The sequence below is a fragment of the Lysobacter sp. GCM10012299 genome (assembly GCF_042649405.1).
Taxonomy (GTDB): Bacteria; Pseudomonadota; Gammaproteobacteria; order Xanthomonadales; family Xanthomonadaceae; genus Lysobacter_J.
This window is the reverse complement of the sequence record NZ_JBHRZC010000002.1, coordinates 643,426-700,887: the sequence shown is the minus strand read 5'-3', so window position 1 is coordinate 700,887 and position 57,462 is coordinate 643,426. Positions and strand designations below refer to the sequence as shown.

Genomic DNA, 57,462 nt, shown 5'->3' with positions numbered 1-57,462 from the left:
CGAGCGGCAATCCGCTGAGCAATCCCGAGCGCGCCAAGGAACGTCGCGACTACATCCTGCAGCGCATGGCCGACCTGCGTTACATCAGCCAGGCCGAGGCCGACCAGGCCAAGGCCGCGCCGATGCACGCCACGCCGCATGAGCGTCCGGTCGAGGTGTACGCCCCCTACGTCGCCGAGATGGTGCGCCAGGAAATGGTCGCCCGCTTCGGCGCCGAAGCGCTGACGCGCGGTTTCCACGTCACCACCACCATCGATCCGACCCTGCAGGCGGCCGCCGACCAGGCCATCCGCGACGGGCTGTCGGTGTACGACCGCCGCCACGGCTGGCACGGCGTCGAGCAGCACTTCGACCTGGCCGCAGGCGAGGACGCAGCAGCGCTGCGCACGCGCCTGCGCGGCATCCCGGCGCAGGCCTCGCTGTTGCCGGCGATCGTCAGCGGCAGCAATGGCAGCCAGGTCCAGCTGGTGCTGGGCGACGGCAGCCAGATCGAACTCGGGCCCAACCAGGGCTTCGCCGGCCGCAGCCCCGCCAGCCTGGTCAAGCGTGGCGACCTGGTGCGCGTGCTGCGCACCGAGCCGGCCGCGGCCCCTGCCTCGGGCAAGTCGGGCGAGGCCGGTCCGGCACCTGCGCCGACGGCATCCGCGCCGACGTATCGCCTCGACCAGGTACCGCAGGCGCAGGCCGCGCTGGTCTCGCTGGAGCCGGGCAACGGCGCACTGCGCGCCCTGTCGGGTGGCTACAGCTTCGCCGGCGCGAAGTTCAACCGCGCCACCCAGGCGCGCCGCCAGCCGGGCTCGAGCTTCAAGCCGTTCCTGTATGCCGCCTCGTTCGAGCGCGGCTTCAATCCGGCCTCGGTGGTGCTCGACGCGCCGGTCGTGTTCAAGGATCGTCGCGGCCACATCTGGCGTCCGCAGAACGACAGCGGCAACTTCGCCGGCCCGATGCGCCTGCGCGAGGCGATGGTGCAGTCGCGCAACCTGGTCTCGGTGCGCCTGCTCGATGCCATCGGCGTCGACTATGCGCGCAAGTACATCAGCCACTTCGGTTTCGACGAAGCCGAACTGCCGCCGAACCTGTCGATGTCGCTGGGCTCGGCTTCGCTGACGCCGATGTCGGTCGCGCGTGGCTTCGCCGCCTTCGCCAACGGCGGCTTCCGCATCACGCCGTGGTTCATCGATGAAGTGAAGGACCGCGAAGGCGCGGTGGTGTTCAAGGAAAAGCCGGCGATCGCCTGCCCCGCCTGCGGTGGCACCGGCGGTACCAGCCGGGCCGTGCAGACCACGACGGTCGTCGACGGCTTCAACCTCGGTCCGGACGCGGCACCCGCGGCGCCGGCGGAAGCCAAGCCAAAGGACGAACCGAAGAAGACCGAGATCGACACCAGCAAGCTGGTGCTGGCGCCGCGCGCGATCGATGGCCGCATCGCCTACCAGATCAACTCGATGCTGCGCGACGTGGTCCTGCGCGGCACCGGTACCGCGGCCAAGGTGCTCGAGCGCGAGGACGTCGGCGGCAAGACCGGTTCGACCAACGACCACCGTGACGCCTGGTTCTCCGGCTTCGGCGGCCCTTACGTCACGACCGTGTGGGTCGGCCGCGACAACTACAAATCGCTGGGCTACCGCGAGTACGGCGGCAAGGCCGCACTGCCGATCTGGATCGACTACATGCGGGTGGCACTCAAGGGCCAGCCGATCTCGGCGAACGATCCGCCGGAAGGCATGGTCAAGGTCTCGGTGTCGGCCAGCGGCGCGCTGGTGCCTGGCGAAGGCGGCGGCATTGTCGAGTGGGTCAAGGCCGAGGACCTGGAGCGCATGCAGAGTTACGTCGACTACGGCCCGGCCGAGACGGCGCCGGCCGAGGAAGAGTTCGACATCTTCTGACCGCGTCCGTGGTCCGCGCCCGCCTGCGCGGGCAGCAAACGACGCCGGGTTCGCCCGGCGTCGTCGTTTCCGGGAGGAGCCCAAGGTCGGCATCCGGGTCGGCATTTGTTCATGCCGGGCGGGCAGAATGAACGTCGCGCAGACGCCCGAAGCGGTAACTTCCACGCGCGATGAAACGTGTTAGGTTGCCGTTGCCGGTGCAGTTTCGGCCGCGGCGCAACCGGTCGCCGACGTCGTGCCAGATGCGGAGGTCGACATGCCACACGCCCGACAGCACGCCACCCTGCACGCACAGACACGCACCCGCGAACGCCGCCACCGCCTCGCCCACGAGGCCGCCCGGCTGATGGCCGAGGGCGGCATCCGCGACTACCACCAGGCCAAGCTAAAGGCCGCCGAGCGCCTGGGCATCTTCGACGACGCCTCGCTGCCGCGTAACCGCGAGATCGAAGAAGCGCTGCGGGAATACCAGCGCCTGTTCCAGCGCGAGAACATTCCTGCGTTGCGCCAGCGCCGCGAATCGGCGCTGCGGGCGCTGGAGTTCTTCAAGTCCTTCGAGCCGCGCCTGGTCGGCCCGGTGCTCGACGGCACGGCAGATACGCGCAGCCCCGTCGCACTGCACCTGTACAGTGACGACCCCGATGCGCCGCCGCGTTTCCTCGACCAGCACGGCATTCCTGCTGAAGCGCGCAGCCGCCGCCTGCGCCTTGACCGCGAGCGCAGCGACGACTTCCCGGTGTATGTCTTCAGCGCCGAGGACATCACCTTCGACCTCACGGTGCTGCCGCTGGACATCCTGCGCCAGGCTCCACTGTCGAACACCGACGAGAAGCCGATGAAGCGCGCCAACGCCACGCAGCTGCGGCAGTTGCTGGCCGACGACGAAATACAGGATTACGAAAGCGGCGGCCCGCCTGCCTAGCCTTCGACCGCTTTCCGGGCCTTGCGCGTTGAAGTGCCCGTGAAGCCGAACACGTTCAGTTCAATCACCACGAAGGCGACCAGCCACAACAGCGCATCCCACGTGTCCAGCCAGGCCGCGTGCGGGTCCTGCCCGCCGATGCCCATCGCCGCCCAGGTGAGCATGAAACCGACCAGCGCCACGTAAAGCAGGGACGCAGCGATACGGCGAAGCCGGTGCAGTCGCAGCGCATCGGGCGGGAGGCGGACCTCCAGCTCGAGCAGCGCGATCACGCCGAGCCAGACCATCTCGTTGGCGAAGTCCAGCCAGACCTGCTCAAGCGCATAGCCCACCACCGCGACCACCACCGCCACCGCAGCCAGTGCACGCACGCCGTGCAGCAGCGGCAGCCAACGGCGCGGCAACGGCCAGCCACCGGTCTCCCACTCGAACAACAGCAGCAACACGAACCACGCCGACGTATCGATCAGCTCGGTGACCCGGCCATAGAGCGCGTACAGCACCACGTCGCCGGCCAGCAGCGCGTAGACCAGCCATTTGAAAACGACAAAGCCGCGGTGTGGCCGCGGCTTTGTCGTAGCGTCGGCGCGAACGCCGGCCATGTGATGCGAGCGAAAACTCAGCGCTTGCCAGCGTCGACGTAGTCGCGCTGCGGCGAACCGATGTAGATCTGGCGCGGACGGCCGATCTTGTTTTCCGGATCGTTCTGCTGCTCCAGCCAATGCGCGACCCAGCCGGCGGTGCGGGCGATGGCGAACATCACGGTGAACATCTCCACCGGGATGCCGAGCGCCTTGTAGATGATGCCCGAGTAGAAGTCGACGTTCGGGTAGAGCTTGCGCTGCACGAAGTACTCGTCCTTCAGCGCCGCCTCTTCCAGCTTCATCGCCACTTCCAGCAGCGGGTCGTTGACGCCCAGCTCGCCGAGCACCTTGTGGGTCATCTCGCGGATGATCTTGGCGCGCGGATCGAAGTTCTTGTAGACGCGGTGGCCGAAGCCCATCAGGCGGAAGCCCGACTCCTTGTCCTTGGCCTTGGCCACGGCCGAACCGACGTTCTCCGGACGGCCGATCTCCTCGAGCATCTTCAGCACGGCTTCGTTGGCACCGCCGTGCGCCGGGCCCCACAGTGCTGCGACGCCAGCGGCGACGCAGGCATACGGGTTGGCGCCGGTGGAACCGACCAGGCGCACGGTCGAGGTCGAGGCGTTCTGCTCGTGGTCGGCGTGCAGGATGAAGAGCAGGTCCAGCGCCTTGGCGGCGACCGGGCTGAGCTCCAGCGGCTCGCTCGGCACTTCCTTCATCATGTGCAGGAAGCGCGTGGTGTATTCGAGGTTGTTCTTCGGATAGCGCATCGGCCAGCCGATCGAATAACGATGGCAGGCAGCGGCAATCGTCGGCACCTTGGCGATCAGGCGGATCGCGGCCAGGCGGCGCTGTTCCGGATCTTCCAGGTCGAGATCGTTGTGGTAGAAGCTCGCCATCGAGCCGAGCATGCCGACCAGCATCGCCATCGGGTGGGCGTCGTGGCGGAAGCCGTACAGGAAGGTGCGGAAGGCCTCGTGCATCATCGTGTGATGCGTGACTTCGTGCTCGAACTTGGCGAACTCGCCCTGGTTCGGCAGCTCGCCGTTCATCAGCAGGTACGCCACTTCGAGGAAGCTCGAGTGCTCGGCCAGCTGGTCGATCGGGTAACCGCGGTACAGCAGCACGCCGGCATCGCCATCGATGTAGGTGATGGCCGACTTGCAGCTGGCGGTGGCGGTGAAGCCGTTGTCGTAGGTGAAAGCGCCGGTTTCCTTCGGCAGCTTGCCAATGTCGATGCAGGGCTGGCCAAGGACCGGGTGGTGGACCGGCAGGGTCACGGTCTTGTCGCCAGCAGTCAGGGAGACCTGGTCGAACTTGTTGTTGGAACCTGGCTTGTTGGAATCGGACACGAAACACTCCTCAAGTCTGCATGCCTGCCGCCAGGGCAGGCCGGGCACGAGCGGGCCGCGCATGGGCCACGAAGTTGGCAATGGATCACGGCGGGACTGCGCCGCCTGCGATAGTGAATTATCGCACAACGACCTGGAGCCAAGGCTCGGACTTTGGTCGGCTTGCCGCCCGGAATCGTAACGGTGTGTCGCATCCGGGGCCCGTTCCGGAGCCAATGGCCAGAAACGGCAACGGCCGCCTTTCGGCAGCCGCAGGGGTTTGTTCACGCAAGACAGCAACGGCCGCCTTGCGGCAGCCGTTGCGGATGTCCTGGTCGTCGTGCCTGGCGCCCGGTCCATGCCGACGGCACGGGCCATTGCGCTACAGCAGGTCCCTCGCTCCGCTCGAGATGACCTTCCGGCAAAGCCGTGCCTGGGGCACGGCCCGGAAAATCACTTCTGGGCGTAGCGCTTGCGGAACTTGTCGACGCGACCGCTGGTATCCATGATCTTGTGCTTGCCCGTGTAGAACGGGTGCGAAGCCGAGCTGATGTCGACCTTGATCAGCGGATACTCATTGCCGTCTTCCCACTTGATCGATTCCTTGCTGCCAAGGGTCGAGCGGGTCAGGAACTGGAAGTCGGTGGTCACGTCTTGGAACACGACTTCGCGGTATTCGGGATGGATGCCGGCCTTCATGGCACTCACCAATCTTTAAGCGGGAAAGCGCGGAAGTATAGCGGCCCCGCCCGGTCCGGGCAAGTCCGGAATACACCCCCGGCTCAACCGGCGGCGAGGGCGTCGCGGATCAGGCCCTCCAGGCGGGCCTGGTCGTAGCGCAGCAGGATCCTGGCCCGGTCCGGGCCGCCGCTCTGGCGCTGCCAGTCGACCACGGTCATGCCGCGGGCGTGGCCATGCCCCAGCTCGATCACTAGCGGCCGCTGTGCTTCTTCCAGCACCCCGTCCGGGGCCAGCGCGAAGGCCATCGCGTAGGCGTCGGCCGAGTGCCAGTAGTCGCCGCGGCGATCGGCCGACCACTCGCGGGTCTTCTTCGAGATGCGCTCGTAGAAGCGGGCGCGGTCAGAGTCAGCGCGCAACCATTCCTCGACCCGCTCGTGATGCAGGCCGTGGGCAATGGTGCCCTCCCAGTCCGCCAGATCGACGTTGGGGAACGCCTCGAAGACGATGTGCGCGGCTTCGGGGTCGAAGTAGATGTTGAACTCGGCAGCGGGCGTGATGTTGCCGTGGCCGGTGACCGAGCCGCCCATCACCACGAAACGCGCCACGCGCTCGGGCAGCGTGGGATCGAGCTTGAGCGCGAGCGCGATGTTGGTCAGCGGACCCAATGCGACCAGCAGCAGCTTGCCGGCATGCTCGTGCGACAAACGCAGGATGGCCAGCGCGGCGTGCTCGGCCTGCACCTGCTGGCGGGCCGGCTCATAGCCGACGTCACCGAAACCGTCCTGGCCATGCACGTAACCCGCATCCGGCGCCGGATGCAGCAACGGGCCGGCGCAGCCGGCGAACACCGGCACGTCGACGCCGGCGACCTCACACAGCTTCAGTGCATTGGCCACGGTGTGGCGCAGGCCGACATTGCCGGCGGCGATGGTCAGGCCGACGACGTCATGGCGCGGATCGTTGAACGCCAGCAGCAGGGCCAGTGCGTCGTCTACGCCCGGGTCGGTGTCGATCAGCAGGGGGATCTTGTTGGTCATGGCCCGATTATGCATCGAGTGCCGCACGCAGGGCCCTGACCCGGGTGACGTCGCTCTGCAGCCAGTGTGCATCGAGGCCGGCGATTCCTCGGCCGATGTGCTGCATGCGCGAAGCAAGGAGCATCTTCGCGGAAGCATGGAACTCGTCCGCACCGCTGCGGGCAACGAGTGCGGCGAGGTTGTCTTCGGTGATGCCCGCGCCCGCCATCACCCGGATGCGCCCATCTGCCTGACGCATCAGGGCCGCGATCGTGTCGGCACCTTCCGGCGCAGACGAGTGCGCGCCGGACGTGAGCACGCGCTCGCATCCCAGCCCGATCACCGCTTCCAGCGCCAGCTTCTGGTCACGCGCGACATCGAACGCGCGATGGAACGTGACGCCGAGATTGCCCGCTGCTGCCATCAACTCGCGGCAGACGGCCTCGTCGACCGAGCCGTCGGGGGCGAGCGCGCCGATGACGACGCCGTCGCAACCCAGGCGTACGCACGATTCGATGTCGCGCAGCATCACGTCGCGTTCGATGGCATCGTAGAGAAAGTCGCCGGCGCGCGGCCGGATCAGCACGTACAGCGGGATCTGCAGGCGATCACGCGTCATCGCCACCGTGCCGTACGACGGCGTGCAGCCGCCGTCACCGAGGTTCTCGCACAGCTCCACGCGATCGGCTCCGCCTTCCTGCGCCGCCAGCGCCGAGGCCAGCGAGTTGGCGGCGATCTCCAGCAGGCGACGCGTCATTTCTGTTCCGTCGTGTAGACCGAAGCCGATTCGTGCAGCGTCTCGTGCGGCCCCTTACCACCATCGTGCAGTGCGTAGACGAAGCCCTTGTGCAAGGCGAACGCACCGACCTCGCCGTCGCGGTTGAGCGCGAGGAAGCACACCTGCAACTGCTTGCTGGCTTCCGGCCGTTTGCGCACCACGCGTTCGATCGCCTCGCGGCAGGCATCCGCCGGCGAGCGACCTTGCCGCATCAGTTCGACGACGAGGAAGCTGGCGGCATTGCGCACCATCTCCTCGCCGACGCCCGATGCGGTGGCTGCGCCAACTTCGTTGTCGACATACAAGCCGGCGCCGACGATCGGGCTGTCGCCGACCCGGCCGTGCAGCTTCCACGCCATGCCGCTGGTGGTGCAGGCGCCGGCCAGGCGCCCCTTGGCGTCGAGGGCAAGGATGCCGAGGGTGTCGTGGTTGCTCTTGTCGCCCGGACGTTGCTGGCGCTCGGCGTTGATCTGCGGCGTGTACTGCGCGGTCTTGAGCCATTCGCGCCAGGCCTGGCGGGCCTGGTCGGTCAGCAGCGGCGTCTTCTCGAAGCCCTGGGCGACGGCGAACTGCTGCGCGCCGGCACCGACCAGCATCACGTGCGGCGTCTTCTCCATCACCGCGCGCGCCACCGACACCGGGTGCGCGATGTCCTCCAGCGCGGCCACGGCGCCGCAGCGGCCGTCGCCGTCCATGATGCTGGCGTCGAGCGTGAGCACGCCGTCGCGATCGGGATTGCCGCAGCGACCGACGGTCGGGTTGCACAGGTCGGCCTCGGCCCAGCGCGCGCCGGCTTCGACCGCATCGAGCGCGCTGCCGCCGCTGCCGAGCACGCGCCATGCCGCGGCATTGGCACCGACACCGAAATCCCAGGTCGAGACGACGCGGGCGCGATTCGTGGCCGCAGCGGCACCGGCCCTGGGAAGCGCCAGCGCACCGGCGGCGAGCAGGGACGACTGGAGGAACTGGCGGCGATTGGTCATGGCACTCCCTTGCTGCAGGAGCGGGGTCGCCCCTGCCGCGTTGTCTTGTCTTGTCAGAAGCCCGAATGGCGCTCGTAGTACCAGGCGGCCGCACCCACCAGGCCGAGCTGGCCATGGTCGACCAGCCACACCGGCACGCGCGCCAGCACCTCGCCCAGCACGCCCTTGTTGCGGAAGCGCGCGGCGAACTGGCTGTCGAGCAGGAACGGGCGGATCTGCGCCGGGATGCCGCCGGCGAGGTAGACCGCGTCCGCACCGAAGGTCACGGCAAGGTCGCCGGCGAGGCTGCCCAGCAGCGCACAGAACAGCTCGAGCGTCTCCACGGCGCGCGCATCGCTGCCCGCCTGGGCGGCCGCGGCAATCGCCTCGGGGTTGTCCAGCGCCGGCGTGACGCCGTCGAGCTCGCACAGCGCCCGATAGGTGTTCACCAGGCCCGGACCCGACAGCACCCGCTCGTTGTCGACATGCGGCCAGCGCTGCAGCAGGTGCCGCACCAGGTCGAGCTCACGCGCGGTGCCGGCGGCCAGGGCGGCGTGCCCCGCCTCGCTGGCGAGCACGCGCAACGGGGCACGCTGCTGCGCGCTGGGCAGGCACAGGGCGGCGCCGAAGCCGGTGCCCGGGCCCAGCACCAGCGTCGGCCCGTTGCCGGCCTTGGCGCTGGTGGCCGGGCCGCAGACGCGCGTCATCGTCGCCGCATCGACGTACGACATGGCGCAGGCCACGGCCTCGAAATCATTGAGCAGGGCCAGGTGGGTGACACCGGCGGCCTCGCGGGTGCTGCGCACCGACACCGGCCATTGCAGGTTGCTGTTGATCAGCGTGTCGCCTTCCAGGCGGCCGGCAATGGCGACCACGGCGTGGGTGCGCTCGGCGGCGAATTCACTGGCGAAATGGTCGAGGATCGCCGCCAGGCTCGGATACTCGGCACAGGCGTAACGCTGGTACTGCAGAACGTCGACCTTGCCGTCGGTTCCGACCCGGACCAGGCCCAGGCGCGCATGCGTGCCCCCGACATCGGCGGCGATGAACGGCTGGGCGCCTTGGCGGACAGCGGACGGTTTTGCGGGATCGGCAATCACGGAATGCGGTGGGGTCGACCAGGGTCGGACTGCGCATGATGCCACTGTGGGGTTAAGACCGACCGGCACACCCGCAGCCTTCTGACCACCGGAAGGCAGGAATGAGCGCTTACGCCCCGGCAAACCGCACTGCCCCGCCTACCCAGCGCGCGACGATGCGCTGTGCCAGCTCGGGCGATTCGCGCAGCAGCCGCTCGCCGATGTCCTGCACCTGCGGCAGCAGGTCGGCATCGCGGCCGAGGTCGGCGACGCGGAACTGGGCCAGCCCGGTCTGGCGCGTGCCGAGCAGTTCGCCGGGGCCGCGCAGTTCCAGGTCCTTCTCGGCGATGACGAAGCCATCGTTGGTCTCGCGCATGGTCTCCAGGCGTTGCCGCGCCATCTGCGACAGCGGCGACTGGTACAGCAGCACGCAGCTGGAGGCGGCACTGCCGCGGCCGACGCGGCCGCGCAGCTGGTGCAGCTGGGCCAGGCCCAGGCGCTCGGCGTTCTCGATGATCATCAGCGACGCGTTGGGCACGTCGACGCCGACCTCGATGACGGTGGTCGCCACCAGCAGGTCGATCGTGCCTTCCTTGAAGGCGCGCATCGTTGCCTGCTTGTCGGCTGCCTTCATGCGGCCGTGGACGATGCCGACGCGCAGCTCGGGCAGGCGCTTGGACAGGTCTTCGAACGTCGATTGCGCAGCCTGCGCGATCACTTCGTCGCTGTCGTCGATCAGCGTGCAGACCCAGTACGCCTGGCGACCTTCGGCGCAGGCGCGGCGGATGCGCTCGACCAGCTCGGGGCGCCGTTCGGCGCTCAGCGCCACCGTCTGTACGGGCGTGCGCCCGGGCGGCAGTTCGTCGATCGCCGACACGTCGAGGTCGGCATAGGCGGCCATCGCCAGCGTGCGCGGAATGGGCGTGGCGGTCATCACCAGCTGATGCGGAACGACCGCGTCGCCATTGCCATTGCCCCCGACGCCCTTGTCGCGCAGCGCCAGGCGCTGGTGCACGCCGAAGCGGTGCTGCTCGTCGACGATGGCCAGGCCGAGGTCGCGGAAGGCCACGCCCTCCTGCATCAGCGCATGCGTGCCGACGACCATCTGCGCCTCGCCGGAGGCGACCTCTTCCAGCACCTTGGCACGGGCGCGGCCGGTGACCTTGCCGGCCAGCCAGGCCACGCGTACGCCAAGCGGTTCGAGCCAGCCGCGTAGGTTACCCAGGTGCTGCTCGGCCAGCAGTTCGGTCGGTGCCATCAACGCCGCCTGCTTGCCGGCCTCGACCGCCTGCATCGCCGCCAGCGCCGCGACCACGGTCTTGCCGCTGCCGACGTCGCCCTGCACCAGGCGCAGCATCGGATGCGGCTTGGCGAGGTCGGCGCGGATCTCGTCGAACACGCGCTGCTGCGCGCCGGTCAGCGCGAACGGCAGCGCCTTGCGCAGGCGCGTGGCCAGCGCGGTCTTGCGCAGCACCGGCGCGGCATGGGCCTGCTGGGAGATGCGCTGGCGGCGCAGGCTGAGGTGGTGCGCCAGCAGCTCCTCGAGGGCGAGGCGGCGCTGCGCCGGATGGCGCCCGGCGACCAGCGCGCCCACGTCGGCGTCCTGCGCGGGCCGGTGCACGGTCAGCAGCGCCTCGCGCAGCGACGGCAGGTTGAAGCCATCGCGCAACTCGCGCGGCAGAAGCTCCAGCGACGCCTCATCGGGCAGGCGGTCCAGCGCCAGGCCGATCAGCCGCCGCAGCGACGCCGGGCCAATGCCCTCGATCGCCGGGTAGACCGGATCGAGGCTGCTGCCGAGCTCGGCATCGGCTTCCTCGTCGAGCAGGCGATAGCTGGGATGGACGATCTCCAGGCCGTTCTGGCCCGGACGCGGCGTGCCGTAGCAGCGCACGCGCGCACCCGGCTGGAATTGCGCGACCTGGGCGGCGCGGAAATGGAAGAAGCGCAACACCAGCGTCGCGCGCGAGTCGTCCCCGATCGCCACGCGCAGGGTCGGCCGATAGCGGAATCCGCGTTCGACCGCTTCCACGCGTCCTTCCACCTGTGCGGCCACGCCGGGCTGCAGCAGGCGAATGGGTGTAAGCGCGGTGCGGTCCTCGTATTGCCGCGGCAACTGCAGCCACAGATCCTGCAGCGTGGTCAGGCCACGCGCGGCCAGCTTCTCCGCCACGCGCGGACCCACCCCGCGCAGGCTGCTGATCGGTTGCAGGTGATGGAGTGCGACGGCGGGACCGCCCTTGCGTGTCGGCATCCGCCAAGGATGCCCGGATCGCCGGAAAACCTGAACCCCGGCACGATGTGCCGGGGTCGGTGGAGGCCTTGCCTCCCGGTCAGAACTTCGCGCTGACTTCCAGGCCGTACTGGCGCGGCTGGGTCATGCGCGCGCCAACGGTGCCGAGCACGGTCATCCCGTAGGTGCCCAGCGAGTTGACGTACTGGTTGTCGAACACGTTGTTGCCGTACAGCGCCCAACCCCAATGGCCGCTGGCCGAGGTCCAGCCCAGGCGCACGTCGGTGAGGTTCTGCGCCTCGCCGATGTCGATGGCGCCGGCACCGGTGCCACAACCGAGCAGGCTGGCCGACTCGTCGTTGCTGCGGCATTCGCCGACGTAGGAGTGACGCAGCGAGGCACGCATGTCACCGGCATCGCCCATGTGCCAGACGTAGTTGGCGCCGGCGGCGAACGACCACGTCGGTGCACCGGTGGGCTCACCGGCTAGGTCGACACCCTGCGGATTGATGTACGACTTGTAGGTCGAATCCAGGTACTCGGCGTTGAAGTCCAAGCCCAGACCGTCGGTGGCCTGCCAGCGCACGTCGAAATCGACGCCGTAGGCTTCCTGGTCGGAGGTGTTGACCACGAAGCGCGGAATCGCCGTGGTCATGTCCAGCGTGACGGCCTGGCGGTTGTCGTAGACGTAGTAGAACGCCGAGACGTTGTAGGCCAGGCGCTGCTCCGGGAACGACTGCTTGATGCCGGTCTCGAAGTTCCAGACGTCCTCGTTCTCGAACTCGCTGCCGATCTGCAGGGCGTTGAAACCGCCGGCCTTGTAACCCTTGGCCAGCGACGCGAAGCCCATCAGGTTCTCGGCGAAGTGGTAGTCGGCGACGAAGCGCGGGCTCCAGTCGTCCCACGACTTCTTGGCGCGGTTGAGCACGCCCTTGTTGATCATCGCCGGCGGGTCAATGAAGGCGACGTCGAAGATGAACATCTCCTTCGGCAGGCCGATCGCATCGAAGAAGCCGATCGCATCGAGCAGGTCGAGCTGTGCATCCAGCTCCGGCGCGCTGCGGTGGTCGTTGAACCAGGTGAAGTCCTTCTCGTCGCGGGTGTAGCGCAGGCCGGCGGTCAGGTTGAGCTTGTCGTTGACGTGCCATGTGGCGTCGCCGAACGCGGCGTAGGCCTTGGTGTCGAGCGTGTTGACGAACTTCTCGTTCCACGGCAGGCCGGTCAGGTCGACCGGGATGCCGAACATGTTGGCGACCTGGGTGACCGGGCCGAACAGTCCGCCCGGGGCGAGGCCCATGTTGTTGGCGATGGTGTCGATCGAGTCGGTCAGCGCGTTGACTTCGCTGGTCTGGTCGGCCTCTTCCTGGAAGTAGCTGACGCCGGCGGTCCAGTCGACGCTGTCGGTGCTGCCGACGAACTTGAACTCCTGGTAGAAGTTCTTGTTGCTCTCGGTGTTGGTCGAGTCGACGTAGAGGTAGCTGAGGTTGGTGCCGTCTTCTTCGACGCGGTTGAGCGAGTCGTAGTCGTGCCACGCCGACGTCGAGGTCAGGCTGCCCCAACCGAAGTTGTGGTCGACGATCAGGGTGATGCCGTCGAACTCGCGCGTCTCGGCGTTGCCTTGCGCATCGGTCGCGGTCGGGATCTTGAGCGGATCGAGGAACTGCGTCGGATCGGCCGGTGCGGTCGGCAGTGCCGGCAGCGCCGGGATCGGCACCACGCCGGTGGTGGCCTGGCCGAGCTGGTCGAGGCTCTCGTGGTCCCAGGTGATCCATGCGCGGGTGTCGTCGCCGATTTTGGTCTGGAACGACGCGCGCGTGGCCCAGTTGTCCTCCGGCGCCAGGTCTTCACCGGTCACCGAATCCTGGATCCAGCCATCGCTGTGGTTGAAGATGCCGTTGAAGCGGAACGCCGAGGTATCGCTCACGGCGATGTTGGCCATGCCCTCGAAGTACTGCTTGTTGTCGTTGCCCAGGCGCAGCTTGGCGCGCGCGCCGTTCTCGTACTCGGGGCGGGTGGTGATGATCGAGATCGCGCCGGCGGCCGTGTTGCGGCCAAACAGCGTGCCCTGCGGACCCTTCAGCACTTCGATGCGCTGCAGGTCGGTGAACGGCAGCAGCACGCCGCCGCCGCGACCGGCGTAGACGCCGTCGACGTACACGCCCACGGCCGGATCGGTACCGATGCCGAAGTCGTCGGTGGCGATGCCACGCAGCTGGAAGCTCGGCTGCGTCGGCTGCAGGCTGTTGATCTGCAGGCCCGGGACGAAGCTGTCGATGTCACCGAGGTCCTCGGCGGCAACGTCTTCGAGCAGCTGCTCGGTGACGACCTGCAGTGCGATCGGCACGTCCTGCAGTTCCTGCTCGCGGCTCTGCGCGGTGACGGTGATCGTGTCCAGCTGCGTGGCGCTGACCGGCGCGGGTGCGTCGGCGGTCTGCGCCATGGCCAGCGGCATCGCCGCGGTGAATGCCAGACCGGACAGTGCGCGGCCCAGACTGATTGCGAGCCTGCTCTTGCGTGGCGACATCGGAACTCCCCTCCCAATGACTTTCTTGTTGTTTTGGCACCGGCGGTCCATGTAGAACCGGACCGCTCGGCAAGTGGTTACTTCACAGCGATTGCATCATCGCGACTGCATCGCGACGTTTTGCTCCGTATCGGTGCAATTCCCCAGCCATGCTCCGATCCAGTCACGGATCAGCACAACGCCTTCCTCATGCACGGTTCCCCGACCGAGCTCGGGCATCATCGCACCTGGATCGAGGCTGTCCATCCGGTAGACCAGGATCGAATCGTCCGGGCGACCCGGCACGATGTCGAACATGTGGTCGCCAGTGCCCTGCCCGGCGGCAACCGGCGGCTTGCACAGACCAAGCCTGCGCGAATCCGTGGTGCCAGCGTCGAGCCACAGGCCGGACGTATCGGCAGGCCCCTTCGGGTTGTGGCAATGGCCGCAGTTGACGTCCAGGTAGGCACGCGCGCGATCGTTGAGCTTGGCCGTGGTGTCGTCGAAGCGGACGTTGTGCGGCACACCGGACTTCGGCAACCCCTGCAGGCGGCCCATTTTGACCATGCGCGCGAGCTGGTTGCTGCCCGGGTGCCACGGATCCTCGCGATTGAGGTGGCGCGCCTTCGGTCCGATCGGATGCAGCACGCGCGTGGTGTTGTTGGTGGAATGGCAACCGGCGCACTGGTTCTCGTCCGGAACCATGTAGCTGAAGGTCTGCTTGCCGCTGCCGTCGGGCTTCTGCAGCGTCATCGCGATCGAATCACCAGCGCGCGCTAGCACCGCTTCGGTCTGCTGCGCGTTCCAGACGTAGGCCATCGCCACCCAGCCCTTCTCGCGATGCACCAGCAGGCGCGTCTCGATCAGGCGCACCTTGGACAGGTCCAGGCCGTCGCGGCTTTCCGCCGGCGACTCGGCCACGCGCAGCACCGCGTCGCCGTGACCGGCGCGCGGATAATAGAAGGTCTTGCTGATGATGGTGCCGACCGGGAAGTCGAAGGCTTCGTAATCCTGGTACGTGGCCTTGGTTCCCGGCGGCAGCCACAGCGTGCGCAGCTTGTGCGCGTAGTCGCTGAACAACGCGCTGTTGAGGGCGTATGGCTCCACGCCCTGGTTCAGTCGCAGGTGGCCATCGGCAACCGACACCACATGCCAGTCGCTTAGGTTTTCAGGTTGGCCGGCGGCATGGAACTGCACCGGCTCCTGGCTGCGCTTGCACCCCACCAGCGACATCGCGGCCATCATTGCGGCCGCGCAGATCACAAACAACTGCTTCATGCCGTCGGAACCGCCTTCGTAGCCGTTGCACCGAGGTCACCCGGCATCGTCACCACCGGCAGCGGCGGCAGCTTGCAGCGCACCGCTTCGGTCACCAGGCTCGGGTTCTTGTACTTGTTCGGGCCGTCGGCGTTGAGCGTTTCGGCCGCGCCGTTGTCGATGCAGACCTGTGCGCCACCCGGGCGCGCGGTGTTGACGTAACCGTCCCACAGCACGTCCGGCAGGTGGCCGGAAAGGCCGAACATCGCCACGCGCAGCGCCTTCAGGTCGAGTCCATCGGGCTTGTCGCCGCCGCCCTTGAAGCGGTTGCCGTAGATGGCAATCTCTTCCGGATACGGATCGAACGCCTTGGCCACGCCCTTCTCGGTCATGTAGCCGGTGGAGAAGTAGCTGGAGATGATCACGTTCGCCGTCTGGTTGTCGGCGATGTCGTTGTCGAAGATCTCGACCTTGTCGTTGGAGTTGATCACCACGCCCGAGCCGGCCGGCACGCTGGCGACGGCCGCGCCCTTGGCGGCGAAGTTGCCGGTGTTGTTGGCGAACACCTTGTTGCGGTAGACGCGGGTGGTGTGGCCCGGCTGCGGCAGGTTGGGCATGTTGAACACGAGGATGCCGCCGGTGTTGTCGGTGGCGGTGTTCTCGTAGACGTCGGCGCTGATCGAGTTCTCGATCTCGATGCCGGCGACGTTGCGCTCGGCGCGGTTGCGGCGCACGACCACGTTCTTCGACTGGCCGACGTAGATGCCGGCATCGGATGCGCCGATCACGACCGAATCCTCGATCAGCACGTTGGTGGTCTGCACCGGGTAGATGCCGTAGGCGCCGTTGGTGGTCTTCGGACCGGCGGTCCATTCGACGCGGACGCCGCGGATGGTGATGTTCTCGCCTTCGTTGACCTTCAGGCCGTCGCCCTTGCTGTCCTCGATGGCGAGGTTTTCCAGGGTGAAGTTGCCGGCGTTGACCAGCAGGCCTTCGGCGCCGGCCTTCTGGCCCTTGAAGCTGAGGATGGTCTTGTCCATGCCGGCGCCGCGCAGGGTCACGCCGTCGACGCGCAGGCTCAGGCTACGGTCGAAGGAGAAGCGGCCAGCCGGGATCTCGATCACGTCGCCGGGCTTGGCATCGAGCAGGCGGCCGATCAGCACCTTCTGGTAGTCGGCGTCGGCGGCCGGGGCCGGGGCTTCCTGCTTCTGGCAGCCGGCCAGGGTCGCCATGCCGGCTGCGATCGCGATGCTGAGAGTGATGCGCTTCATAAGGTTTGCGTCCGTCCCCATTCCAGACTGTCCCGTGGCCTTCCCGGTCCGCAGGCGGAGGGGGAAGAAGTAAAACGCAGTCTGTGACCTTCGGAGGACGCCAGTGGAGGGCAAACCCGGCATACTCTGGGGGGCAAACCGGACAAGCTACGCAAGCGTATGCAACCAATCGACCACGACGACCCGCGCCAGAGCGTGGCCAACATCAAGAGCGGCATCGTTTCCGGCCTGGTCGCCATGGCCCGTGAATCGGGGATCGGCTGCGAGGCCTGGTTCGCGGGGCTGCGCCTGGGCCCGGCCGAGTTCGACGGCGACACGCCGGTCTACCTGTCCTATCGCCAGACCTGCCAGATCATCCGGCGGGCGATGCGCGGCCTGCCGGTGCGCGGCCCCGGCCTGGTCCTGGGCGAGCGCCAGAACATCGGCCATTTCGGCCTCCTCGGCCTGGCCATGCTGACCGCGCCGCGCTTCGCCGAGGCACTGCAGCTGGGGGTCCATTACGCGCCGATCACCGGGGCGATGATGGAGCTGGAGCTGGATGCGGGCAGCCATGGCAGCGAACCAGGCGACGGCCTCGGCATGGTCGCCAGCATGCGCAGCCCGGATCCCGAACTGGAACCGTTCCTGTGCGAGGAGCTGTTCGCCAGCTGCCTGATGCTGTGCCGCGGGCTGTTGGGTGCGGACTTCCGGCCAACGGTGCTGGAGCTCGCCTACCCTGCGCCGGATTACGCCGACGACTATGCGCGCGTGTTCGATTGCCCGGTGCGTTTCGATTGTCCGCGCAATCGCGTGGTCATCGATGCGCGCTGGCTGGACACTGCAATGCCGGCCGGCAATCCCGCCAGCGCGCAGCGCGTGCTGGCGCTGTGCGATGAGCAGATGCCGGCTGGCCAGCCACGCAGCGAAATAGTTGCTGTCGTGGAACGGCTGTTGCTGCAGCGCCTGGCCGACAACCCGCGCCTGGTCGACATCGCGGCGGCGCTGCATTTGACCGAACGTACATTGCGCCGCCAGTTGCAGGCGGCGCGGACCAGCTTCAGCGAGTTGCACGACCGGGTGCGCAGTGAATCGGCACGGGCGATGTTGAGCGATCAGAAATTGAGCATCGCCAACGTCGGCGCGGCGGTCGGCTTCAAGGACGCGCGCGAGTTCCGCCGCGCGTTCAAACGCTGGACGGGCGTGGCGCCGCGGGAGATGCGGGCGCAGGGCTGACTTGTCTCTGCGCTTCTGCTGCGATTTTGCTGCGCTTCAGCGCTTCCCTCTGCGGTACGGCGTCGTCCGCCGAACCGGGGATTGCTCCGCCCCTTCGTCGGACATCCTGTCCGAAGGCGGGGCGCGGGACATCCATGTCCCGCTGCTACGCAATCCCCGGCCCGTCGAACGCCGCTCCAGCATTTCGTTGCCCGGTCTTCGATAACGCCCATCAACCCGTCATTCCCGCGAAGGCGGGAAACCAAGGACGTTGCTCCCCGCCTTTGAAACCACCTCATCCTCCCGCGGGCGTCCGGGACCTAGGTCACCGAGCAGACGTGCGAATGAGCGAGGGCACGGACCCCGTCCAGGGCCGGCGCAGTGCGAGTCCGACCGTCGCAGATGCATCACGCGGGCACTGCGCTCTCGCCGACAGTCGAAGTCAACAAAACAACGGCAGCTTCCGGAAGGAGGAGGTGGGGTGTATTTCGCGAACAGTAAACGGAGCGAAGCGGAGGTTCGCGGAATACACCCCACCTCCTCCACCCACTGACCACACGCAAAAAAGGAAACGGGCCGCATAACGCGACCCGTTGTCCGAGGATTTCAAGTGAGACCCAGGATCAATCCAGGAACATCACCGCATCCACTTCAAACCCGGCACCACGCGGCAGGCCCGAAACTTCGATCGTCGAACGCGCCGGGTACGGTGCCTTGAAGAACTCGCTCATCACCGCATTGACTGCGGCAAAGTTGCCCAGGTCGGTCAGGTACAGGCCCAGACGCACGACATCGGACAGCGAGCCACCGGCGGCTTCGCAAACGGCCTTGAGGTTCTCGAACGCACGGCGCGCCTGGGTGCTGATGTCGCCCTCGACCAGAAGGCCGGTGCCCGGATCGAGCGGGATCTGCCCGGACAGGTAGACGGTGTCGCCGGCACGCACGGCCTGCGAGTACGGGCCAATGGCGGCCGGGGCCTTGTCGGTGTGGATGATCTGGCGGGACATGGATGCGCTCTGGAGTAGTCAGACGCGAATCCTAGTCCAACAAGGGACCGTTCGTCCTGAGCGTAGGCCGAAGGCCGGAGTCGAAGGAGATGTCGAGTGCATCACGGCTCCATCCCTCGACTTCGGCGCTGCGCGCCTACGCTCGGGACGAACGGGGCGGGCCGTGCTACATCCGCTGCACGCCCAGCACCACGCCCAGTCGGCGCACGCGTCGCATCACGTCGGCGAGGTGGCGACGGCCACTGACTTCAATTGCAAATCGCATCACCGCCACGTTGGCGTCGCGGTCGAGGTATTCGACGCGGTCGATGTTCGATTCGGCTTCCGCAATGGCCGCCGCGACCTGCGCCAGCGAACCGGGACGGTTGTCGACCTCGATGCGCAGCGCCGCGGCGAAATCGCCGCTGACCTGGCGGTCCCAGCCGATCGGTACCCAGCGATCGGGCGACTTGCGGTAGTCGGCCACGTTCGGACAGTCGAGCCGGTGCACCACGATGCCCTTGCCGGCCGTGTGGTACCCCATGATTTCGTCGCCGGGAATCGGCAGGCAGCAGTTGGCGAAACTGATCACGCCACGCTCGGCGCCGGTGATCAGGATCTTGTCCTGCGACAGCGGCTGCAACGGCAGGTCCTTCGATCGCAGCGCCTTGCCCGGGGTCTCTCGCGCCAGTGCCTGCGCGACCTGCTGCGGCATGCGGTTGCCCAGGGCGATGTCGGCCAGCAGCGCTTCGAGGCGCGGGTAGCGGAACTCGCCGAGGTAGGCTTCCATCCGTACCGCCGGGACGCGGTCTAGCGAGATACCCAGTGCCTCCAGCGCGCGGTCGAGCATGCGATGGCCCAGCTGCACCGCATCCTCGTGCTCGAGTTGCTTGAGCTGCTGGCGGATCGACGTGCGCGCCTTGCCGGAGACGACGAACTCGAGCCACTGCGGCTTCGGCGAGGACGACTTGGCGGTGATGATCTCCACGCGCTGGCCGCTGGCCAGTCGCGTGCGCAGCGGCACCAGCTTGCCGTCCACGCGCGCGGCGACGGCGCGGTTGCCGACGTCGGTGTGCACTGCGTAGGCGAAGTCGAGCGCGGTCGAGTTGCGCGGCAGCGACATGATGTCGCCCTTCGGCGTGAACAGGTAAACCTCGTCCGGGAACAGGTCGACCTTGACGTTCTCGAGGAACTCCAGCGACGAGCCGGTCGAGCGCTGCGATTCGACCAGGTTGGCGATCCAGCTGTGGGCGCGGCTCTGCGCGCTGCTCGGGCCGTCGCCGCCGTGCTTGTAGGACCAGTGTGCGGCAATGCCGCGCTCGGCGATCAGGTCCATCTCCTCGGTTCGGATCTGCACTTCGATCGGCGAGCCATACGGGCCGAACAGCACCGTGTGCAGCGACTGGTAACCGTTGGCCTTCGGGATCGCAATGAAGTCGCGGAAACGCGAATCCAGCGGCTTGTACGCCGCATGCACCACGCCCAGTGCGTGATAGCAGTCCGGCACCGTGCGCACGACGACGCGGAAGCCGAACACGTCCATCACCTGGGCGAAGGTTTTGTGCTCCGAGCGCATCTTGGTGTAGATGCTCCACGGCGATTTGACGCGACTGACCAGGCGGTGCGGCACCCGCTCCTTGGCCAGTCGCTGCGCCAGCTGCGCTTCGATCTGCACCAGCGATTCGCGGCGTACGACCGGCTGCGTGCGCAGGCGCTTCTCGATGACGGCGTGGCGCCACGGATGCAGCGCGCGGAAGCCCAGGTCCTGCAGCTCGGCCTTGATCAGGTTCATGCCCAGGCGCTGCGCGATCGGCGCGTAGATCTCCAGCGTTTCGCGGGCGATGCGGTGGCGCGCTTCCATGCTCTGCGCGCCGAGCGTGCGCATGTTGTGCAGGCGGTCGGCGAGCTTGATCAGGATCACGCGCAGGTCGCGCGACATCGCCAGCAGCATCTTGCGGAAGCTTTCCGCGGTCGCCTCCTGGCGGTCGCGGAACTGCAGCTTGTCCAGCTTGGTGACGCCGTCGACCAGCTCGGCGACGGTCTCGCCGAACTCGCTGGCCAGGCCGTCGCGGGTCAGCGGCGTGTCTTCGATGGTGTCGTGCAGGATCGCCGCGATCAGGGTTTCGACGTCCAGGCCCTGGTCGGCCAGGACCTTGGCCACCGCCACCGGATGGGTGATGTACGGCTCGCCGGATTTGCGCGTCTGCCCGGCGTGCGCGGCCGCGCCGATCGCCCAGGCGCGGCGCAGGCTCTGGCGCTGCGGGGCGGGCAGGTATTCGGCCGCGTTTTCCAGCTCGCGCACATAGTCCGGCACGTCCGCGTCATCCAAGACGAAGGCGGGATGCGTGCTGATCACGGACTCTGCGGGGGTCATGGAGAGAATCTACGCGTGCGGCGGCGCGCTGTGCAATCAGCGGCCTCTCAGGTGCTTGTGGGGTCGGGGCCCACAAATGCAAACGGCCCCGCAAAAGCGGGGCCGTGCAGATCACGCGCCAGTGGAACCGGCCCGTGAATGTGCCTCAGGGACGGATCAGTCGTCGCCCTTGGACAGGTCGTCGTCGGCAACCACTTCAGCGGCGGCCCATTCCAGCGCCTCGCGCTCCTTGCGCTCGCGCTCGGCCTTCTCGACGGCATCGATGTAATCGGTGTCGATGCGGCGCGCGGCGATTTCGCGCAGGGCCAGCACGGTCGGCTTGTCGTTGGCTTCGCTGTTGTCCAGCTGCGGATCAACGCCATTGGCCAGCTGACGGGCGCGCTTGGCGGCCATCATGACGAGTTCGAAGCGGTTATCGACCACTTCCAGGCAATCTTCAACGGTGATGCGGGCCATGGGACTCCTGGCGGCCGGCGGGCCGTCCATACAGGCTTGTAAGGGACCGCAGAGTGTAGTCGCGCCGCCGGGGCGAAGCAAGCGGATCATTGAAAATCAATCAGTTAGAGTACCAACGAGCCGCCAAGTCTGCTTGCGCCCCTCCCCCTGCGTGCAGGGGGAGGCTGGGAGGGGGTCGAGGCCGAAGGCCGAGCCGCACAAAAGCCTTACCCCTCCCCGGCCCTCCCCTGCTCGCAGGGGAGGGAGCCAAGCGTCAACTCACTCGTCCGCCAGCAGCGCGGTGATCAGGCGCGAGTGACGCGCCACCTGCTGGTCGCGACGGACCCGGCTGGCGGTGAAGATCGCGCACATCTCGTCGACGGCGGTGTTGAAGTGCTCGTTGACGATGACGAAGTCGAATTCGCCGTAATGCGACATCTCCTCGCGCGCCGCCGCAAGCCGCTGCGCGATCACTTCCTCGCTGTCCTGGCCGCGGCTGCGCATGCGCTCGTCGAGTGCCTTGCGCGATGGCGGCAGGATGAACACGCTGACCGCATCGGGCACCTTGGCGCGCACCTGGCGCGCGCCCTGCCAGTCGATCTCCAGCAGCACGTCCTTGCCGGCCGCCAGCTGCGGTTCCACCGACTGGCGGGCCGAGCCCTTCCAGTCGCCATGCACCAGCGCCGACTCGAAGAAGTCGCCGGCCGCGACCATGCGCTCGAATTCTTCCTTGCTGACGAAGTGGTAATGCTCGGCATGGCGCTCGCCCGGCCGCGGCTGGCGCGACGTGAACGAGATCGACAGGCAGATGTTCGGGTCGCGCGCCAGCACCGCATTGACGATGCTGGATTTGCCGGCGCCCGACGGTGCCGCGACGATGAAAAGGGTTCCGCGCATCAGTGGGCTCGTGTCATTCGATGTTCTGGATCTGCTCGCGGACCTGATCGATCAGGACCTTGAGCTCCACTGCCGCCGCCGAACTGCGCGCGTCGACCGACTTGGAACCCAGCGTGTTGGCCTCGCGGTTGAATTCCTGCAGCAGGAAATCCAGGCGCCGGCCGACGGCTTCCTTGAGCTTGAGCACGCGGCGCGCTTCGCTGACATGCGAATCGAGCCGGTCGAGCTCCTCGTCGACATCGAGCTTCTGCAGCCACATCACCAGTTCCTGCTCCAGGCGGCCGGAATCGAGCGGCTGGGCGAGGTCGGCCATGCGCGCCTCGAGCTTGCTGCGCTGGCCGGCGCGGATGATCGGCATCAGCGTGCGCACCTCGGCGGCGATGGCGGCAATGCCGTCGACGCGCTCGATGATCACCGCCGACAGCTTGGAACCCTCGCGCTCGCGGGCGCGGATGAATTCGTCAAGCACCTGTTCGAGCAGTTCCAGCGCCTGCGCCTGCAGCGCCGCCGGATCGGCGGACTGGGTCTGCAGCACGCCGGGAAACTGCAGCAGCTGGGTCAGGTCGGTCTGCAGGCGTGGGAATCGCGCTTCCAGGTCCAGTGCCAGCTCGCTCAACTCGCGCAGGCGGCCGGGATTGAGCTGCAAGGCACCATCGCCGTCGGCGGTGCGCAGGCGCAGCGCCAGATCGATCTTGCCGCGGGCGACCCGGGAAGCGACGCGCTCGCGCAGCGCCGGTTCCAGCGCGCGCAGTTCGTCGGGCAGGCGCACGCCCAGCTCGAGGAAACGGTGGTTGACCGAGCGCAGCTCGCAGCCGAGCGTGCCCCACGGGGTGACGCGTTCGCCGCTGGCGAAGGCGGTCATGCTGCGGATCATCATCGAATCCAAGGGCTGACAGGGTGCGAATGGTAAACTCGCGCGCCCCAAACACGGTAATCACCCTCCTCATGGCCACGACCGGCACGCCGCAAGCCCCTTCCGCCGGCCAGACCGCGCCGACCGTGGTCCGCCCCAGCGGGCGGGCACCCGCGCAAATGCGCGAAGTCCGCATCCAGCGCGGCTACACCCGCCACGCCGAGGGTTCGGTCCTGGTCAGCTTCGGCGAGACGCGCGTGCTGTGCACCGCCAGCGTCGACAACAAGGTTCCGGCCTTCCTGCGCGGCAAGGGCGAAGGCTGGGTCACCGCCGAGTACGGCATGCTGCCGCGCGCCACGCACACCCGCAGCGACCGCGAGGCCGCGCGTGGCAAGCAGGGCGGCCGCACGCTGGAGATCCAGCGTCTGATCGGCCGTTCGCTGCGCGCCTGCGTCGACCGCAAGCTGCTCGGCGAGCGCACCATCACCCTCGACTGCGACGTGCTGCAGGCTGATGGCGGCACCCGCACCGCCGCCATCACCGGCGCCTACGTGGCCCTGGTCGATGCTGTGCGCTGGTTGCAGGCGCGTCGCGAGATCAGCCGCGATCCGGTGTTCGGCGCGGTCGCGGCGGTGTCGGTGGGCATCTACCGTGGCGTCCCGGTGCTCGATCTGGATTACGCCGAAGACAGCGACTGCGACACCGACATGAACGTGGTGATGAACGACGGCGGCGGTTTCATCGAGCTGCAGGGCACCGCCGAAGGCCACGCCTTCCGTCGCGAGGAACTCGATGCGCTGACGTCGCTGGCCGAGGCCGGCATCGCCGAACTGGTGGCGAAGCAGCGCGAGGCACTGGCGGGTTGAGGGCCAGCATCGGGCCATGAAGCGGACCATCGCCAACGTCACCCTGGTCGTGCGCGACTACGACGAAGCCATCGCGTTCTACACCGGCGCGCTCGGCTTCGACCTGCTCGACGATATCGACCTGGGCGACGGCAAGCGCTGGGTGCGGGTGGCGCCGCAAGGTGCGCAGACCGCATTGCTGCTGGCCCAGGCCAGCGACGACGACCAGCGCGGGCACGTCGGCAACCAGACCGGCGGCCGTGTCGGTTTCTTCCTGCATACCGACGATTTCCAGCGCGACCACGCCGCGATGCTCGCGCACGGCGTGGCGTTCCTCGAGCCGCCGCGGTTTGAGCCCTACGGCACCGTGGCCGTGTTCGAGGACCTGTACGGCAATCGCTGGGACCTGCTGGAACTGAAGCAATGAACCTGCCGGACAAATGGGTGATCGCCAGCAGCAACGACGGCAAGTTGCGCGAGTTCCGCGAAATGCTCGGCGGCAGCGGCATCGAGTTCGTCACCCAGGGCGAGCTCGGCGTCGGCGATGCCGACGAAACCGGCCTGACCTTCGTCGAGAACGCCCTGCTCAAGGCGCGCAAGGCCGCGCGCGAAACCGGCATGCCGGCACTGGGCGACGATTCGGGCCTGTGCGTGGATGCACTGGCCGGCGCACCCGGGCTGTACTCGGCGCGCTATGCCGGCAGCCACGGCAACGCCGACGCGAACATCGACAAGCTCCTCGACGCGCTCAAGGACGTACCCGACGAGCAGCGCAGTGCCCACTTCCATGCCGTGATCGTGTTGCTGCGCCATGCCGGGGATCCGCAACCCCTGATCGCCGAAGGCACCTGGTCCGGTCGCATCCTGCATGCGCGCCGTGGCAACGGCGGCTTCGGCTACGACCCGGTGTTCTTCGATCCGCGACTGGGCAAGGGCGCGGCCGAGCTCGACACGGAACTGAAGAACCGCATCAGCCACCGCGGCCGCGCCCTGGCCGCGCTGCAGAAGCTGCTGGGCGACGCCACGCGCTGAACGCCACGCCCATGTCGCTGACCACGCCGCCGCTGTCGCTCTACGTCCACCTGCCCTGGTGCGTGCGCAAGTGCCCTTACTGCGACTTCAACTCGCACGAAGGGCGCGGCGCGCTGCCGTTCGATACCTATGTCGACGCGCTGCTGGCCGACCTCGACCACGACCTGCCGCTGGCCTGGGGCCGCAACGTGCACTCGGTGTTCTTCGGCGGCGGCACGCCGAGCCTGTTCCCGCCCGAGCACATCGACCGCTTCCTGCAGGAGGCCAGCAGTCGGCTGCGCTTCGTCCCGGGTTGCGAGATCACCCTGGAGACCAACCCCGGCACCGCCGAGCACGGCCGCTTCGAGCTGTACCGGCAGGCCGGCGTCAATCGACTGAGCTTCGGCATCCAGAGTTTCGACGACGGCTGCCTCAAGCGCCTGGGCCGCATCCACGACAGCGGCGAGGCCGAGGCGGCAGTGAAGCTGGCGCAGGACGCCGGCTACGACAACTTCAACCTCGACCTGATGTATGCCCTGCCCGAGCAGACGCTGGCGATGGCCGAGCACGACCTGGAACGTGCCTTCGCCCTGCAGCCGACCCACGTCAGCCATTACCAGCTGACGCTGGAGCCGAACACGATGTTCGCCGCGCGGCCGCCCAAGGGCATCCCCGACGACGACGCCAGCTGGGACATGCAGGAGCACTGCCAGGCCCTGCTCGCCGCGGCCGGCTACGCCCAGTACGAAGTCAGCGCCTACGCCCGGCCCGGGCGTCAGTGCCTGCACAACCTCAACTACTGGCAGTACGGCGACTACCTCGGCATCGGCGCCGGTGCGCACGGCAAGCTCACCCTCGGCGCGGAGCAGACGGTGCTGCGGCGCTGGAAGGTCAAGCATCCGGCGCAGTACCTGGTCCAGGCCGGGCACGCCGGTGCGATCGGCGGCGACGACCGGGTCGAACCGGCACGCCGGCCGTTCGAGTACATGCTCAATGCGCTGCGACTGGTCGACGGCTTCAGCCTGGCCGCCTTCGAAGCGCGCACCGGCCTGCCGCGCACGGCGATCGCCGCGCAACTCGATGCTGCAACCGCACAGGGCTGGCTCGAAATCGATGGCGACCGGGTGCGTCCCACCGAGCTGGGACGGCGCTTCACCAACGACGTTGTCGAGCTGTTCCTGGCCGACGACGGGGCCGATGCCGTCGCCATTGACCCTGACGGTCCGGACCTGTCGCAGCGGGTCATGGTCGACCACGCCAAGTAGCTCCAGCCCCCGTACGCGGGCTCGAGCTGGCCGCTGGCGGCCGCCCTCGCCGTTACAACAGTTGGTCGCTCCCTGAGGGACCGCTGGGGCGAGAGGCTGGCGGGGCGCGGGGGGACAATGCATGATCGTCCCGATCACAGGGTGCCCCTAAATGTCCGCAACGTTCGAACCCCTTGGCAGTTCGATCCCTCGGCCTACGCTGGCGTCAGCGGCGTTGCCGAAGCGGGTTCGTCGCGTACTGGAGCATCTTTATGCGCTGGTCTCGGACGAAATGGCGCGCCAGCTCGAGCACATGCTCGGCGAATTCGAGCAGCAACTGTTCAAGCATGCCGACCAGGCGCGCACGTCGGCGCAGCAGGCCGCGCACCTTGAAACCCTGCGCACCGCCCGCCTGAACCGCTCGGACCTGGTCCCGCAGTTCCTGGCGCTGCTGGAAGGCGAACTCACCACGGTCCGCGACCCGACGCCGCACCAGGACACCCCGGCCGCCCTGCCCACCTTCCGCGACCTGCGCCTGGTCGACGACGGCGAGGCGGACGAGGCCAACCTGCTGCGCAGCATCGCCATTCGCCACGAAGCTCGCGCCGGCCTGCCGCTGCTGCTGCTGGGCCAGCGCTTCGGCGTGCTCGGCGGCGCCCCGGCCTTCGACGCCGATCGGCTGCCGGTCGGTCCGTACCACTTGTGCCGGATCCTGTCCGAAGCCACGCACTCGCTGCAGATCACGCCGGAAGCGCGGTTGCATCTGTACAAGGTGTTCGACCAGCACGTGATGTCGGGCTACGCGCAGCTGGTCGAAACGATGAACGCCCTGCTGGCGCGCGAGAACGTGCTGCCGAGCCTGTCGTTCGTGCCGGTGCGCAACCGCGGGAAAGCCCAGCGCCAGGGCCAGGCAGCAGGACAAGGACAGGGACCGGGCCAGGACGAAGCGCAACCGCGGGGACAACGCGAGGATGCGATGGTGCCGCGACGCGGCGCCGACGCCAGCAGTCCGCTGTTCGACCCGCTGCGTCCGCACACCGCCTGGCCCGGGCAGCCGGTGCCGCGCCACGGCGACGACCAGGATTCCTACGTTTCGTTGCGGAACCTGCTCAACGGCCGCCGCGAGCTGATGGACAAGCTGCGCACCGGTGGCGACACCGGCGCGCCGCGACCGACACTGTCGGCCCACGACATCTCCAGCGCGCTGGCCGGCCTGCAGTCCATGCCGGCGCACGCAACGCCGCCGCGCAACCTCAACGACGTCCGCCAGACGCTGCTCGCGCAGGCGCGGCAACAGCGCGGCGAAGCGGCCACGCTGACGCGCGAGGATGCCGACACCTTCGAGCTGCTCGATCAGTTCTACAACGAGATCGGGCGCGAGCTGCGCAACGATGCAGCGGTCTCATCGCTGCTCAATCGCTTGCAGGTGCCGCTGCTGCGACTGGCGCTGCAGGACCAGGCTTTCTTCGTGCGCCAGGAGCATCCGGCGCGGCAGCTGCTCAACGCCGTCGCCGAAGCAGGCGCGCACTGGCTGCCCAAGGAAGAGGCCGATCCCGCGCTCAACGAACAGCTGCGTCGCGCCGTGGACCACGTCGTGGAGCACTACGACGGCGATGACGGTGTGTTCGAGTCGGCCAACCAGCAGTTGCAGGAACACCTGCGCCTGATGGCGCGCAAGGCCGAAGTGGCCGAGCGTCGCCACGTGGAGGCTGCACGCGGCAAGGAAAAGCTGGTGCTGGCCAAGCACCAGGCCACCGAAGCGATCACCGAAGCGCTGCACGACCAGAAGCTGCCGAAGTTCGTCCACACCCTGCTCACCCAGGCCTGGACCGACGTGCTGACGCTGACGCTGCTGCGCCATGGCGAGGAATCGGACGAGTGGCAGCGCCAGCTCGAGGCGACGCGGCAGATCATCGCCGCCAACACCGTCGAGAACCGCGCCCCGGCGCCGGAGCCGCTGGGCGAGGACATCGAGCAGGCACTGACCCAGGTCGGCTACCACGTCGACGATGCCGGTGCGATTTCGCGCCAGCTGACCACCGGCCACGCCGCCAACGACGACGCCGCCACCCGCACCGAACTTGCACTGAAGCTCAAGTCGCGCACGCGACTGGGCGAAGACGAAGCGCCGCGCACGCAGGACATCCAGCCGCGCAACCCGCACGAGCAGGAATGCTGGCAGCACCTGCGGACGCTGCCGTTCGGCACCTGGTTCGAGTTCGACCTCGAAGTACCGGGCGAGATCATCCGCCGCAGGTTGTCCTGGTTCAGCCCGCTCACCGACAACGCGCTGTTCGTCAACCAGCGCGGCCAGCGCGTGGGCGAGCAGTCGCTCGACAGCCTGGCGCGGCAGATGGCCAGCGGTCGCGCGCGCATCGTCACCGTCGAGAAGAGCCGCCTGGTCGATCGCGCCTGGAACGCGGTCGTCAGCGCGCTCAGCAACCTGGTCTCCAGCCCCGCCCCGCAGCAGGCAAGTGCATGAACGAAGAATTCCGCCGCGCCCGCCGTCGCTCCATCCAGGAGCCGGTGCAGGTGGTCGACACCATGACCGACACCGTCGTCGGCCAGCTCAGCAACCTGTCCGAGAGCGGCATGCTGCTGATCGCCTCCGCGCCGCTGGTCGACGATGCCCTGTACCAGCTGCGCTTCAACCTGCGTGGCACGCCGCACCAGACCTCGCCGATCGAGGTTGGCGCGCACCTGCTGTGGCAGGACAAGACCAGCACGCCGGGCCAGACCTGGTCGGGCTTCCGCTTCATCACCATGCTCGAGAGCGAGCTGCAGCAGCTGCGCAACTGGCTCGACTCGGCCAACGGCCACCCGGCCTGAGCAGGCCGGGCAAACGCTAGACGGCAAGCACGGCAACGGCGCCCGCCGTGCCGATGCGGCAAAATGGGCCTGTCTCCGCCCCCTCGCCGCATACGCATGAGCACGCTTGCCACGCTGTACCCGCAACACCTCGCCGAATTGCACCGCCGCACCGAACAGGCGCTGGCCCGCGGTGGCTTCGATCATCTGGTCATCCCCAGCGGCACCTCGCACTACCAGGTGTTCGACGACCGTGACTATCCGTACGCGGTGAACCCGCAGTTCAAGGCCTGGTTGCCGCTGACCCGCGCGCCGGGCAGCTGGCTGGTGGTTACGCCCGGGCAGAAGCCCAGGCTCATCTTCCTGCAGCCGTTCGACTACTGGCACGTCGTGCCGTCGGCGCCGGCCGGGTATTGGGCCGAGCACTTCCACATCGTCGTGATCCGCAAGCCCGACGAGGCGCTGCAGCACCTGCCGGCCAATGCCGCCCGCTGCGCGATCGTCGGCGAGCCGCAAAGCGCGCTCGGCGCGTTTGTTCCGAACAACCCGGCGCCGGTGGTGAACTACCTGGAGTACCACCGCGCCTACAAGACGCCGTACGAGATCGCGATGATGCGCGAGGCGACCGTTCGCGGCGTGCGCGCGCACCGCGCCGCCGAGCACGCGTTCCGCGCCGGTGCCAGCGAGTTCGGCATCCACCTGGTGTACTGCCAGGCGGCTGGCCAGGACGCCAATGACCTGCCCTACAACAACATTGTCGCCCTCAACGAGCACGGCGCCGTGCTGCATTACACCGATCGCGACCTGGCCCCGCCCAGCCCCGTTCGCAGCTTCCTGATCGATGCCGGCGCCGCGCACCATGGCTACGCCTGCGACATCACCCGCACCTACGCGCTCGATCGCGGCAGCGAGTTCCAGGCGATGATCGACGCGGTCGACGCCGCGCAGCTGAAGATGTGCGACCAGGTCCGCGCTGGCACCGACTACAAGCAGATCCACGTCGACGCGCACCTGGCACTTGCCGGCATCCTCAAGGATTTCGGTGTGATCAAGGTATCGCCGGAAGCGGCGCTTGCCACCGGCGTGAGCAGTGCGTTCTTCCCGCACGGCATCGGCCACGGCATCGGCCTGCAAGTCCACGACGTCGCCGGATTCGCCGCCTCCGACAGCGGCGGCACGATCGCCAAGCCCGAGGGGCACCCGTACCTGCGCCTGACCCGCGTGCTGGAGCCGGGCATGGTGGTCACGATCGAGCCGGGCATCTACTTCATCGACATGCTGCTCGACGAAGTGAAGGCCAATGGCCATGCCGACAGCATCGACTGGGCGCGCGTGGAGGCCTTCAAGCCGTTCGGCGGAATCCGCATCGAGGACGACGTAGCCTGCACCGACGGCGCGCCCGCCAACCTCACCCGCGACGGTTTCGCCGCCGCCTGACCAGGCCTGTTGCCTGCAATCGGCCCGCCCGACGTTTGCCTCACTAAAGGCCTGCGTCGGGAGAAGTCATGCTGCGATCGTTGCTGTTGGGGCTACTGCTGGCCGGCACCGGGTCGCTGGCGCATGCGCAGGACGCGGCGCCGGTTGCAGCGCAGGCGCCCGCGGCGGACCTGCCAGCGGCCGAAGCTCCCATCAGCGTCCACGTGTCCGCCTCGGCCGTGGACGCCATAGGGCGGCAGTTCGTCGATGCCGTCCGCGCACAACTGCGCGCGTCGCCGGACCTTGCCCTGGTCGAAGAAAGCAAAGGCGCCCGCATCCGCCTCAAGATCGCCACGCTCGATCCCGACAACGGCAGCGCGCGCCGCACGGTGTACTCGGTGGTGGTGACGGTGCGTCCGGCCGACCGCGATGTCGATGTCTACTGGAACAACTACGTCGGCCTGTGCGGGCAGGCACGCGTGCAGGCCTGCGCACGCAGCATCGTGGATGAAGCCGGTGCGCCTACGGCGTCGTTGCGCACCATCATCGAAACCACGCAGGGACCGGCGCCCTGACGACTCAACGCGCTGCCTGCAGTGCCTGCCCGGCGCACTGCTGCAGCCGATACGCGATGTAGCGGTCGTACAGCGAGGTGTGCAGGTTGTGCAGCGCCAGCTCCATGCGGAACGGCGTGCGCGGATTGCGATCGAGCAGGCGCGCGACGTGGAACCCGACCGGCTTCACGCCCTGCCGGTGCACGTAGACATCGAATCCGCGATAGAACGGATCGTCGAGCAGCGCATTGATCCGCGCCACGGTCGCCAGCGTGGCCGGGGACTGTTCCGCGCGCAGCACCGGATCTCGTTCGTACAGCAACCGCTCGAAGTACCTGCGCGGCTTGCGCGCCTGCACCGAACGCGCCAGCGACCACACCTCGCGGTTGCGATCGTTGTAGAACTCCAGTCCGCCGTGCTCGCGCAGTGCCGCGGCCGCCTGCGCACTCACGTCGTAGACGACGAAGTTCTCGGCCTGGTTGTTGAGGTCGTCGAGCTTGCTGCTGTCGAAGACATGGAAGATGAATCCCGGAAGGCCCATGAACGCCTGCCGCCCCTGCTGCGAAGCCTGCACGGCGCGACCGTCGCGCGTGAACTCGCCCGCCGATGATCCGAGCAGGATGCTGCGCGTCGATCCCAGGCGATTGAAAGTACCGATGACGATCTCGTCGGCAGCGAACGCGGCATCGAAACCTTCCGGGCCATAGAGCTCGGCCTGGGTCGCATACTGGGCAACCTGCCGCCCGAGTCCGCATTCGCCGCGCACCTGCCCTTCGTAAAAGGCCTGGATCGCCCGGTAGTTCGAACCGCGCGGCTGATAGCCACGCCCGAACGTCGCGATCGGCTTCCAGCCATCGTGCGCCGAGCCGGTCGGGCCGAATCCGATCCATCCCATCTGCACCGAGGAGAAACGGAAGCCCGGGTTGGCGACCAGCCGATCGACTGCGCGACGCGTCGCCGTACCGAGCGCGAAACCGTGCGCGCAGATCGTCGCGGGATGGTGGAGCAGTTCGTCGGCGAGGCGCTCCTTCGCCGCGGCATCGAACGAATCGGGAACGCGCACGAGCAGGTCGCCGGCCGCCGTAGCTTCGGCAAGGCTGGCGCGATCACAGGGCGTACCGGGATGCACGTCCACCGTCGTGGAAGCGACCGGCACGAAGCGCCAGCCCATTTCCTGCAACAGTCGTTGCTTGCAATCACGTGTGTCCGCGGTGTTCGCGGCCGCTCCCGCAGCCGCGCTGGCAAGCATCGCCAGCGCGACAGCGAAGACGGTCGCGATGCTGGAAGCCCGGTGCCTTCTCCAACGCAATGACGTATCCGACATTCCTCCAGCCTACGGCCGGCGGGTGAAGGCACGATCATCGCGGCGGCGTCGCCGCCATGCCCAGCTTCAGTCAACCTTGTAGACGATATTCAGCGTCGTCAGCGAATCGGTCCTTTCGTATCCCGGCCCGACGTCGCTGTTGTGGCGCACCTGGTAAGCGGCCTTCAGCGCCAGCGCGTCGGTCATGGCGACCTGCAGCCCGATGTCGTTCTGCAAATAGGTGTTGAGGCGACCGCTCTCGACCAGGAAGGTGTTGAGCAGCTCGGTGGTCGGCGTCAGCTGATAGGAGAAGTCGGCGTAGCCCCGGGCGATCGCATCGTCCTGGACGCCGCGACCGACATTGTGGGCACGACGGAACGCCGGGCCGATCTCGGTCACCAGGCGGATGCGCTCGTTGTCGAACCAGCGGTAGCCGTAGCTCAGGCCCGCCGTTCCTTGCCACAGGTAGGTGTTGAACTCGTCGTGGTCGTAGCGCACGGTGCCGACCAGGTAGCTGCGCTGGGTCAGCTTGTACGCCGACGACGCCTGCACGTTGTAACGGTCGGCCGTGGTTTCGTAACGCTCTTCTTCGACACCGTTGGCATCGAGGTCCACGCCCACTTCGCCCTTGGACTTGAGCAGGCCGGCGCTGGCCTGGTGCACCCACTGATCGTCCTCGTAGCCGATGCCGCCGCGGGCGTTGATGTTCTGCGAGCGTGAGTTGCCGGATGCGGAGGCGAAACCGAATTCACCCGTGCCGGTCCAACCCCGGTGCGCGTCGATGACGGCCGGGTCCGCAACCTTGGCCGGTTGCTGCGCGCCGGCGGAAAAAGCGACCGCGCCCAGCGCGATGGCGACGGCGAACGGGATACCGCGGACCACGGCGGGACGCTGCTTGCGATGCATCATGCGAGTACTGCTCCTTGACTGGAGGCCGCAGCCTAGGAGCGGCACCAGGGCGAGTCCATGAGACTCGCCTCAGCAGCAGGTGTTTGCGGTTACCTCGAATTCACCAGTGCGAGCGCGCCGCAACCAGCACGTCGCGATCAGCGCGCCGCCATCAACGCCTCGATCTCGTCGGCGCTGCGTGCCAGCTTGCCGGTCAGCACTTCGCAACCGGCCTGCGTGACCAGGACGTCGTCTTCCGTGCGGATGCCGATGCCGCGCCATTTCGCATCGACGGTCGTGTCGTCGGGCGATACATACAGGCCCGGTTCGATGGTGAACACCATGCCCGGCTCGAGCAGGCGCGACTCGCCATCGATGCGGTATTCGCCGACGTCGTGCACGTCCAGGCCGAGCCAGTGGCCGGTCTTGTGGCGATAGAAGCGCTTGTAGCTGCCGTCGGCGAGGTTCTTCTCGAGGCGGCCCTTGAGCAGGCCGAGCTTGAGCAGGCCTTCGGTCAGTATTTCCACGGCCGCGACGTGCCCGGCTTCGTACGGGATGCCGACGCGCGCCTGCGCCATCGAAGCAGCCTGCGCGGCACCGACCAGGTCGTGCAGCGCACGCTGCTCCTTGCTGAAGCAGCCGCTGATCGGGAACGTGCGGGTGATGTCGGCGGCATAGCCACGGTATTCGGCGCCGGCATCGACCAGCACCAGGTCACCGTCGCGGGCCTGCGCGTTGTTGGCGCGGTAATGCAGCACGCAGCCATTGCTGCCGGCGCCGACGATGCTGCTGTAGGCCGGCTCGGCGTCGTGCTGGCGGAACACGCGTTCGACTTCGGCCTGCAGTTCGTACTCGTGCATGCCCGGGCGCGCGGCGCGCATCGCGGCTTCGTGCGCGAGCACGCTGATGTCGGCGGCGCGCTGCATCAGGCGGATCTCGTCGCGGTCCTTGAACAGGCGCAACTCGTCGAGCAGGTGGCCGAGCTCGAGGAACTCGTGCGGCGGCTGCGCGCCCTGGCGCACCATCGCGCGCACGCGGTTGAGCCAGCCGATCAGCTTGAGGTCGAACTCCTGGTCGCGACCGAAGTGGTAGTACACGCGCGACCGGCCTTCGAGCAGGCCCGGCAGGATGTCGTCGAGGTCGGTGATCGGATAGGCATCGTCCAGGCCGAACGCCTCGACCGCGCCTTCAGGACCAAAGCGCGGACCGTCCCAGCCTTCGCGCTCGGGATCGCGCTCGCGGCAGAACAGCAGCACTTCGCCGTGCTTGCGACCGGGCACCAGCACCAGCACCGCCTCGGGCTCCGGAAAACCGGTGAGGTAAAGCAGGTCGGAATCCTGGCGATACGGGTAATGCGTGTCGCGGCTGCGGATGCGTTCGAGCGCGGCTGGCAGCACCAGGATCGCGTCGTCGCCGGCCATGCGCATGAGCTGCTTGCGGCGGCGGGCGTAAGCCTTGGCGGGGATGGAGATGGGTTTTGGCATCAGTTCAGGCGTTGACGATGCTGGGCCGCCAGCACGCAGTCACCGTGCAGCAGCAGCACCGCCACGCGGACGAACTCTTCGATCTCGACCAGGGCGATCTCGTCTTCCTCGTCGCCGTCGCTTTGCGGCTGCGCGGAGGCGAGCTTGCCCAGGTCGGCCAGCGCTTCCTGGCCTTCGTCCGACAGCTTGGTCTTGCCGCCACCGGCCAGGCCGAAGCCACCGAGAAAACCGCGGCACCACTCGAACAACGCACCGCTGCGCTCGGCCAGCGAGGTGTCGGCGGCGGGCAGCAGCAGGGCGAAGTCGAAGCTCCGGTCGGCGAGCTGGGCGGCGCTGGCTTCGCGCAGTTCGTCCAGTGCGCCGCCTTCGGCGGGCGTCGGCAGGGCATCGTCGGCGAGCACCTTGGCCGGCCATTCGCGAACGGCCGCGCCACCTCCGGCGAGCCAGCCACACAGGCCGCCATGGAGCTCAAAGGGCGAAGCAGCAAGGGCCAGCTGGCGGCTCTCGGCTTCGATGGCGGTCAGATCGGGCAGCTCAATTTCGGACACGGGACAAGGCTCGGGGGAGTCACGGCAGTGTATCAATGCAGCCGCGTCTTGTTGCCAGGCTGAACGCTTGCCTACACTGCGCGCTGCAGTACTCAACCCGTGGGTGTCCGTGCGTCCGCCCTCCCAAGCCTGCTTCCCAAGCCGGATCGCCTGGCTCGTCCGTCTCGCCGGACCGGCACTGGCATTGGCCATGGCGACCGCGCCTGCCGCGGCCGCAACCCGCGACTTCTACTTCTCGCGCCTGGGCAGCGAGCGGGGCCTCACCCAGAACACCGTGACGGCGATGGTGCAGGACCCGCAGGGCTTCGTCTGGGTCGCCACCCAGGGCGGCCTGCACCGTTACGACGGCCAGCGCTACCTGCCCTTCCGGCACAACCCGCGCGACCCGCAGAGCCTGCCCGACAGCAACATCACCGCACTCGCGCTCGAGGGCGGACGGGCCTTGTGGGTCGGCACCTCCTCCGAGTACCTGAGCCGGCTCGACCTGGGCAACGGCAAGATCCGCCGTTATGCCGCTTCGGCACCCAGCCATCCCCATCGCCAGGTGGTGGCCGTGCTGCCCTACCGCGGGCTGCTGTGGGTCGGCACCGCGGCCGGCCTGGAACGCCTCAACCCGGACAGCGGCACGCGCCAGACCGTGCTGTCGCTGCAGTCGCAGCCGGCCGGTGCGATCAGCCGGCAAACGCTGCTGGCAACGCGCGACGGCATGGCCTGGTATGGCGGTCCGCTCGGACTGCATCGCATCGATCCGGCCGGCACGGTGCAAGCGATCGGCCCGCAGGAGCCGGTGCTGTCGCTGCAGCAGGACCAGGCCGGGCAGTTGTGGGTGGGCCGCAACGACGGCCTGTACCGGCTGCACAGCAATGGCCGTGACCTGGTGCGGGCCTGGCCGCGCGAAGCGCCGGCGGACCCCGCGGCGACGTCGGTCCGTGCCATTGCGCAGACGCCCGACCATCACCTGTGGCTGTCGGTGTACGGGTACGGGTTGCGTCGCTTCGATCCGGCCAGCGGCAACGACGAGGAAGTGCACGAAGAACCCCGCATCGAGGCCAGCCTTCCCGACGACGCCGTCAACGCATTGCTGGTCGACCGTGGCGGCATGCTCTGGGTGGGCGGCCAGTTCCGCGGCGTCGCCGTCGCCGACCCGCGCGGCACGCGCTTCCGCTACGTCTTCAATCTCGAACATTCGCGCCCGCGCACTCCGGCGGCCGCCGACAGCATCCGCACCATTGCGCAGTCGCAGGACGGCGCGCTCTGGCTCGGCACCGACAACACCCGCCTGCTGCGCTACGAACTGGCGGACGATCGCTTCGACGACCTGACCTCGCTGCTCGGCGAACACGCCACGCCGCCGCGCGTGACTGCATTCGCGCCGACCCCGGCAGGTGAGCTGTGGGTGGCCACCGACGTCGGCCTCTACCTGCTCGATCCGCAACGGCGCCAGGCTCGCCACCTGGCGATCCCGGGCCTGGAGCAACAGTCGATGCGCTCGCTGGCGGTGGCGCGCGACAACTCCCTGTGGATCGGCAGCCATGGCAACGGCGCGTTCCACTACGTGCCGGACAGCGGCAAGCTCAGCCACTACCCGTATCGCGAGAACGATCCCGACGGCCTGAGCTTCCCGGTCGTGCACGCGATGGTCGAAGACCGCCATGGACACGTCTGGATCGGCACCGGCGACGGCCTCGACGTGCTCGACCCGGCCAGCGGCAAGCTGCGCCACTTCCGCCACGCCAGCAACGACCCGGCCAGCCTGCCCGGCAACCGCGTGCGTGCCCTGCACTTGGCGCGCGACGGCACGCTTTGGGTGGGCACCCATGCCGGCCTGAGCCGCGTGGTCGAAGCCGCCGACGGCAGCGTCAGCTTTGCCCACCCGCTCACCGGCACGCTCAACAGCGACATGGTGCCGGTCGTGTTCGCCATCGCCGAAGGCCCGGCGGGCCGGCTGTGGCTGAGCACGCAGGCCGGCATCATCAGCTTCGACATGGGCAGCGAGCGCACGCGCAGCTACGGTCTCGCAGACGGCCTGCAGGACCTCGAATTCCATGGCGGCTCGATGGCGCAGCTCGGCGACGGTCGCATCGTCTTCGGCGGCGTGCGCGGCCTGAACCTGTTCGACCCGACGCACATCGTCGACTCCGACTACAGCGCGCCGGTGAAGCTGCTCGGTGCCTGGATTGGCAGCGAGGCGACCGCCGAACCGCGCGCACTGTGGCAGCAGACCCGCCTCGACCTGCCCGATGCCGCCGGCCTGCTGCGCCTGCGCATCGGCTCGCTCGACTTCGCGCCCGCGGCCGGCATCCGCTATCGCTACCGCATGGACGGGTTCGACAAGGACTGGGTCGACAACGGCAGCGAGCAGGACATCACCTATACGCGGCTGCCCGCGGGCAACTACACCTTCCTGGCCCAGGCCACCAACCGCGACGGCGTCTGGAACGAGCAGACGCTCAAGATCCCGGTGCACATCGCGCCGCCGCTGTGGCGCCATCCGCTGGTGACCGCCGGCGCGGTGCTGGCGGCACTGGCGCTGGCGCTGGTGCTTGCCTGGCGTCGCCACCGTGACCGTCGCCGCGAGCGCGGCTACTTCGCCCAGATCCGCGAACGCGACGAGCGCCTGAAACTGGCGCTGTGGGCCTCGGGCGAGCAGTTCTGGGACTACGACCTCGACAGCCGCGTGCTGCGCCGCACGCGCGCCGACGACCAGGCCGGGCTGACGCCGGAACTGGGCGTGCAGACGCTGGTCGACTCCAACCTGCAGATCCATCCCGAAGACCAGCCGCACGCGGTCGAGCAGCTCAAGCGCCACCTGCGTGGCGACGCCGCGCTGTTCCTGTCCGAGCACCGCGTGCGCGAGGACAACAAGTGGGTGTGGATGCGCGCACGCGGCCGCGTCGTCGAGCGTTCGGCTAACGGTCGCGCCCTGCGCGTGGCCGGCACCGCGCGCGACATCACCGCCAACCGCAGCGCCGAGCGCGATCGCCTGATCGCCGGCCAGGTGCTCAACAGCATGATCGAGGCTGTCGCGGTGTTCGACCGCGAGTTCCAGTTCGTCTCGGTCAATCCGGCCTTCACCCGCATGACCGGCTATGCCGATTCGGAAGTGATCGGTCGCCCGACCCGCCTGCTCGACAGCGACCAGCACGATCCCGCGTTCTACCAGCATGTGCGCAGCGAGCTGCGTCGCAACGGTCGCTGGTCCGGCGAGATCTGGCAGCAGCGCAAGAACGGCGATGAGTTCCTGTGCTGGTTCCAGGGCAGCGAAGTGCTCGACTCCAGTGGCCAGCACGGCCATTACGTCGCCGTGCTCGGCGACATCACCGACCAGAAGCGCGCCGAGCAGGAACTGCGCTACCTGGCCAACTACGACACGCTGACCAGCCTGCCCAACCGCGCGCTGCTGTCGGAGCGGCTGTCGCGGGCGATCGTGCGCGCGCGCCGCCACGGCAGTCGCATTGCGATGCTCTTCCTCGACCTGGACCGCTTCAAGGACATCAACGATTCGCTCGGCCACGCCGCCGGCGACCGCATCCTGCGCGCCGCGGCGATCCGCCTGCAGCAGGCGGTCGGGCCGCAGCACACCGTTGCCCGCCTCGGCGGCGACGAGTTCACCGTGCTGCTGGAGAACCTCGAGCACGTCGAGCAGGCCGAGCAGGTCGCGCGCGACGTGCTGGTCGCCTTCGAAACGCCGCTCGACATCGACCAGCGCCACGACGTCGTGATCTCGCCGTCGATCGGCATCAGCCTGTATCCCGACCACGCACTGGTGCCGACCGACCTGCTCAAGCACGCCGACACGGCGATGTACCAGGCCAAGGCCGCGGGCCGCCGTACCTTCATGCGCTACACCGAAGCGATGGACGTGGAAATCCGCGGCCGCGCGACGATATCCGCCGCACTGCGCGGCGTGCTCGACCGCAACGAACTGCGCCTGGTGTTCCAGCCCAAGCTGTCGCTGGACCAGTCGCGCATCACCGGCGTGGAAGCGCTGCTGCGCTGGCGCAGTTTCGAGCTGGGCGACATCTCGCCGGCGCAGTTCATCCCGCTCGCCGAAGAAAGCGGCCTGATCCTCGACATCGGCGAATGGGCGCTGCGCGAAGCCTGCGGCGTGCTCAAGCGCTGGCGCCACAACGGCCTCGACCAGCTGACGATGGCGGTCAACGTGTCGTCGCTGCAGCTGCTGCGCGGCAACCTCCCCAAGCAGGTCGCGCGTGCACTGGTCGAAAGCGGCGTGCCGCCGGAGATGCTGCAGCTGGAGCTCACCGAAAGCGTGATCATGGCCAACGCCGGGCAGACCTCGGCAACGCTCGATGCATTGCGCTCGCTCGGCGTCGGCCTGGCGATCGACGACTTCGGCACCGGCTATTCCTCGCTGGCCTACCTCAAGCGCCTGCCGATCAACACGCTCAAGATCGACAAGGAATTCATCGGCGACCTTACCCGCGACGCCGACGACGAGGCCATCACCACGACGGTCATCGCCATGGCGCATTCGCTGGGGCTGACGGTGATTGCAGAAGGCGTGGAGACCGAGGCGCAGATGCAGTTCCTGCGCGGACGCGGTTGCGACGAGATCCAGGGCTACTGGCTGGCGCGACCGCTGGAAGCGGCCGACTGCCTGGCCTTCATCCGCAGCTGGACACCGCAATCGGTGCCGTCCGGAAGCGCTGCCGGAAGCGGCGCCGCCAGCGCCGCGGCGGGCAGTGGCGCAACGGGTGGCGCAACGGGCAGTGGCTCGGCCGGCAAGGTCGGTTCACCGGGCTGACCGGGACCGACCGATGGGCACCGGTGTGAACCGGGACCCCGCCAGCGCGCCCTCGCCCTTGACCGGCCTCCCCGCCCTGCTATCGTGCGCGGCATGGACCAAGCCGAACTACTCGCCCAACTGAAGTCGCTCGCCGACCGGGTCGAGCAGCTTGCCGAGCGCTCGCGCCGGCTGAGCGAGGAGAACCGCAGCCTGCGCCAGCAACAGGAACAGCTGGTCGGCGAACGTTCGGCACTGCTGGCCAAGAACGAACAGGCACGCGCCCGCGTCGAAGCGATGATCGCGCGATTGAAGTCTTTGGAGCAGCACACGTGAGCAGTGCCAACGAGCCGGTCAGCATCCGTCTGCTGGATCGCGAGTACACCGTCGGCTGCGAGCCCGACGAACGCGACAGCCTGCTGTCGGCGGCCAAGCTGCTCGACGCCAAGATGCGCGAGATCCGCGGCAACAACCGCATGGCCGCGCTCGATCGCGTGGCGGTGCTGGCGGCGCTCAACCTCGCCCACGACCTGCAGCAGATGCGCAACGAGCAGACGAGCCGCGACCGCGAGTTTTCGCGCACGCTGACCGACCTGCATCGCCGCCTCGACGACCTGTTCGACTTGCCGGCGCGCTGAACACACCCGCACCTGCCGGCCTTGCCGCGCATACCAGACGCACACCTGCACTGAACCGTTCCAGGCCTGGTACCGACGAGCGGGCACGCACTTCGCAGGTCGCGCGCTATACTTCGCGAACGTCCTCTGCTGTACGCGACAGCGTGCGCAAACATTCGCCTTGTCCCTTATGACGACACCGGGGGCGCGGCGGAGGCCCGGAGTGCAGGTCCGCCTCGTAGCGGGAAGCCCGAAGGCATCCAAGCGTCCCCACTTGAACCCCGGGTTCAAGGTCGTTTCGCAAGCATCGCCATCGGCGGAGGACTACTCTTTCAGCGGCGCTGGTCGCCACCAACCGGCCGGCCGTTGCCGGCCGCAGCAAAGGATCGAGCGCCGGATGACGGCTGACCGCGCGGCCCTGCGCCGCGAACTCCGCGACCGCCGCCGCGCCCTCGGGGCCGGCGACCGCATCGCCGCCGCCGAACGGCTGTCCGCACAGCTGCTCGCCCTGCCGTTCGCGCCCGATTCGGGCTATGTCTCCGGCTATTGGGCCACTGACGGCGAGATCGCCCTGCACGTCTGGCAACTCCGCCTGCCGCCCGGATGCGTGTACTGCCTGCCGGTGTTGCACGAAGACGGCCGCCTGCGCTTCGCGCCCTGGCGCCCCGGCGACCCGCTGGTCAGCAACCGCCACGGCATCCCCGAACCGGATATCGCGCCGAGCTCGCTGCTCGAGCCGGAGCAGATGAGCCTGGTCGTGGCGCCGCTGGTGGGTTTCGACGAGCGCGGCCACCGGCTCGGCATGGGCGGTGGCTGGTACGATCGGAGCTTCGCATTCCGCCACCAGCTGCCAGCGCCGCCCTGGCTCGTCGGCGCGGCGTTCGACACGCAACGGGTCGATCTGCTCGATCGCGCCGACTGGGACGTCGCCCTGGACGCGGTCTGCACCGGCACGACCACCATCGACTGCAGCCGCAGGGCCACCGCATGACCGCACGCCGCCGCTACTGGCTGATGAAGTCCGAACCGGACGCGTTCTCCATCGACGACCTCGAGCGGGTCGGCACCGAACCCTGGAACGGCGTCCGCAACTACCAGGCGCGCAACTTCATGCGCGACGGCATGCAGGTCGGCGACGGCGTGCTGTTCTACCACTCCAATACCGATGTTCCCGGCATCGTCGGCACCGCCACCGTGGCGAGCAAGGCCTATCCCGACGAGACCCAGTTCAATCCCAAGTCGGATTACTTCGACCCCAAGAGCACGCGCGAGGAACCACGCTGGTTCCTGGTCGACGTTGCGTTCGATCGCAAGCTCAAGCGCACGATTTCCCTGGACGAGATCAAGCAGCACGCCGGCAAGCTCGGCGAAGACTTCGCGCTGATCCGCAAGGGCAACCGGCTGTCGGTGTTCCCGGTCCAGGCGGCGCAGTGGAAGTACCTGCTGTCGCTTGAGTAAGTTCCCCTCCCCGACAATCCCAACGAGTTCCAAACCATGAGCGAAGCCAAGCGCCTGGCCGGCGAAAAAGCCATCGAGTACGTCGAGGACGGCATGATCGTCGGCGTCGGCACCGGCTCCACGGTCGCCTTCTTCATCGATGCCCTGGCGCGCGTCCAGGACCGCATCAAGGGCGCGGTGTCGAGCTCGGAGCAGAGCACGCAGCGCCTGCGCGCGCATGGCATCGAAGTGCTGGACCTCAATGCCACCGGTCCGTTGTCGCTGTATGTCGATGGCGCCGACGAGTGCGATCCGCACAAGCGCCTGATCAAGGGCGGCGGCGCGGCGCTGACGCGCGAGAAGATCATCGCCGAGGCCAGCCAGAAGTTCGTCTGCATCGTCGACCCGAGCAAGCGTGTCGACGTGCTCGGCAAGTTCCCGCTGCCGGTCGAGGTCATCCCGATGGCGCGCAGCCTGGTGGCACGGGAGATCCTGGCAATGACGCGCGGCCAGCCGGTCTGGCGCCAGGATGCCGCCGGCAATGGCGTCGTCACCGACAACGGCAACCTCATCCTCGACATCCACGGCCTGTCGATCGTCGACCCGGTCGGCCTCGAGCAGGCGATCAACCAGATTCCGGGCGTGGTCGCGGTCGGCCTGTTTGCGCGTCGCCCCGCCGACGTGGTGATCATCGGCGGCGAGCCGCCGACGCTGCTGTAACGCGCGCCTGCTGTAAGGCCGTCGTGCGGCGTCCGGCCACCTGGACCGGACGCTGCCCTGCTTCGCGCTCAGTCCAGTGCGCTGGCCGGACCAAAGAACTCGTAACGGCATTGCTGCTCGGGCACGCCCATCGCCTTCAGGTGCCCCTTGATCGCGCGCATGAAGGGCTTGGGCCCGAGGAAGTACACGTCCACGTCGCGCGTCGCCGGCATCCACGCCTCGAGCAACGAGTGGTCGATGTATCCGACTGCATCGACCGGCGCGGCGCCGGCCTCTTCGTGACAGTAGAAGCGCTTGAGCTGCGGATGCTGCAGCGCCAACGTGTCGATCCAGTCGCGGAACGCATGCACGTCAGCGTTGCGCGCCGCGTGGATGAAGTGGATCGGCCGGCCGGTCGGCAAGGCCGACTGCAGCATGGCCAGCGTCGGCGTGATGCCGACGCCACCGCTGATCAGCACCAGTGGCTTGTCCGCATCGTTGAGCACGAAATGTCCCGACGGCGGAAACAGTTCGACTTCGTCGCCCACCTGCACGCGCTCGTGCAAATGGCCGGAGACGGCGCCGCCGGCGACGCGCTTCACGCTGATCCGGTAGTGGCTGTCATTGGCCGCGGCCGAGAGCGAGTAGTTGCGCCGCTGGTCGATGCCATCGACTTCCAGGCGAAGCCCGATGAACTGCCCCGGTGAGTGCGCGAGGATCGCGGCACCGTCGCTCGCCGCGAAGCAGAACGACGTGATCTCGTCGCTTTCGACCACCTTGTCGATCACGGTGAACCTGCGCGCACCGCGCCAGCCGCCCGGCTGGTTCGCCGCTGCCTGGTAGAGGCCGGCTTCGGTGTCGATCAGGATCGCCGCCAGTTGCTGGTAGGCCGCTGCCCATGCATCGATGACGTCATCGGTGGCGATGTCCGGGCCAAGCACTTCGCGGATTGCGCGCAGGAGACAGGCGCCGACGATTGGATAGTGCTCGGCCTGGATCTGCAGCGAGACATGCTTGTTGCCGATCAGCGTGACCAGTTCGGCCAGCTGGTCGAGTTGATCGATGTGTCGCGCGTACTTCAATACGCCATTGGCCAGTGCGCGCGGCTGCTCGCCGCTGTGCTGGTTGGCCTGGTTGAAATAGGGTCGCAACTGCGGGTTCTCGCCGAGCAGGATCTCGTAGAAGTGGCACGTCAGCGCCTCGCCGCCGCTCTCCAGCAACGGAACGGTGGACTTCACGATCTGGCGGTGTTCGGGGGTCAGCATGGATGGTCGATCCGGTTGGGGGGATACCCGGTACATATCAAGGTCCATGCCATCGATGCGGGCCTTGCGAATCAACGCTTTGGTTCATCCATGGGTCTGATCGACTGCAACCGGCGGAGGTAAAATTGACTGCGATGAGTGTCGATCTGACTGCACCGGACCTGCTGGAAACCGTTCTTCCCGTCGTCGACGACCTGTCGCGCGACCTGCCGGAGCACGACCGCTATGCGCGGTTGCTGGCGGCCGTACGAACGCTGTTCGGAAGCGATGCCAGCGCATTGCTGAAGCTCGAGGGCGATACCCTCGTGCCGATGGCGGTCGATGGACTGAGCGAAGACACGCTCGGCCGCAGGTTCCATGTCTCCGCGCATCCACGCCTGGCCGCCTTGCTGGCCAACTCGGGACCTACCCGCTTCCCCGCCAACAGCCCGTTGCCCGATCCGTACGACGGCCTGGTGCTTGGCCATGACACCCGACTGCATGTCCACGACTGCATGGGCTGCACGCTCACCGTGGCGGCCAGGCCGTGGGGATTGCTGACGATCGACGCACTCGACGCGGGCCGCTTCAGTGACTCGGACGTGCAGCTGCTTCGGGCCTTCTCCAGTGTCGCATCGGCGGCGGTAAGCGCGGCCGAACGCATGCGGCAACTGGCACAGGATGTCGAACGCGCCCGCTCCAGCGCGGAAAGCTATCGAATCGCCGCCGACGACACCACGGCACGACCACTGCTCGGGCGCAGCCCCGCGTTCAAGCGCATGCAGACCGAATTGCAGACGGTAGGCGCCAGCGAGCTGACGGTCTTGCTCAAAGGCGAGACCGGCGTTGGCAAGGAACTGGTCGCCAAGGCGCTGCACGCCGCGTCGCCGCGTGCCGGCAAGCCGATGATCGCGATCAACTGCGCCGCACTGCCCGAATCGCTGGTGGAGAGCGAACTGTTTGGCCATGTCCGCGGCGCATTCTCCGGCGCCACCGCTGATCGCCGCGGCAAGTTCGAACTGGCGCACCAGGGAACGCTGTTCCTCGACGAGGTGGGCGAACTGCCGCTCAACGTGCAGGCGAAGCTGTTGCGGGTGATGCAGAGCGGGCAGTTGCAGCGGGTGGGTTCCGATCGAGAGCATCAGGTCGACGTCCGCATCATTGCCGCCAGCAATCGCGACCTCGCCCAGGAAGTGCGCGACGGTCGCTTCCGCGCCGATTTCTACCACCGCATCAGCGTCTATCCGCTGCTGGTGCCGCCGCTGCGCGAGCGCGGCCACGACATCCTGCTGATCAGCGGTTACTTCCTGGAAGAGAACCGTCGACGCCTTGGCTTGTCCGCCCTGCGCCTGACCGCCGACGCCCAGGCTGCGCTGCTGGCGTACCCGTGGCCTGGCAACGTCCGCGAGCTCGAGCATCTGATTGCGCGCAGCTCGTTGCGGGCGTTGGCGGCCCGGGCGGTCCGCCCCCGCATCCTGAGCCTGGAATCGGGCGATCTGGATCTGCCGGGGGAGCGTCCAAGGATGGAAGTGCCGAATCCGGAGACCGCAACTGCTGCGCCAGTCGGGGAGAACCTGCGTGACTCGTTGGCGGCAATGGAGCGGCGGCTGATCCAGGAGGCCTTGGAGCGGCATGGCAACAATTGGGCCGCCGCCGCGCGGTCGCTGGGCGTGGACCGGGCGAATCTCGCACGGTCGGCACGTCGACTGGGGCTCAAGGCCTAGTCGCGCTCCCCGGGTGCGCTGCGCTTACCCGGGCTACGTTCTGTTGGGGTGCTGGGATCCCGGGTGCGCTTCGCTTACCCGGGCTACGCATCACCCGGGTAGCCCGGGTAAGCGCCAGCGCACCCGGGGCCCGATAACGCCTGATAATCCCGGCATTAACTTTCCACACGCGCAAAAAGAAACCCCCAGCCGGTTGGCTGGGGGTTTCGGGGTAAAGCCCCTGGCGATGACCTACTCTTGCATGGCTTAAGCCACACTACCATCGGCGCATGTGCGTTTCACTTCCGAGTTCGGAATGGGATCGGGTGGGACCACACAGCTATTATCACCAGGGAGAGGGTGGAGGGTCGCGGATCTCGATTTACTGAGTCGCGCACACGCTCTCGTTGGGTTGCTTTCACGGGATGGATTCCGTGTCGGCGAATGGGTCGGGAATTGTAGCAAGTTTTTGGCGAAGGGTCCCGACGTATCGGAAGCCAAAGCAACTTGAGGTTATATGGTCAAGCCACACGGATCATTAGTACAGGTTAGCTCAATGCATTGCTGCACTTACACACCCTGCCTATCAACCACCTGGTCTTGATGGTTCCTTTAGGGGACTTAAAGTCCCGGGAGATCTCATCTTGAGGCGCGCTTCCCGCTTAGATGCTTTCAGCGGTTATCGCTTCCGAACATAGCTACCCGGCAGTGCCACTGGCGTGACAACCGGAACACCAGAGGTTCGTCCACTCCGGTCCTCTCGTACTAGGAGCAGCCCCTCTCAAATCTCCAACGCCCACGACAGATAGGGACCGAACTGTCTCACGACGTTCTGAACCCAGCTCGCGTACCACTTTAAATGGCGAACAGCCATACCCTTGGGACCGACTACAGCCCCAGGATGTGATGAGCCGACATCGAGGTGCCAAACACCGCCGTCGATATGAACTCTTGGGCGGTATCAGCCTGTTATCCCCGGAGTACCTTTTATCCGTTGAGCGATGGCCCTTCCATACAGAACCACCGGATCACTAAGACCTACTTTCGTACCTGCTTGATCCGTCGATCTTGCAGTCAAGCACGCTTATGCCTTTGCACACAGTGCGCGATGTCCGACCGCGCTGAGCGTACCTTCGTGCTCCTCCGTTACACTTTGGGAGGAGACCGCCCCAGTCAAACTACCCACCATACACGGTCCCCGATCCGGATTACGGACCTAGGTTAGAACGTCAAGCACTTCAGGGTGGTATTTCAAGGATGGCTCCACGCAAGCTAGCGCCTGCGTTTCATAGCCTCCCACCTATCCTACACAGAAGAACTCAACGTTCAGTGTAAAGCTATAGTAAAGGTTCACGGGGTCTTTCCGTCTTGCCGCGGGAACGCTGCATCTTCACAGCGATTTCAATTTCACTGAGTCTCGGGTGGAGACAGCGCCGCTGTCGTTACGCCATTCGTGCAGGTCGGAACTTACCCGACAAGGAATTTCGCTACCTTAGGACCGTTATAGTTACGGCCGCCGTTTACCGGGGCTTCGATCAAGAGCTTCGCCTTGCGGCTGACCCCATCAATTAACCTTCCGGCACCGGGCAGGCGTCACACCCTATACGTCCACTTTCGTGTTTGCAGAGTGCTGTGTTTTTGATAAACAGTCGCAGCGGCCTGGTCACTGCGGCCCCTCCCAGCTATTCACCAGAAAGGGCGCACCTTCTCCCGAAGTTACGGTGCTATTTTGCCTAGTTCCTTCACCCGAGTTCTCTCAAGCGCCTTAGAATTCTCATCCTGCCCACCTGTGTCGGTTTACGGTACGGTCTGCGTAAGCTGAAGCTTAGGAGCTTTTCCTGGAAGCGTGATATCGGTTGCTTCGCCCTAATGGGCTGGTCCTTAGTCTCAACGTTGCTCCCCCGGATTTGCCAAAGGGAACCGCCTCAACTCTCTCACCGGGACAACCAACGCCCGGCCAACCTAACCTTCTCCGTCCCTCCATCGCACTTACGCGAGGTGCTGGAATATTAACCAGCTTCCCATCGACTACGCATTTCTGCCTCGCCTTAGGGGCCGACTCACCCTGCGTCGATTAACGTTGCGCAAGGAAACCTTGGGCTTTCGGCGTGCGGGCTTTTCACCCGCATTATCGTTACTCATGTCAGCATTCGCACTTCCGATACCTCCAGCAGACTTCTCAATCCACCTTCAACGGCTTACGGAACGCTCCTCTACCGCGCATAACCAAAGTTATGCACCCCAAGCTTCGGTTCATCGCTTAGCCCCGTTAAATCTTCCGCGCAGACCGACTCGACCAGTGAGCTATTACGCTTTCTTTAAAGGGTGGCTGCTTCTAAGCCAACCTCCTGGCTGTCTGTGCCTTTCCACATCGTTTTCCACTTAGCGATGAATTTGGGACCTTAGCTGTGGGTCTGGGTTGTTTCCCTTTTCACGACGGACGTTAGCACCCGCCGTGTGTCTCCCCTACATTCTGTCCTGGTATTCGGAGTTTGCCATGGTTTGGTAAGTCGCAATGACCCCCTAGCCATAACAGTGCTCTACCCCCAGGAAGATTCATAGGAGGCGCTACCTAAATAGCTTTCGAGGAGAACCAGCTATCTCCGGGTTCGATTAGCTTTTCACTCCTAATCACACCTCATCCCCTACCTTTGCAACGGGAGTGGGTTCGGGCCTCCAGTTGATGTTACTCAACCTTCACCCTGGGCATGACTAGATCACCCGGTTTCGGGTCTACTGCCCGCGACTATGCGCCCTTATCAGACTCGGTTTCCCTTCGCCTCCCCTATACGGTTAAGCTCGCCACGAACAGTAAGTCGCTGACCCATTATACAAAAGGTACGCCGTCACCCTTGCGGGCTCCGACTGCTTGTACGCACACGGTTTCAGGGTCTATTTCACTCCCTTCACCAGGGTTCTTTTCGCCTTTCCCTCACGGTACTGGTTCACTATCGGTCGGTCAGGAGTATTTAGCCTTGGAGGATGGTCCCCCCATGTTCAGACAGGGTTTCTCGTGCCCCGCCTTACTCGATTTCATTGGAAGAGCTCTTTCGCATACCGGGCTGTCACCGTCTATGGCCAACCTTTCCAGGTTGTTTTGCTAGAACTCAATCAACTTAAGGGCTGGTCCCCGTTCGCTCGTCACTACTCAGGGAATCTCGGTTGATTTCTTTTCCTCCGGGTACTTAGATATTTCAGTTCTCCGGGTTTGCCTCGTACAGCTATGTATTCACTGCACGATACCTCTTGCGAGGTGGGTTTCCCCATTCGGACATTGCGGGATCAATGCTTGTTGCCAGCTCCCCCGCACTTTTCGCAGGCTGCCACGTCCTTCATCGCCTCTGACCGCCAAGGCATCCACCGTGTGCGCTTATTCGCTTGACCATATAACCCCAAGTTGCCTTGGAGCTACATTCGGACCAGGGGTACAAAGCCCGGTCTGGAATATAACGACTCAATTAATAAAGTGTCCGAAGACACTCGCCTTAGCCTCACGACACGTCATGGACACAATTCGTCTCAAAACGCTCGCTACAATTCCCAATTTTCAAAGAACGCAAATGGGCCTCAACGCCCAGCTGCTTCAATATTTGATGTGTGCGCAATCAGAGTTTCGTTCGGAAGCCCACTTCGTAGGTGGTGGGTCTGGGAGGACTCGAACCACCGGCCTCACCCTTATCAGGGGTGCGCTCTAACCACCTGAGCTACAGACCCAAAGTGTTTCCCGCCGGCTGTGCCAGGCAAGGGTCTTCGCCCAAGGTGGTGGAGCTTGTCGGGATCGAACCGACGACCCCCTGCTTGCAAAGCAGGTGCTCTCCCAGCTGAGCTAAAGCCCCATCGAATTCCCTGGAGGGATCCGGGGACGCTCCCGCAGCCACCCCTGTGGGCGACCCGGAACTCTGAATGCAGGTTACTTGTGCGGACGTCCGACCAGCAATTTGCTGTCTTTAGTCTCTAAAGGAGGTGATCCAGCCGCACCTTCCGATACGGCTACCTTGTTACGACTTCACCCCAGTCATCGGCCACACCGTGGCAAGCGCCCTCCCGAAGGTTAAGCTACCTGCTTCTGGTGCAACAAACTCCCATGGTGTGACGGGCGGTGTGTACAAGGCCCGGGAACGTATTCACCGCAGCAATGCTGATCTGCGATTACTAGCGATTCCGACTTCATGGAGTCGAGTTGCAGACTCCAATCCGGACTGAGATAGGGTTTCTGGGATTGGCTCGCCCTCGCGGGTTTGCAGCCCTCTGTCCCTACCATTGTAGTACGTGTGTAGCCCTGGCCGTAAGGGCCATGATGACTTGACGTCATCCCCACCTTCCTCCGGTTTGTCACCGGCGGTCTCCTTAGAGTTCCCACCATTACGTGCTGGCAACTAAGGACAAGGGTTGCGCTCGTTGCGGGACTTAACCCAACATCTCACGACACGAGCTGACGACAGCCATGCAGCACCTGTGTCACGGTTCCCGAAGGCACCAATCCATCTCTGGAAAGTTCCGTGCATGTCAAGGCCAGGTAAGGTTCTTCGCGTTGCATCGAATTAAACCACATACTCCACCGCTTGTGCGGGCCCCCGTCAATTCCTTTGAGTTTCAGTCTTGCGACCGTACTTCCCAGGCGGCGAACTTAACGCGTTAGCTTCGATACTGAGGGCCAAGTTGCCCCCAACATCCAGTTCGCATCGTTTAGGGCGTGGACTACCAGGGTATCTAATCCTGTTTGCTCCCCACGCTTTCGTGCCTCAGTGTCAGTGCTGGTCCAGGGTGTCGCCTTCGCCACAGATGTTCCTCCCGATATCTACGCATTTCACTGCTACACCGGGAATTCCACACCCCTCTACCGCACTCTAGTCAGCCAGTTTCCAATGCAGTTCCCAGGTTGAGCCCAGGGCTTTCACATCAGACTTAACAAACCACCTACGCACGCTTTACGCCCAGTAATTCCGAGTAACGCTTGCACCCTTCGTATTACCGCGGCTGCTGGCACGAAGTTAGCCGGTGCTTATTCTTCCGGTACCGTCATAACTCCGGGTTATTAACCCGAAGCTTTTCTTTCCGGACAAAAGTGCTTTACAACCCGAAGGCCTTCTTCACACACGCGGCATGGCTGGATCAGGCTTGCGCCCATTGTCCAATATTCCCCACTGCTGCCTCCCGTAGGAGTCTGGACCGTGTCTCAGTTCCAGTGTGGCTGATCATCCTCTCAGACCAGCTACGGATCGTCGCCTTGGTGGGCCTTTACCCCGCCAACTAGCTAATCCGGCATCGGCTCATCTATCTGCGTGAGGCCCGAAGGTCCCCCACTTTCTCCCGTAGGACGTATGCGGTATTAGCGTAAGTTTCCCTACGTTATCCCCCACAAATAGGCAGATTCCGATGCATTCCTCACCCGTCCGCCACTCGCCACCCACAGTATTGCTACTGCTGTGCTGCCGTTCGACTTGCATGTGTTAGGCCTGCCGCCAGCGTTCACTCTGAGCCAGGATCAAACTCTTCACTTAAAATTGCATGGATCCGAAGATCCAAATTTTTTGAGTGCAAAGCCCGTTCCAGGCACCAATTACTCGCTTGCATTTGCATGCTTTTGAATCATCGTTGCTTGGTACGAACATCTGCTCAATGGACAACCATCCACTAGCCAGACGTCCGCACAAGTTACCTGCGCACACTGTCAAAGATCTTCGGGGCCGGCCTCAGCGCCTTTCCCGTCTCACCCCGCCGCACCAAAGTGCCCGAGGGAGCCGACTATCTTACAGCGAATTTCGATTCCGTCAACACCGTGTCGAAATCTTTTTTCGCTTCCGGAGGTCCGTTCAGCTGCCCTCTCGGACCGCCCCGGGACCACCGGGCCGCGCATCTTACAGCATGTTCGAGAACCGTCAACCGCCTCGTTTCATCCCGTCTTTTCCGCGTCCCGCCGAAGTGAAGTTCACCGTGGCGGGGCGCGCATTGTGCACATGCACAACGGGGATTGGAAGGGGTTCGTTAAAGTTTTTTTACATCTTTGCCGAGTGAGCGCTTACGGGGGCCGCAGGGGGCCGAACAACGTCCATGGATCCCCGGATGCGCGGCGATGACGGCGTGGGGCCGCCCCCCTTGACTCGCATTCATCGCTGCACGATGTTTCGTCGCGCTACGGCCGTCATGGCCCCGGACCAACGCTCAAAAGGAGCTCCACCATGTTCCTGCCCCGACTTCTGCTCGCCTGCTGCGGCCTCGCCCTTTCCGGATGCGCCATGGGCGCCGGGCCGTGGGTCGAACTGGGCGGACAGCGCTTCAAGGTGGAAGTGGCCGACGATGACGCCGAGCGCGCACGCGGACTGATGTTCCGCGAGGAAATGGCCGAGGACCACGGCATGTTGTTCATCCACGAGAGCCAGGAGCCGCTCGCCTACTGGATGAAGAACACCAAGATCCCGCTGGACATCCTGTATTTCGACAATGAGCGCAAGCTGGTGTCGCAGCGGCGCGACACGCCGCCGTGCTCGCTGGGCGACGGCTGCCCGCCCTATCCGAGCAACGTGCCCGCGCGCTACGTGCTGGAGCTCAATGCCGGCGAAGCGGCCAAGCTGGGCCTCAAGGATGGCGCCGTACTGAAGTTCGGGCCGGGGCTGGGAACTCCCTGAACGCCCTGTACGGACTATCGAGCTGAATGACCCGACCGCCGAGGCGGTCGGCCGGGGCGCTCAGAGCACCATCATCTCGAAATCGTCCTTGGTCACGCCGCAGTCCGGGCAGGTCCAGGTGTCGGGCACGTCTTCCCAGCGCGTGCCCGGGGCTATGCCCTCTTCCGGCAGGCCCTGGGCCTCGTCGTAGATGAAGCCGCAGACGACGCACATCCAGGTGCGGTAGGTGGTGGCGGCGGCAAGCTCGGACATGGAAGGATCGGACCCGGGGGAATTGGACGGATAATGCGGGATTGCGGAATGCGCATTGTCCCACCGCGCCCGCGCCCACGGAAGCTTCCTGGATGAATCCGCTCCTCGCGCGGACTGGCGTCTACGCCATCACCCCCGACGACACCGACACCTCTCGCCTGCTGGCGCGGGTGGAAACCGTGCTGGCCGCCGGCGCGACCTGGCTCCAGTACCGCAACAAGGCCGCCGACGCGGACCTGCGCGAAACGCAGGCGCGGGCCATGCTGCCACTGTGCCGGCGCCACGGCGCTGCCCTGATCGTCAACGACGACTGGCGCCTGGCGGCGGCGATCGGTGCCGACGGCGCCCATCTGGGTGAGGACGACGGCGAACTTGCCTGTGCCCGCGCCGCCCTGCCCGCCGGCGCCATCCTGGGAGCCTCGTGCTACGACGACCTCGACCTCGCCCGGCGCGCTGCCGCCGCCGGTGCCGACTACATCGCCTTCGGCGCCTTCTTCCCCTCGCCGACCAAGCCCAATGCCCGCAAGGCCGGCCTCGATCTGCTGCGCGACTCGGCACCGCTGGGGTTGCCGCGGGTGGCCATCGGCGGCATCACCCCGGACAATGCACGTCCCCTCGTCGAGGCCGGCGCCGACCTGCTCGCCGTGATCAGCGGCGTGTTCGATGCCGCCGATCCCGCGGCTGCGGTGCGGCGGTATCTCGACTGCTTCGAACTGCCCGCTTCCCAAGAGACTTCCCCATGAACCACACGCAATCGCACGACCTGTTCACCCGCGCCCTCGAACTGATCCCCGGCGGCGTCAATTCGCCGGTGCGGGCGTTCAAGTCGGTCGGCGGCGAACCGTTCTTCGCCCAGCGCGCGGAAGGTGCGTACCTGCAGGACGTCGATGGCAACCGCTACATCGATTACGTCGGTTCGTGGGGACCGATGATCGCCGGCCATGCACATCCGAAGGTGCTGGCCGCTGTCGAGAAGACGATGCGCGACGGCCTGAGTTTCGGCGTGCCCAACGCGCTGGAAGTGACGATGGCCGAGGCAATCACCGCGATCGTGCCCAGCTGCGAAATGGTGCGCATGGTGAACTCCGGCACCGAGGCGACGCTGTCGGCGATCCGCGTCGCGCGTGGCGCCACCGGCCGCAACCGCATCGTCAAATTCGAAGGCTGCTACCACGGCCACGGCGACAGCTTCCTGGTGAAGGCCGGCAGCGGCGTGATGACGCTCGGCCTGCCGAATTCGCCGGGCGTGCCGTCGGCGCTCGCCGACCTGACGATGACCATCGCCTACAACGATTTCGATGCGGCGACGAAGCTGTTCGACGAGATCGGCGGCGAGATCGCCGGCCTGATCATCGAACCGATCGTCGGCAACGCCAACTGCATCCTGCCGCGCGGGGGCTATCTGCAGCACCTTCGCGAGCTGTGCACCAAGCACGGCGCGCTGCTGATCTTCGACGAGGTGATGACCGGTTTCCGCGTCGCCCTGGGCGGCGCGCAGCAGCGTTACGGCATCACGCCCGACCTTTCCACCTTCGGCAAGATCATCGGCGGCGGCATGCCCGTGGGCGCCTATGGCGGTCGTCGCGAGCTGATGGCGCAGGTCGCACCGAGCGGTCCGATCTACCAGGCCGGTACGCTCAGCGGCAATCCGGTGGCGATGGCCGCGGGCCTGGCGACGCTGGAACTGATCCGGGCGCCGGGCTTCCACGACGCGCTGGAGCGCACGACCAACGTGCTTTGCGACGGCCTGGAACAGGCAGCGCGCGAGGCCGGAATCGCGTTCCATACGACGCGCGCGCCGGGCATGTTCGGCCTGTACTTCCGCGAAGGGCCGGTGGAAACGTTCGACGATGCGAAGGCGTCGGATACCGCGCGCTTCAATCGCTTCTTCCACGCGATGCTCGAGCGCGGCGTGTACCTGGCGCCGTCGGCGTTCGAAGCCGGTTTCGTGTCGAGCGCGCACGGCGAGGCGGAGATTGCCGCTACCATCGAAGCGGCGCGGGCGTCGTTCGCGACGCTGTAAAAGGCGCCCTCACCCCAACCCCTCTCCCGCCTTGCGGGAGAGGGGCTCAAGAGTTCAGGCGTTGACGAATGCGGTCAGCGCGGCGCGCAGGCGCTTCAGGCCTTCGGCGACATCGTCATCGCTGATGTTCAGCGCCGGCACGAAGCGCAGCACGTCCGGACCGGCCTGCAACAGCAGCAGCCCCTGCTCCACGCACAGGTCGAGGATCAGTCCGGCCTTGCCGGCATGCGTTTCGCGCAACTGCGCACCGAGCATCAGGCCGCAGCCGCGGATCTCGGAGAACAGGCCCAGTTCGGCGTCGAGCGCGACCAGGGCGTCGCGGATCGCCAGTGACTGCCGCTCGACATTGGCCAGCACCTGCGGTGAGGAAATCTCGCGCAGCGCCGCGCGCGCGACCGCCGCGGCCAGCGGGTTGCCGCCGAAGGTAGTGCCGTGCGCGCCGAACTGCATCGACTCGCCCGCCTTGGCGCCGACCAGCATCGCGCCGATCGGGAAGCCGCTGCCCAGCGCCTTGGCCAGCGTCACCACGTCGGGCGTGACACCGTAACCGTGGCAGGCGAACAGATGGCCGGTGCGGCCCATGCCGCACTGGATCTCGTCGAGGATCAGCAGTGCGCCGTGGCGATCGCACAGCGCGCGCAGGCCCAGCAGGAATTCCTCGGTAGCCGGCGTGACGCCGCCCTCGCCCTGCACCGGCTCCACCAGCACCGCGCAGACGTCACCGGTCGCCATCGCCACTTCGGCGGCGGCCAAGTCGTTGAAGTCGCTGTAACGGAAGCCCGGTGGCAGCGGCTCGAAACCCTCGTGGTACTTGGGCTGCGCGGTCGCGGTGACGGCGGCCAGGGTGCGGCCGTGGAAGCTGCCGCGGAAGCTGAGGATGACGCGGCGGTCGGGCTCGCGCCCCTGCGCGGTCGCCCACTTGCGGGCGAGCTTGATCGCCGCTTCGTTGGCTTCGGCGCCGGAGTTGCAGAAGAACACGCGCTCGGCGAAGCGCGATGCTTCCACCAACTCTTCGGCCAGGCGCAGCGGCGGTTCGCTGACGAAGACGTTGCTGGTGTGCCAGAGCTTGCCGGCCTGCTCTGTCAGCGCCGCGACCAGCACCGGATTGGCGTGGCCGAGCGCATTGACGGCGATGCCGGCGCCGAAGTCGACGTACTCGCGGCCTTCCCGGTCCCACACGCGTGCGCCGCGGCCATGGTCGAGCACGATCCGGCGCGGCCGGTACACCGGCAGGTAGTAGCGTTCGGAGAGCGAGAACAGGTCGGAGCTGGTAGCGGTCATGGTGGGACGACGTCGGGCGATGCGGGGAAGCCGCCATTGTCGCCTATTGCAGCCGTCCTGCGGCCGATGCCGAAGCCCCGGGCCCGTGAAATGGCCCTTGCAGGCGATCCTGCACAATCGCCGCAGGAGGTCCTCCCCGATGCGCCTGCTGCTCGACCCCCAGCTCAACCCGGCCAGCGAAACCGGCTGGCGGCGGCGCTGGTTCGACATCATCTACCGCCACGACACGCCGCGGGCGCGCAATTTCGACCTGCTGCTGATCGTCGCCATCCTCGCCAGCGTTCTGGTGATCATGTGCGACAGCGTCGCCAGCATCCACGCCCGCCACGCCCACTGGTTGTACCCGCTGGAATGGGGGTTCACTCTGCTGTTCACCGCGGAGTACGCGCTGCGGCTGGCGGTGGTGCGCCGGCCATGGCGCTATGCGCTGAGCACCTGGGGACTGATCGACCTGCTCTCGATCCTGCCGACCTACCTGTCGCTGGTGCTGCCCGGCAGCCAGAGCCTGCTTGCGGTGCGCATCCTGCGCATCCTGCGGCTATTCCGCGTGCTCAAGCTGACCCATTACGTCGAGGAAGGCGGGATCCTGATCACCGCGCTGGCGCGCAGCCGCCGCAAGATCTTCCTGTTCGTGTGCGCGCTGCTGACCATCGCGGTGATCTTCGGTGCGCTGATGTACGTGGTCGAAGGTCCGCAGCACGGTTTCGTCAGCATCCCGACCAGCATGTACTGGGCGATCGTGACGATGGCCACCGTCGGTTTCGGCGACATCGCGCCGCAGACCTCGCTGGGGCGCCTCATCACGTCGCTGCTGATCCTGATCGGCTACGGGATCATTGCCGTGCCCACCGGCATCTACACCGCGGAGCTCGCCAGCAGCCTGCGCGAAGCCAGCACCGACCAGGGCCACCTCGACCGCCGCGGTTGTCCGCAGTGCGGCCTGGAAGGCCACGCCCCGGATGCGCTGCATTGCCGCCATTGCGGGCATGTCCTGCCCGCACCGATGGGCTGAAGCGTCAGCGCGGCTTCTTGGCGAGCTGCGAATCGGTGAGGAACAGGTCCGGGATCAGGTGCTCGCAGAATGGATTCACCGCGTACTGGGCGAAATCGGTGACGCCAGCGGCGAACAGCACGTCGTCGTCGATGAGGAAATGCCCGTAGAAATCGTCCGAAGGCCGCACCATCACGGCATGCGCGGCATCGGCCACGATCTCCGGCTTGCGGCACATCTCCGGGCGGACGCCGGGAATCATGTTGACCGCATCGGTAAGGATGACGGTGCGCGGCCACAGCGCATTGACCGCCACGCCCTGCGGGCCGAACTCCGCGGCCAGGCCGAGGGTGACGAAGCTCATGCCCATTTTCGCCAGCGTGTAGGCGGTGTGCGGCGCCCACCACTTCGGATCCAGGTTGAGCGGCGGCGCCAGCGCCAGGATGTGCGGGTCGGGCGCCTTGAGCAGATGCGGCATGCACGCCTGCGCGCACAGGAAACTGCCGCG

The 57,462-nt window shown here is 66.6% G+C and carries 45 protein-coding genes, 2 tRNA genes, 3 rRNA genes, 1 other RNA gene and 1 pseudogene (2 of these 52 cut by a window edge); 23 read left to right on the top strand and 29 right to left on the bottom strand.

Features of this window, described 5'->3' with window-relative positions:
- A protein-coding gene (locus ACFOPO_RS07435; RefSeq protein ID WP_386702429.1) for a penicillin-binding protein 1A crosses the window boundary here: on the top strand, positions 1–1,886 show its 3' portion. 634 nt of this gene lie to the left of the window's left edge; only the last 1,886 of its 2,520 coding nucleotides appear in the window; its start codon lies off the left edge, out of view; the stop codon is at positions 1,884–1,886.
- 256 nt (positions 1,887–2,142) lie between these two features.
- Entirely contained in the window at positions 2,143–2,808 is a 666-nt protein-coding gene (locus tag ACFOPO_RS07430) for a hypothetical protein (protein ID WP_386702427.1), read from the top strand.
- Here the strand turns inward: ACFOPO_RS07430 and ACFOPO_RS07425 are convergent.
- From ACFOPO_RS07425 to ACFOPO_RS07375, 11 genes are all read right to left on the bottom strand, one after another.
- Complete coding sequence (locus ACFOPO_RS07425) at positions 2,805–3,410, bottom strand: hypothetical protein (protein ID WP_386702425.1); 606 nt, start codon at positions 3,408–3,410, stop codon at positions 2,805–2,807. The two genes, ACFOPO_RS07430 and ACFOPO_RS07425, sit on opposite strands and share 4 nt — an antisense overlap.
- Before the next feature lie 17 nt (positions 3,411–3,427).
- On the bottom strand, positions 3,428–4,807 hold the full coding sequence (locus ACFOPO_RS07420; protein ID WP_386702423.1) for a citrate synthase: 1,380 nt from the start codon (positions 4,805–4,807) through the stop codon (positions 3,428–3,430).
- 369 nt (positions 4,808–5,176) lie between these two features.
- Positions 5,177–5,422, bottom strand: coding sequence for a type B 50S ribosomal protein L31 (locus ACFOPO_RS07415; RefSeq protein ID WP_158734120.1), 246 nt, complete (start codon positions 5,420–5,422; stop codon positions 5,177–5,179).
- Positions 5,423–5,505: 83 nt separating this feature from the next.
- The gene (locus ACFOPO_RS07410) at positions 5,506–6,441 is read right to left on the bottom strand and encodes a nucleoside hydrolase (protein ID WP_386702420.1); all 936 of its coding nucleotides are present in this window, start codon (positions 6,439–6,441) and stop codon (positions 5,506–5,508) included.
- A 7-nt stretch (positions 6,442–6,448) separates the two neighbouring features.
- Positions 6,449–7,177: a copper homeostasis protein CutC gene (locus ACFOPO_RS07405; protein WP_386702418.1), complete on the bottom strand. Its 729-nt coding sequence runs from the start codon at positions 7,175–7,177 to the stop codon at positions 6,449–6,451.
- On the bottom strand, positions 7,174–8,181 hold the full coding sequence (locus ACFOPO_RS07400) for a N(4)-(beta-N-acetylglucosaminyl)-L-asparaginase (RefSeq protein WP_386702416.1): 1,008 nt from the start codon (positions 8,179–8,181) through the stop codon (positions 7,174–7,176). Before ACFOPO_RS07400 ends, ACFOPO_RS07405 begins: the two co-directional genes overlap by 4 nt.
- A gap of 53 nt (positions 8,182–8,234) precedes the next feature.
- Complete coding sequence (locus ACFOPO_RS07395) at positions 8,235–9,260, bottom strand: glucokinase (RefSeq protein ID WP_386702414.1); 1,026 nt, start codon at positions 9,258–9,260, stop codon at positions 8,235–8,237.
- A 109-nt stretch (positions 9,261–9,369) separates the two neighbouring features.
- Complete coding sequence (gene recG, locus ACFOPO_RS07390; protein WP_386702412.1) at positions 9,370–11,490, bottom strand: ATP-dependent DNA helicase RecG; 2,121 nt, start codon at positions 11,488–11,490, stop codon at positions 9,370–9,372.
- Positions 11,491–11,569: 79 nt separating this feature from the next.
- Positions 11,570–13,993 (bottom strand): TonB-dependent receptor, encoded by a 2,424-nt coding sequence (locus ACFOPO_RS07385; RefSeq protein WP_386702410.1) that lies wholly within the window; start codon positions 13,991–13,993, stop codon positions 11,570–11,572.
- Positions 13,994–14,089: 96 nt separating this feature from the next.
- Entirely contained in the window at positions 14,090–15,250 is a 1,161-nt protein-coding gene (locus ACFOPO_RS07380; RefSeq protein ID WP_386702408.1) for an SO2930 family diheme c-type cytochrome, read from the bottom strand.
- Complete coding sequence (locus tag ACFOPO_RS07375) at positions 15,247–16,500, bottom strand: parallel beta-helix domain-containing protein (protein ID WP_386702406.1); 1,254 nt, start codon at positions 16,498–16,500, stop codon at positions 15,247–15,249. The genes ACFOPO_RS07380 and ACFOPO_RS07375 overlap by 4 nt, the downstream gene beginning before the upstream one ends.
- A 159-nt stretch (positions 16,501–16,659) precedes the next feature.
- Here ACFOPO_RS07375 and ACFOPO_RS07370 point away from each other — a divergent pair, with 159 nt between their 5' ends.
- Positions 16,660–17,712, top strand: a complete 1,053-nt coding sequence (locus ACFOPO_RS07370) for an AraC family transcriptional regulator (RefSeq protein ID WP_386702404.1) — start codon at positions 16,660–16,662, stop codon at positions 17,710–17,712.
- Positions 17,713–18,314: 602 nt separating this feature from the next.
- Here ACFOPO_RS07370 and ACFOPO_RS07365 read toward each other — a convergent pair.
- The 5 genes from ACFOPO_RS07365 to ACFOPO_RS07345 form a co-directional block, all read right to left on the bottom strand.
- Positions 18,315–18,698 carry a RidA family protein gene (locus ACFOPO_RS07365; RefSeq protein WP_200604099.1) on the bottom strand — a complete coding sequence of 128 codons (384 nt, stop codon included), beginning with the start codon at positions 18,696–18,698 and terminating at the stop codon, positions 18,315–18,317.
- Between the two features lie 166 nt (positions 18,699–18,864).
- Complete coding sequence (locus tag ACFOPO_RS07360) at positions 18,865–21,051, bottom strand: RelA/SpoT family protein (protein ID WP_386702402.1); 2,187 nt, start codon at positions 21,049–21,051, stop codon at positions 18,865–18,867.
- A gap of 156 nt (positions 21,052–21,207) precedes the next feature.
- Positions 21,208–21,507, bottom strand: a complete 300-nt coding sequence (gene rpoZ, locus ACFOPO_RS07355) for a DNA-directed RNA polymerase subunit omega (protein WP_158734183.1) — start codon at positions 21,505–21,507, stop codon at positions 21,208–21,210.
- Positions 21,508–21,765: 258 nt separating this feature from the next.
- Positions 21,766–22,383, bottom strand: coding sequence for a guanylate kinase (gene gmk, locus ACFOPO_RS07350; RefSeq protein ID WP_386702399.1), 618 nt, complete (start codon positions 22,381–22,383; stop codon positions 21,766–21,768).
- A gap of 13 nt (positions 22,384–22,396) precedes the next feature.
- Positions 22,397–23,257, bottom strand: a complete 861-nt coding sequence (locus tag ACFOPO_RS07345) for a YicC/YloC family endoribonuclease (RefSeq protein WP_386702397.1) — start codon at positions 23,255–23,257, stop codon at positions 22,397–22,399.
- Positions 23,258–23,328: 71 nt separating this feature from the next.
- Here ACFOPO_RS07345 and rph point away from each other — a divergent pair, with 71 nt between their 5' ends.
- From rph to ACFOPO_RS07305, 8 genes and pseudogenes are all read left to right on the top strand, one after another.
- Positions 23,329–24,102, top strand: a complete 774-nt coding sequence (rph, locus tag ACFOPO_RS07340; protein ID WP_386702395.1) for a ribonuclease PH — start codon at positions 23,329–23,331, stop codon at positions 24,100–24,102.
- A gap of 16 nt (positions 24,103–24,118) precedes the next feature.
- Positions 24,119–24,508: a VOC family protein gene (locus ACFOPO_RS07335; RefSeq protein WP_386702393.1), complete on the top strand. Its 390-nt coding sequence runs from the start codon at positions 24,119–24,121 to the stop codon at positions 24,506–24,508.
- Complete coding sequence (gene rdgB / locus ACFOPO_RS07330) at positions 24,505–25,113, top strand: RdgB/HAM1 family non-canonical purine NTP pyrophosphatase (RefSeq protein ID WP_386702391.1); 609 nt, start codon at positions 24,505–24,507, stop codon at positions 25,111–25,113. Before ACFOPO_RS07335 ends, rdgB begins: the two co-directional genes overlap by 4 nt.
- Before the next feature lie 11 nt (positions 25,114–25,124).
- Positions 25,125–26,273: pseudogene (gene hemW / locus ACFOPO_RS07325) on the top strand (radical SAM family heme chaperone HemW); the annotation flags it as partial.
- Positions 26,274–26,508: 235 nt separating this feature from the next.
- Positions 26,509–28,818, top strand: a complete 2,310-nt coding sequence (locus ACFOPO_RS07320; protein WP_386702389.1) for a DUF1631 domain-containing protein — start codon at positions 26,509–26,511, stop codon at positions 28,816–28,818.
- Complete coding sequence (locus ACFOPO_RS07315; RefSeq protein ID WP_386702387.1) at positions 28,815–29,165, top strand: PilZ domain-containing protein; 351 nt, start codon at positions 28,815–28,817, stop codon at positions 29,163–29,165. Before ACFOPO_RS07320 ends, ACFOPO_RS07315 begins: the two co-directional genes overlap by 4 nt.
- A 96-nt stretch (positions 29,166–29,261) precedes the next feature.
- Positions 29,262–30,581: a Xaa-Pro dipeptidase gene (gene pepQ / locus ACFOPO_RS07310; RefSeq protein WP_386702385.1), complete on the top strand. Its 1,320-nt coding sequence runs from the start codon at positions 29,262–29,264 to the stop codon at positions 30,579–30,581.
- A 68-nt stretch (positions 30,582–30,649) separates the two neighbouring features.
- Positions 30,650–31,135 (top strand): hypothetical protein, encoded by a 486-nt coding sequence (locus tag ACFOPO_RS07305; RefSeq protein ID WP_386702383.1) that lies wholly within the window; start codon positions 30,650–30,652, stop codon positions 31,133–31,135.
- 4 nt (positions 31,136–31,139) lie between these two features.
- Here the strand turns inward: ACFOPO_RS07305 and ACFOPO_RS07300 are convergent, their stop codons facing one another.
- The 4 genes from ACFOPO_RS07300 to ACFOPO_RS07285 all read right to left on the bottom strand — a co-directional run bounded on the left by ACFOPO_RS07300 (position 31,140) and on the right by ACFOPO_RS07285 (position 35,328).
- Positions 31,140–32,363, bottom strand: coding sequence for a hypothetical protein (locus ACFOPO_RS07300; RefSeq protein WP_386702686.1), 1,224 nt, complete (start codon positions 32,361–32,363; stop codon positions 31,140–31,142).
- A 141-nt stretch (positions 32,364–32,504) separates the two neighbouring features.
- Positions 32,505–33,326 (bottom strand): YdiY family protein, encoded by an 822-nt coding sequence (locus ACFOPO_RS07295; protein ID WP_386702381.1) that lies wholly within the window; start codon positions 33,324–33,326, stop codon positions 32,505–32,507.
- Between the two features lie 137 nt (positions 33,327–33,463).
- On the bottom strand, positions 33,464–34,789 hold the full coding sequence (locus tag ACFOPO_RS07290; RefSeq protein ID WP_386702379.1) for an aminopeptidase P N-terminal domain-containing protein: 1,326 nt from the start codon (positions 34,787–34,789) through the stop codon (positions 33,464–33,466).
- Entirely contained in the window at positions 34,789–35,328 is a 540-nt protein-coding gene (locus ACFOPO_RS07285; protein ID WP_386702685.1) for a UPF0149 family protein, read from the bottom strand. Before ACFOPO_RS07285 ends, ACFOPO_RS07290 begins: the two co-directional genes overlap by 1 nt.
- Before the next feature lie 199 nt (positions 35,329–35,527).
- Here ACFOPO_RS07285 and ACFOPO_RS07280 point away from each other — a divergent pair, with 199 nt between their 5' ends.
- The 7 genes from ACFOPO_RS07280 to rpiA all read left to right on the top strand — a co-directional run bounded on the left by ACFOPO_RS07280 (position 35,528) and on the right by rpiA (position 42,855).
- Complete coding sequence (locus tag ACFOPO_RS07280; protein ID WP_386702377.1) at positions 35,528–40,102, top strand: EAL domain-containing protein; 4,575 nt, start codon at positions 35,528–35,530, stop codon at positions 40,100–40,102.
- A 93-nt stretch (positions 40,103–40,195) separates the two neighbouring features.
- The gene (locus ACFOPO_RS07275) at positions 40,196–40,417 is read left to right on the top strand and encodes a TIGR02449 family protein (RefSeq protein WP_386702375.1); all 222 of its coding nucleotides are present in this window, start codon (positions 40,196–40,198) and stop codon (positions 40,415–40,417) included.
- Positions 40,414–40,719, top strand: a complete 306-nt coding sequence (locus ACFOPO_RS07270) for a cell division protein ZapA (RefSeq protein ID WP_386702373.1) — start codon at positions 40,414–40,416, stop codon at positions 40,717–40,719. Before ACFOPO_RS07275 ends, ACFOPO_RS07270 begins: the two co-directional genes overlap by 4 nt.
- A gap of 120 nt (positions 40,720–40,839) precedes the next feature.
- A non-coding RNA gene (gene ssrS / locus ACFOPO_RS07265) (6S RNA) lies at positions 40,840–41,025 on the top strand.
- 70 nt (positions 41,026–41,095) lie between these two features.
- Positions 41,096–41,689, top strand: a complete 594-nt coding sequence (locus tag ACFOPO_RS07260) for a 5-formyltetrahydrofolate cyclo-ligase (protein ID WP_386702371.1) — start codon at positions 41,096–41,098, stop codon at positions 41,687–41,689.
- The gene (locus tag ACFOPO_RS07255) at positions 41,686–42,156 is read left to right on the top strand and encodes an EVE domain-containing protein (protein WP_386702369.1); all 471 of its coding nucleotides are present in this window, start codon (positions 41,686–41,688) and stop codon (positions 42,154–42,156) included. The genes ACFOPO_RS07260 and ACFOPO_RS07255 overlap by 4 nt, the downstream gene beginning before the upstream one ends.
- 36 nt (positions 42,157–42,192) lie before the next feature.
- Positions 42,193–42,855 (top strand): ribose-5-phosphate isomerase RpiA, encoded by a 663-nt coding sequence (rpiA, locus tag ACFOPO_RS07250; RefSeq protein WP_386702367.1) that lies wholly within the window; start codon positions 42,193–42,195, stop codon positions 42,853–42,855.
- A gap of 68 nt (positions 42,856–42,923) precedes the next feature.
- On the opposite strand, the gene hmpA is transcribed toward rpiA, so the two are convergent.
- Positions 42,924–44,099: an NO-inducible flavohemoprotein gene (gene hmpA, locus ACFOPO_RS07245; protein ID WP_386702365.1), complete on the bottom strand. Its 1,176-nt coding sequence runs from the start codon at positions 44,097–44,099 to the stop codon at positions 42,924–42,926.
- Between the two features lie 134 nt (positions 44,100–44,233).
- On the opposite strand from hmpA, the gene norR reads away from it, so the two are divergent.
- Entirely contained in the window at positions 44,234–45,802 is a 1,569-nt protein-coding gene (gene norR, locus ACFOPO_RS07240; RefSeq protein ID WP_386702363.1) for a nitric oxide reductase transcriptional regulator NorR, read from the top strand.
- Positions 45,803–46,020: 218 nt separating this feature from the next.
- On the opposite strand, the gene rrf is transcribed toward norR, so the two are convergent.
- The 5 genes from rrf to ACFOPO_RS07215 form a co-directional block, all read right to left on the bottom strand.
- A 5S ribosomal RNA gene (rrf, locus tag ACFOPO_RS07235) occupies positions 46,021–46,135 on the bottom strand.
- Between the two features lie 163 nt (positions 46,136–46,298).
- Positions 46,299–49,165, bottom strand: a 23S ribosomal RNA gene (locus ACFOPO_RS07230).
- Positions 49,166–49,418: 253 nt separating this feature from the next.
- A tRNA-Ile gene (locus ACFOPO_RS07225) sits at positions 49,419–49,495 on the bottom strand.
- 46 nt (positions 49,496–49,541) lie between these two features.
- Positions 49,542–49,617, bottom strand: a tRNA-Ala gene (locus ACFOPO_RS07220).
- A gap of 120 nt (positions 49,618–49,737) precedes the next feature.
- A 16S ribosomal RNA gene (locus ACFOPO_RS07215) occupies positions 49,738–51,282 on the bottom strand.
- The 16S, 23S and 5S rRNA genes sit together here with 2 tRNA genes alongside, the layout of an rRNA operon.
- 678 nt (positions 51,283–51,960) lie before the next feature.
- On the opposite strand from ACFOPO_RS07215, the gene ACFOPO_RS07210 reads away from it, so the two are divergent.
- Positions 51,961–52,407: a DUF192 domain-containing protein gene (locus ACFOPO_RS07210; RefSeq protein WP_386702361.1), complete on the top strand. Its 447-nt coding sequence runs from the start codon at positions 51,961–51,963 to the stop codon at positions 52,405–52,407.
- A gap of 60 nt (positions 52,408–52,467) precedes the next feature.
- On the opposite strand, the gene ACFOPO_RS07205 is transcribed toward ACFOPO_RS07210, so the two are convergent.
- On the bottom strand, positions 52,468–52,659 hold the full coding sequence (locus ACFOPO_RS07205) for a rubredoxin (RefSeq protein ID WP_158732207.1): 192 nt from the start codon (positions 52,657–52,659) through the stop codon (positions 52,468–52,470).
- A 92-nt stretch (positions 52,660–52,751) separates the two neighbouring features.
- Here ACFOPO_RS07205 and thiE point away from each other — a divergent pair, with 92 nt between their 5' ends.
- Together thiE and hemL are read left to right on the top strand one after the other, a co-directional pair.
- On the top strand, positions 52,752–53,402 hold the full coding sequence (gene thiE, locus ACFOPO_RS07200; RefSeq protein WP_386702358.1) for a thiamine phosphate synthase: 651 nt from the start codon (positions 52,752–52,754) through the stop codon (positions 53,400–53,402).
- The gene (gene hemL / locus ACFOPO_RS07195; protein WP_386702356.1) at positions 53,399–54,682 is read left to right on the top strand and encodes a glutamate-1-semialdehyde 2,1-aminomutase; all 1,284 of its coding nucleotides are present in this window, start codon (positions 53,399–53,401) and stop codon (positions 54,680–54,682) included. The genes thiE and hemL overlap by 4 nt, the downstream gene beginning before the upstream one ends.
- A 54-nt stretch (positions 54,683–54,736) precedes the next feature.
- Here hemL and ACFOPO_RS07190 read toward each other — a convergent pair whose 3' ends face one another.
- Positions 54,737–55,963, bottom strand: a complete 1,227-nt coding sequence (locus tag ACFOPO_RS07190; protein ID WP_386702354.1) for an acetylornithine/succinylornithine family transaminase — start codon at positions 55,961–55,963, stop codon at positions 54,737–54,739.
- A gap of 139 nt (positions 55,964–56,102) precedes the next feature.
- On the opposite strand from ACFOPO_RS07190, the gene ACFOPO_RS07185 reads away from it, so the two are divergent.
- Positions 56,103–56,975, top strand: a complete 873-nt coding sequence (locus ACFOPO_RS07185) for an ion transporter (protein ID WP_386702352.1) — start codon at positions 56,103–56,105, stop codon at positions 56,973–56,975.
- Between the two features lie 4 nt (positions 56,976–56,979).
- On the opposite strand, the gene ACFOPO_RS07180 is transcribed toward ACFOPO_RS07185, so the two are convergent.
- Positions 56,980–57,462: the 3' portion of an SDR family oxidoreductase gene (locus ACFOPO_RS07180; protein ID WP_386702350.1), read on the bottom strand. 366 nt of this gene lie beyond the right edge of the window; 483 of the gene's 849 nt are visible here — the last part of the coding sequence; its start codon lies beyond the right edge, outside the window — the gene reads right to left on this strand; the stop codon is at positions 56,980–56,982.

Excerpts from the sequence above, each read along its gene's own strand:
- ACFOPO_RS07430 (WP_386702427.1), top strand. The coding sequence starts at position 2,143 with ATGCCACACGCCCGACAGCACGCCACCCTGCACGCACAGACACGCACC.
- ACFOPO_RS07425 (WP_386702425.1), bottom strand. The coding sequence starts at position 3,410 with ATGGCCGGCGTTCGCGCCGACGCTACGACAAAGCCGCGGCCACACCGC.
- ACFOPO_RS07420 (WP_386702423.1), bottom strand. The coding sequence starts at position 4,807 with ATGCGCGGCCCGCTCGTGCCCGGCCTGCCCTGGCGGCAGGCATGCAGA.
- ACFOPO_RS07415 (WP_158734120.1), bottom strand. The coding sequence starts at position 5,422 with ATGAAGGCCGGCATCCATCCCGAATACCGCGAAGTCGTGTTCCAAGAC.
- ACFOPO_RS07410 (WP_386702420.1), bottom strand. The coding sequence starts at position 6,441 with ATGACCAACAAGATCCCCCTGCTGATCGACACCGACCCGGGCGTAGAC.
- ACFOPO_RS07405 (WP_386702418.1), bottom strand. The coding sequence starts at position 7,177 with ATGACGCGTCGCCTGCTGGAGATCGCCGCCAACTCGCTGGCCTCGGCG.
- ACFOPO_RS07400 (WP_386702416.1), bottom strand. The coding sequence starts at position 8,181 with ATGACCAATCGCCGCCAGTTCCTCCAGTCGTCCCTGCTCGCCGCCGGT.
- recG (WP_386702412.1), bottom strand. The coding sequence starts at position 11,490 with ATGCCGACACGCAAGGGCGGTCCCGCCGTCGCACTCCATCACCTGCAA.
- ACFOPO_RS07385 (WP_386702410.1), bottom strand. The coding sequence starts at position 13,993 with ATGTCGCCACGCAAGAGCAGGCTCGCAATCAGTCTGGGCCGCGCACTG.
- ACFOPO_RS07380 (WP_386702408.1), bottom strand. The coding sequence starts at position 15,250 with ATGAAGCAGTTGTTTGTGATCTGCGCGGCCGCAATGATGGCCGCGATG.
- ACFOPO_RS07375 (WP_386702406.1), bottom strand. The coding sequence starts at position 16,500 with ATGAAGCGCATCACTCTCAGCATCGCGATCGCAGCCGGCATGGCGACC.
- ACFOPO_RS07370 (WP_386702404.1), top strand. The coding sequence starts at position 16,660 with ATGCAACCAATCGACCACGACGACCCGCGCCAGAGCGTGGCCAACATC.
- ACFOPO_RS07365 (WP_200604099.1), bottom strand. The coding sequence starts at position 18,698 with ATGTCCCGCCAGATCATCCACACCGACAAGGCCCCGGCCGCCATTGGC.
- ACFOPO_RS07360 (WP_386702402.1), bottom strand. The coding sequence starts at position 21,051 with ATGACCCCCGCAGAGTCCGTGATCAGCACGCATCCCGCCTTCGTCTTG.
- rpoZ (WP_158734183.1), bottom strand. The coding sequence starts at position 21,507 with ATGGCCCGCATCACCGTTGAAGATTGCCTGGAAGTGGTCGATAACCGC.
- gmk (WP_386702399.1), bottom strand. The coding sequence starts at position 22,383 with ATGCGCGGAACCCTTTTCATCGTCGCGGCACCGTCGGGCGCCGGCAAA.
- ACFOPO_RS07345 (WP_386702397.1), bottom strand. The coding sequence starts at position 23,257 with ATGATCCGCAGCATGACCGCCTTCGCCAGCGGCGAACGCGTCACCCCG.
- rph (WP_386702395.1), top strand. The coding sequence starts at position 23,329 with ATGGCCACGACCGGCACGCCGCAAGCCCCTTCCGCCGGCCAGACCGCG.
- ACFOPO_RS07335 (WP_386702393.1), top strand. The coding sequence starts at position 24,119 with ATGAAGCGGACCATCGCCAACGTCACCCTGGTCGTGCGCGACTACGAC.
- rdgB (WP_386702391.1), top strand. The coding sequence starts at position 24,505 with ATGAACCTGCCGGACAAATGGGTGATCGCCAGCAGCAACGACGGCAAG.
- ACFOPO_RS07320 (WP_386702389.1), top strand. The coding sequence starts at position 26,509 with ATGTCCGCAACGTTCGAACCCCTTGGCAGTTCGATCCCTCGGCCTACG.
- ACFOPO_RS07315 (WP_386702387.1), top strand. The coding sequence starts at position 28,815 with ATGAACGAAGAATTCCGCCGCGCCCGCCGTCGCTCCATCCAGGAGCCG.
- pepQ (WP_386702385.1), top strand. The coding sequence starts at position 29,262 with ATGAGCACGCTTGCCACGCTGTACCCGCAACACCTCGCCGAATTGCAC.
- ACFOPO_RS07305 (WP_386702383.1), top strand. The coding sequence starts at position 30,650 with ATGCTGCGATCGTTGCTGTTGGGGCTACTGCTGGCCGGCACCGGGTCG.
- ACFOPO_RS07300 (WP_386702686.1), bottom strand. The coding sequence starts at position 32,363 with ATGCTTGCCAGCGCGGCTGCGGGAGCGGCCGCGAACACCGCGGACACA.
- ACFOPO_RS07295 (WP_386702381.1), bottom strand. The coding sequence starts at position 33,326 with ATGATGCATCGCAAGCAGCGTCCCGCCGTGGTCCGCGGTATCCCGTTC.
- ACFOPO_RS07290 (WP_386702379.1), bottom strand. The coding sequence starts at position 34,789 with ATGCCAAAACCCATCTCCATCCCCGCCAAGGCTTACGCCCGCCGCCGC.
- ACFOPO_RS07280 (WP_386702377.1), top strand. The coding sequence starts at position 35,528 with ATGGCGACCGCGCCTGCCGCGGCCGCAACCCGCGACTTCTACTTCTCG.
- ACFOPO_RS07275 (WP_386702375.1), top strand. The coding sequence starts at position 40,196 with ATGGACCAAGCCGAACTACTCGCCCAACTGAAGTCGCTCGCCGACCGG.
- ACFOPO_RS07260 (WP_386702371.1), top strand. The coding sequence starts at position 41,096 with ATGACGGCTGACCGCGCGGCCCTGCGCCGCGAACTCCGCGACCGCCGC.
- ACFOPO_RS07255 (WP_386702369.1), top strand. The coding sequence starts at position 41,686 with ATGACCGCACGCCGCCGCTACTGGCTGATGAAGTCCGAACCGGACGCG.
- rpiA (WP_386702367.1), top strand. The coding sequence starts at position 42,193 with ATGAGCGAAGCCAAGCGCCTGGCCGGCGAAAAAGCCATCGAGTACGTC.
- hmpA (WP_386702365.1), bottom strand. The coding sequence starts at position 44,099 with ATGCTGACCCCCGAACACCGCCAGATCGTGAAGTCCACCGTTCCGTTG.
- norR (WP_386702363.1), top strand. The coding sequence starts at position 44,234 with ATGAGTGTCGATCTGACTGCACCGGACCTGCTGGAAACCGTTCTTCCC.
- ACFOPO_RS07210 (WP_386702361.1), top strand. The coding sequence starts at position 51,961 with ATGTTCCTGCCCCGACTTCTGCTCGCCTGCTGCGGCCTCGCCCTTTCC.
- ACFOPO_RS07205 (WP_158732207.1), bottom strand. The coding sequence starts at position 52,659 with ATGTCCGAGCTTGCCGCCGCCACCACCTACCGCACCTGGATGTGCGTC.
- thiE (WP_386702358.1), top strand. The coding sequence starts at position 52,752 with ATGAATCCGCTCCTCGCGCGGACTGGCGTCTACGCCATCACCCCCGAC.
- hemL (WP_386702356.1), top strand. The coding sequence starts at position 53,399 with ATGAACCACACGCAATCGCACGACCTGTTCACCCGCGCCCTCGAACTG.
- ACFOPO_RS07190 (WP_386702354.1), bottom strand. The coding sequence starts at position 55,963 with ATGACCGCTACCAGCTCCGACCTGTTCTCGCTCTCCGAACGCTACTAC.
- ACFOPO_RS07185 (WP_386702352.1), top strand. The coding sequence starts at position 56,103 with ATGCGCCTGCTGCTCGACCCCCAGCTCAACCCGGCCAGCGAAACCGGC.